General features: G+C 66.4%; 58 protein-coding genes (1 of these 58 only partly in view). 32 read left to right on the forward strand and 26 right to left on the reverse strand.

Going from position 1 to position 55,557, the window contains the following annotated elements; genetic code table 11:
* Positions 1 to 125: 125 nt before the first annotated feature.
* Entirely contained in the window at positions 126 to 1,601 is a 1,476-nt protein-coding gene (gene gltX / locus ACFWPH_RS04715) for a glutamate--tRNA ligase (RefSeq protein WP_378748098.1), read from the reverse strand.
* Between the two features lie 13 nt (positions 1,602 to 1,614).
* Positions 1,615 to 2,376 carry a fumarylacetoacetate hydrolase family protein gene (locus tag ACFWPH_RS04720; protein WP_033241333.1) on the reverse strand — a complete coding sequence of 254 codons (762 nt, stop codon included), beginning with the start codon at positions 2,374 to 2,376 and terminating at the stop codon, positions 1,615 to 1,617.
* A gap of 187 nt (positions 2,377 to 2,563) precedes the next feature.
* Between ACFWPH_RS04720 and ACFWPH_RS04725 the strand changes: the two genes are divergently transcribed.
* Entirely contained in the window at positions 2,564 to 3,790 is a 1,227-nt protein-coding gene (locus ACFWPH_RS04725) for an MFS transporter (protein WP_378748099.1), read from the forward strand.
* Between the two features lie 154 nt (positions 3,791 to 3,944).
* Here the strand turns inward: ACFWPH_RS04725 and ACFWPH_RS04730 are convergent, their stop codons facing one another.
* The 4 genes from ACFWPH_RS04730 to ACFWPH_RS04745 form a co-directional block, all read right to left on the reverse strand.
* Entirely contained in the window at positions 3,945 to 4,547 is a 603-nt protein-coding gene (locus ACFWPH_RS04730) for a Uma2 family endonuclease (RefSeq protein WP_378748100.1), read from the reverse strand.
* A gap of 106 nt (positions 4,548 to 4,653) precedes the next feature.
* Positions 4,654 to 5,661 (reverse strand): 3-isopropylmalate dehydrogenase, encoded by a 1,008-nt coding sequence (locus ACFWPH_RS04735; protein WP_378748246.1) that lies wholly within the window; start codon positions 5,659 to 5,661, stop codon positions 4,654 to 4,656.
* Between the two features lie 248 nt (positions 5,662 to 5,909).
* Positions 5,910 to 7,508, reverse strand: a complete 1,599-nt coding sequence (gene serA / locus ACFWPH_RS04740) for a phosphoglycerate dehydrogenase (RefSeq protein WP_378748101.1) — start codon at positions 7,506 to 7,508, stop codon at positions 5,910 to 5,912.
* Between the two features lie 560 nt (positions 7,509 to 8,068).
* On the reverse strand, positions 8,069 to 8,272 hold the full coding sequence (locus tag ACFWPH_RS04745; RefSeq protein WP_033241329.1) for a cold-shock protein: 204 nt from the start codon (positions 8,270 to 8,272) through the stop codon (positions 8,069 to 8,071).
* 343 nt (positions 8,273 to 8,615) lie between these two features.
* On the opposite strand from ACFWPH_RS04745, the gene ACFWPH_RS04750 reads away from it, so the two are divergent.
* Both ACFWPH_RS04750 and ACFWPH_RS04755 read left to right on the forward strand, forming a co-directional pair.
* Positions 8,616 to 8,933: a hypothetical protein gene (locus tag ACFWPH_RS04750; RefSeq protein ID WP_378748102.1), complete on the forward strand. Its 318-nt coding sequence runs from the start codon at positions 8,616 to 8,618 to the stop codon at positions 8,931 to 8,933.
* 236 nt (positions 8,934 to 9,169) lie between these two features.
* A complete protein-coding gene (locus ACFWPH_RS04755) occupies positions 9,170 to 9,538 on the forward strand; it encodes a helix-turn-helix domain-containing protein (RefSeq protein ID WP_378748103.1) in 369 nt (122 codons plus the stop codon).
* A 203-nt stretch (positions 9,539 to 9,741) separates the two neighbouring features.
* Here the strand turns inward: ACFWPH_RS04755 and ACFWPH_RS04760 are convergent, their stop codons facing one another.
* Positions 9,742 to 10,332: a ClpP family protease gene (locus ACFWPH_RS04760; protein ID WP_378748105.1), complete on the reverse strand. Its 591-nt coding sequence runs from the start codon at positions 10,330 to 10,332 to the stop codon at positions 9,742 to 9,744.
* A gap of 157 nt (positions 10,333 to 10,489) precedes the next feature.
* Complete coding sequence (locus ACFWPH_RS04765; protein WP_378748106.1) at positions 10,490 to 11,095, reverse strand: ClpP family protease; 606 nt, start codon at positions 11,093 to 11,095, stop codon at positions 10,490 to 10,492.
* Between the two features lie 232 nt (positions 11,096 to 11,327).
* Between ACFWPH_RS04765 and urtA the strand changes: the two genes are divergently transcribed.
* The 8 genes from urtA to atzF are packed head-to-tail and all read left to right on the forward strand — an operon-like array spanning position 11,328 to position 22,405.
* Positions 11,328 to 12,632, forward strand: coding sequence for an urea ABC transporter substrate-binding protein (gene urtA, locus ACFWPH_RS04770; RefSeq protein ID WP_378748107.1), 1,305 nt, complete (start codon positions 11,328 to 11,330; stop codon positions 12,630 to 12,632).
* A 5-nt stretch (positions 12,633 to 12,637) separates the two neighbouring features.
* Positions 12,638 to 13,525, forward strand: coding sequence for an urea ABC transporter permease subunit UrtB (gene urtB / locus ACFWPH_RS04775; RefSeq protein WP_378748108.1), 888 nt, complete (start codon positions 12,638 to 12,640; stop codon positions 13,523 to 13,525).
* A complete protein-coding gene (gene urtC, locus ACFWPH_RS04780) occupies positions 13,522 to 14,640 on the forward strand; it encodes an urea ABC transporter permease subunit UrtC (protein WP_378748109.1) in 1,119 nt (372 codons plus the stop codon). Before urtB ends, urtC begins: the two co-directional genes overlap by 4 nt.
* The gene (gene urtD, locus ACFWPH_RS04785) at positions 14,637 to 15,443 is read left to right on the forward strand and encodes an urea ABC transporter ATP-binding protein UrtD (protein ID WP_378748110.1); all 807 of its coding nucleotides are present in this window, start codon (positions 14,637 to 14,639) and stop codon (positions 15,441 to 15,443) included. Before urtC ends, urtD begins: the two co-directional genes overlap by 4 nt.
* Before the next feature lie 5 nt (positions 15,444 to 15,448).
* Positions 15,449 to 16,141, forward strand: coding sequence for an urea ABC transporter ATP-binding subunit UrtE (gene urtE, locus ACFWPH_RS04790; RefSeq protein ID WP_378748111.1), 693 nt, complete (start codon positions 15,449 to 15,451; stop codon positions 16,139 to 16,141).
* Between the two features lie 10 nt (positions 16,142 to 16,151).
* On the forward strand, positions 16,152 to 16,853 hold the full coding sequence (locus ACFWPH_RS04795) for a GntR family transcriptional regulator (RefSeq protein WP_378748112.1): 702 nt from the start codon (positions 16,152 to 16,154) through the stop codon (positions 16,851 to 16,853).
* A 51-nt stretch (positions 16,854 to 16,904) separates the two neighbouring features.
* On the forward strand, positions 16,905 to 20,564 hold the full coding sequence (gene uca, locus ACFWPH_RS04800) for an urea carboxylase (protein WP_378748113.1): 3,660 nt from the start codon (positions 16,905 to 16,907) through the stop codon (positions 20,562 to 20,564).
* Positions 20,561 to 22,405, forward strand: a complete 1,845-nt coding sequence (gene atzF / locus ACFWPH_RS04805) for an allophanate hydrolase (protein WP_378748114.1) — start codon at positions 20,561 to 20,563, stop codon at positions 22,403 to 22,405. Before uca ends, atzF begins: the two co-directional genes overlap by 4 nt.
* A gap of 333 nt (positions 22,406 to 22,738) precedes the next feature.
* Here the strand turns inward: atzF and ACFWPH_RS04810 are convergent, their stop codons facing one another.
* Positions 22,739 to 23,110, reverse strand: a complete 372-nt coding sequence (locus ACFWPH_RS04810) for a VOC family protein (protein ID WP_378748115.1) — start codon at positions 23,108 to 23,110, stop codon at positions 22,739 to 22,741.
* 69 nt (positions 23,111 to 23,179) lie between these two features.
* Between ACFWPH_RS04810 and ACFWPH_RS04815 the strand changes: the two genes are divergently transcribed.
* The 6 genes from ACFWPH_RS04815 (at position 23,180) to ACFWPH_RS04840 (ending at position 28,892) form a co-directional block, all read left to right on the forward strand.
* Complete coding sequence (locus tag ACFWPH_RS04815; RefSeq protein ID WP_378748116.1) at positions 23,180 to 23,644, forward strand: MarR family winged helix-turn-helix transcriptional regulator; 465 nt, start codon at positions 23,180 to 23,182, stop codon at positions 23,642 to 23,644.
* A gap of 121 nt (positions 23,645 to 23,765) precedes the next feature.
* Entirely contained in the window at positions 23,766 to 25,313 is a 1,548-nt protein-coding gene (locus ACFWPH_RS04820; protein WP_378748117.1) for an MFS transporter, read from the forward strand.
* Positions 25,314 to 25,323: 10 nt separating this feature from the next.
* Positions 25,324 to 25,884, forward strand: coding sequence for a TetR/AcrR family transcriptional regulator (locus ACFWPH_RS04825; RefSeq protein ID WP_378748118.1), 561 nt, complete (start codon positions 25,324 to 25,326; stop codon positions 25,882 to 25,884).
* A 262-nt stretch (positions 25,885 to 26,146) separates the two neighbouring features.
* Positions 26,147 to 27,025, forward strand: coding sequence for a CPBP family intramembrane glutamic endopeptidase (locus ACFWPH_RS04830; RefSeq protein WP_378748119.1), 879 nt, complete (start codon positions 26,147 to 26,149; stop codon positions 27,023 to 27,025).
* Entirely contained in the window at positions 26,935 to 28,215 is a 1,281-nt protein-coding gene (locus ACFWPH_RS04835; protein ID WP_378748120.1) for a histidine kinase, read from the forward strand. The genes ACFWPH_RS04830 and ACFWPH_RS04835 overlap by 91 nt, the downstream gene beginning before the upstream one ends.
* Positions 28,212 to 28,892: a response regulator gene (locus ACFWPH_RS04840; RefSeq protein ID WP_378748121.1), complete on the forward strand. Its 681-nt coding sequence runs from the start codon at positions 28,212 to 28,214 to the stop codon at positions 28,890 to 28,892. Before ACFWPH_RS04835 ends, ACFWPH_RS04840 begins: the two co-directional genes overlap by 4 nt.
* 25 nt (positions 28,893 to 28,917) lie before the next feature.
* Here ACFWPH_RS04840 and ACFWPH_RS04845 read toward each other — a convergent pair whose 3' ends face one another.
* Positions 28,918 to 29,715, reverse strand: coding sequence for an SDR family NAD(P)-dependent oxidoreductase (locus ACFWPH_RS04845; RefSeq protein ID WP_378748122.1), 798 nt, complete (start codon positions 29,713 to 29,715; stop codon positions 28,918 to 28,920).
* 360 nt (positions 29,716 to 30,075) lie between these two features.
* Positions 30,076 to 30,792: an alpha/beta fold hydrolase gene (locus tag ACFWPH_RS04850; protein WP_378748123.1), complete on the reverse strand. Its 717-nt coding sequence runs from the start codon at positions 30,790 to 30,792 to the stop codon at positions 30,076 to 30,078.
* An 84-nt stretch (positions 30,793 to 30,876) separates the two neighbouring features.
* On the opposite strand from ACFWPH_RS04850, the gene ACFWPH_RS04855 reads away from it, so the two are divergent.
* Entirely contained in the window at positions 30,877 to 31,521 is a 645-nt protein-coding gene (locus tag ACFWPH_RS04855) for a TetR family transcriptional regulator (protein ID WP_378748125.1), read from the forward strand.
* Between the two features lie 19 nt (positions 31,522 to 31,540).
* On the opposite strand, the gene ACFWPH_RS04860 is transcribed toward ACFWPH_RS04855, so the two are convergent.
* Positions 31,541 to 32,464 (reverse strand): TetR/AcrR family transcriptional regulator, encoded by a 924-nt coding sequence (locus ACFWPH_RS04860; RefSeq protein WP_378748126.1) that lies wholly within the window; start codon positions 32,462 to 32,464, stop codon positions 31,541 to 31,543.
* Between the two features lie 212 nt (positions 32,465 to 32,676).
* Here ACFWPH_RS04860 and ACFWPH_RS04865 point away from each other — a divergent pair, with 212 nt between their 5' ends.
* Both ACFWPH_RS04865 and ACFWPH_RS04870 read left to right on the forward strand, forming a co-directional pair.
* The gene (locus ACFWPH_RS04865; protein WP_378748127.1) at positions 32,677 to 33,045 is read left to right on the forward strand and encodes an FAD-dependent monooxygenase; all 369 of its coding nucleotides are present in this window, start codon (positions 32,677 to 32,679) and stop codon (positions 33,043 to 33,045) included.
* Positions 32,981 to 33,535, forward strand: a complete 555-nt coding sequence (locus tag ACFWPH_RS04870; RefSeq protein WP_378748129.1) for an FAD-dependent monooxygenase — start codon at positions 32,981 to 32,983, stop codon at positions 33,533 to 33,535. Before ACFWPH_RS04865 ends, ACFWPH_RS04870 begins: the two co-directional genes overlap by 65 nt.
* A gap of 52 nt (positions 33,536 to 33,587) precedes the next feature.
* Here the strand turns inward: ACFWPH_RS04870 and ACFWPH_RS04875 are convergent, their stop codons facing one another.
* Positions 33,588 to 34,025 (reverse strand): DoxX family protein, encoded by a 438-nt coding sequence (locus tag ACFWPH_RS04875; RefSeq protein WP_378748130.1) that lies wholly within the window; start codon positions 34,023 to 34,025, stop codon positions 33,588 to 33,590.
* 172 nt (positions 34,026 to 34,197) lie between these two features.
* Here ACFWPH_RS04875 and ACFWPH_RS04880 point away from each other — a divergent pair, with 172 nt between their 5' ends.
* The 5 genes from ACFWPH_RS04880 to ACFWPH_RS04900 all read left to right on the forward strand — a co-directional run bounded on the left by ACFWPH_RS04880 (position 34,198) and on the right by ACFWPH_RS04900 (position 37,349).
* Positions 34,198 to 35,070 (forward strand): sigma-70 family RNA polymerase sigma factor, encoded by an 873-nt coding sequence (locus ACFWPH_RS04880; RefSeq protein WP_378748131.1) that lies wholly within the window; start codon positions 34,198 to 34,200, stop codon positions 35,068 to 35,070.
* Between the two features lie 234 nt (positions 35,071 to 35,304).
* Positions 35,305 to 35,550, forward strand: a complete 246-nt coding sequence (locus ACFWPH_RS04885) for a hypothetical protein (protein ID WP_378748133.1) — start codon at positions 35,305 to 35,307, stop codon at positions 35,548 to 35,550.
* Between the two features lie 229 nt (positions 35,551 to 35,779).
* Entirely contained in the window at positions 35,780 to 36,187 is a 408-nt protein-coding gene (locus tag ACFWPH_RS04890) for an ArsR/SmtB family transcription factor (RefSeq protein ID WP_378748134.1), read from the forward strand.
* 1 nt (position 36,188) lies between these two features.
* Positions 36,189 to 36,833, forward strand: a complete 645-nt coding sequence (locus ACFWPH_RS04895) for an SRPBCC domain-containing protein (RefSeq protein WP_378748135.1) — start codon at positions 36,189 to 36,191, stop codon at positions 36,831 to 36,833.
* Positions 36,834 to 36,857: 24 nt separating this feature from the next.
* Positions 36,858 to 37,349 carry an SRPBCC family protein gene (locus ACFWPH_RS04900; RefSeq protein ID WP_378748137.1) on the forward strand — a complete coding sequence of 164 codons (492 nt, stop codon included), beginning with the start codon at positions 36,858 to 36,860 and terminating at the stop codon, positions 37,347 to 37,349.
* Positions 37,350 to 37,395: 46 nt separating this feature from the next.
* On the opposite strand, the gene ACFWPH_RS04905 is transcribed toward ACFWPH_RS04900, so the two are convergent.
* Both ACFWPH_RS04905 and ACFWPH_RS04910 read right to left on the reverse strand, forming a co-directional pair.
* Positions 37,396 to 37,908 carry an OsmC family protein gene (locus ACFWPH_RS04905; protein ID WP_378748138.1) on the reverse strand — a complete coding sequence of 171 codons (513 nt, stop codon included), beginning with the start codon at positions 37,906 to 37,908 and terminating at the stop codon, positions 37,396 to 37,398.
* A gap of 92 nt (positions 37,909 to 38,000) precedes the next feature.
* The gene (locus ACFWPH_RS04910) at positions 38,001 to 38,849 is read right to left on the reverse strand and encodes a hypothetical protein (RefSeq protein ID WP_378748140.1); all 849 of its coding nucleotides are present in this window, start codon (positions 38,847 to 38,849) and stop codon (positions 38,001 to 38,003) included.
* A 630-nt stretch (positions 38,850 to 39,479) separates the two neighbouring features.
* Here ACFWPH_RS04910 and ACFWPH_RS04915 point away from each other — a divergent pair.
* Positions 39,480 to 40,157, forward strand: coding sequence for a hypothetical protein (locus tag ACFWPH_RS04915; protein WP_378748141.1), 678 nt, complete (start codon positions 39,480 to 39,482; stop codon positions 40,155 to 40,157).
* Positions 40,158 to 40,201: 44 nt separating this feature from the next.
* Here the strand turns inward: ACFWPH_RS04915 and ACFWPH_RS04920 are convergent, their stop codons facing one another.
* Entirely contained in the window at positions 40,202 to 41,545 is a 1,344-nt protein-coding gene (locus ACFWPH_RS04920) for a restriction endonuclease (protein WP_378748142.1), read from the reverse strand.
* A 118-nt stretch (positions 41,546 to 41,663) separates the two neighbouring features.
* Between ACFWPH_RS04920 and ACFWPH_RS04925 the strand changes: the two genes are divergently transcribed.
* Positions 41,664 to 42,551, forward strand: a complete 888-nt coding sequence (locus ACFWPH_RS04925; RefSeq protein WP_378748144.1) for an HNH endonuclease — start codon at positions 41,664 to 41,666, stop codon at positions 42,549 to 42,551.
* A gap of 349 nt (positions 42,552 to 42,900) precedes the next feature.
* Here ACFWPH_RS04925 and ACFWPH_RS04930 read toward each other — a convergent pair whose 3' ends face one another.
* Positions 42,901 to 43,560 carry a hypothetical protein gene (locus tag ACFWPH_RS04930; RefSeq protein ID WP_378748145.1) on the reverse strand — a complete coding sequence of 220 codons (660 nt, stop codon included), beginning with the start codon at positions 43,558 to 43,560 and terminating at the stop codon, positions 42,901 to 42,903.
* Between the two features lie 291 nt (positions 43,561 to 43,851).
* Here ACFWPH_RS04930 and ACFWPH_RS04935 point away from each other — a divergent pair, with 291 nt between their 5' ends.
* The 3 genes from ACFWPH_RS04935 (at position 43,852) to ACFWPH_RS04945 (ending at position 46,248) form a co-directional block, all read left to right on the forward strand.
* The gene (locus ACFWPH_RS04935; protein WP_378748146.1) at positions 43,852 to 44,745 is read left to right on the forward strand and encodes a helix-turn-helix domain-containing protein; all 894 of its coding nucleotides are present in this window, start codon (positions 43,852 to 43,854) and stop codon (positions 44,743 to 44,745) included.
* Positions 44,742 to 44,936 (forward strand): DUF397 domain-containing protein, encoded by a 195-nt coding sequence (locus ACFWPH_RS04940; RefSeq protein ID WP_378748147.1) that lies wholly within the window; start codon positions 44,742 to 44,744, stop codon positions 44,934 to 44,936. The genes ACFWPH_RS04935 and ACFWPH_RS04940 overlap by 4 nt, the downstream gene beginning before the upstream one ends.
* A gap of 811 nt (positions 44,937 to 45,747) precedes the next feature.
* Complete coding sequence (locus ACFWPH_RS04945; protein WP_378748148.1) at positions 45,748 to 46,248, forward strand: hypothetical protein; 501 nt, start codon at positions 45,748 to 45,750, stop codon at positions 46,246 to 46,248.
* Here ACFWPH_RS04945 and ACFWPH_RS04950 read toward each other — a convergent pair.
* Entirely contained in the window at positions 46,197 to 46,538 is a 342-nt protein-coding gene (locus ACFWPH_RS04950) for a hypothetical protein (protein WP_378748149.1), read from the reverse strand. The genes ACFWPH_RS04945 and ACFWPH_RS04950 overlap by 52 nt on opposite strands.
* Before the next feature lie 96 nt (positions 46,539 to 46,634).
* Here ACFWPH_RS04950 and ACFWPH_RS04955 point away from each other — a divergent pair, with 96 nt between their 5' ends.
* The gene (locus ACFWPH_RS04955; RefSeq protein WP_378748150.1) at positions 46,635 to 47,654 is read left to right on the forward strand and encodes a hypothetical protein; all 1,020 of its coding nucleotides are present in this window, start codon (positions 46,635 to 46,637) and stop codon (positions 47,652 to 47,654) included.
* Between the two features lie 238 nt (positions 47,655 to 47,892).
* Here ACFWPH_RS04955 and ACFWPH_RS04960 read toward each other — a convergent pair whose 3' ends face one another.
* From ACFWPH_RS04960 to ACFWPH_RS04970, 3 genes are read right to left on the reverse strand one after another with little or no spacing between them, the layout of a single operon-like run.
* Complete coding sequence (locus tag ACFWPH_RS04960) at positions 47,893 to 48,327, reverse strand: type II toxin-antitoxin system VapC family toxin (RefSeq protein WP_378748151.1); 435 nt, start codon at positions 48,325 to 48,327, stop codon at positions 47,893 to 47,895.
* On the reverse strand, positions 48,327 to 48,587 hold the full coding sequence (locus ACFWPH_RS04965) for a type II toxin-antitoxin system CcdA family antitoxin (protein ID WP_378748153.1): 261 nt from the start codon (positions 48,585 to 48,587) through the stop codon (positions 48,327 to 48,329). Before ACFWPH_RS04965 ends, ACFWPH_RS04960 begins: the two co-directional genes overlap by 1 nt.
* Positions 48,588 to 48,619: 32 nt before the next feature.
* Positions 48,620 to 49,186: a TetR/AcrR family transcriptional regulator gene (locus ACFWPH_RS04970; protein ID WP_378748154.1), complete on the reverse strand. Its 567-nt coding sequence runs from the start codon at positions 49,184 to 49,186 to the stop codon at positions 48,620 to 48,622.
* 93 nt (positions 49,187 to 49,279) lie between these two features.
* Here ACFWPH_RS04970 and ACFWPH_RS04975 point away from each other — a divergent pair, with 93 nt between their 5' ends.
* Positions 49,280 to 50,269 carry an alpha/beta fold hydrolase gene (locus ACFWPH_RS04975; RefSeq protein WP_378748155.1) on the forward strand — a complete coding sequence of 330 codons (990 nt, stop codon included), beginning with the start codon at positions 49,280 to 49,282 and terminating at the stop codon, positions 50,267 to 50,269.
* Positions 50,270 to 50,287: 18 nt separating this feature from the next.
* Here ACFWPH_RS04975 and ACFWPH_RS04980 read toward each other — a convergent pair whose 3' ends face one another.
* The 5 genes from ACFWPH_RS04980 to ACFWPH_RS05000 form a co-directional block, all read right to left on the reverse strand.
* The gene (locus ACFWPH_RS04980) at positions 50,288 to 51,121 is read right to left on the reverse strand and encodes an SAM-dependent methyltransferase (RefSeq protein WP_378748156.1); all 834 of its coding nucleotides are present in this window, start codon (positions 51,119 to 51,121) and stop codon (positions 50,288 to 50,290) included.
* 70 nt (positions 51,122 to 51,191) lie between these two features.
* On the reverse strand, positions 51,192 to 52,610 hold the full coding sequence (locus tag ACFWPH_RS04985) for an ABC transporter ATP-binding protein (RefSeq protein WP_378748158.1): 1,419 nt from the start codon (positions 52,608 to 52,610) through the stop codon (positions 51,192 to 51,194).
* Complete coding sequence (locus tag ACFWPH_RS04990) at positions 52,603 to 53,469, reverse strand: ABC transporter permease (protein WP_378748159.1); 867 nt, start codon at positions 53,467 to 53,469, stop codon at positions 52,603 to 52,605. Before ACFWPH_RS04990 ends, ACFWPH_RS04985 begins: the two co-directional genes overlap by 8 nt.
* Positions 53,466 to 54,419, reverse strand: coding sequence for an ABC transporter permease (locus ACFWPH_RS04995; RefSeq protein ID WP_378748161.1), 954 nt, complete (start codon positions 54,417 to 54,419; stop codon positions 53,466 to 53,468). Before ACFWPH_RS04995 ends, ACFWPH_RS04990 begins: the two co-directional genes overlap by 4 nt.
* Positions 54,416 to 55,557, reverse strand: the 3' portion of a protein-coding gene (locus tag ACFWPH_RS05000) for an ABC transporter substrate-binding protein (RefSeq protein WP_378748162.1). It continues 289 nt past the right edge of the window; the window shows 1,142 of its 1,431 coding nt (coding positions 290–1,431); the start codon falls outside the window, past its right edge; its stop codon occupies positions 54,416 to 54,418. The genes ACFWPH_RS04995 and ACFWPH_RS05000 overlap by 4 nt, the downstream gene beginning before the upstream one ends.

A 55,557-nucleotide genomic window follows, 5' to 3' on the forward strand; every position in this document is an offset into this window, starting at 1 on the left:
AGGGAGTGGGGGGGGGGGGGGGGGGGGGGGGGTAGGGGGGTGGGGGGGGCGAGATCGGGGGGGGTCCCAACCCAGGCGTCCCGGGGGGGGGGGCGGGCGGGGCACCCCCCCCCCCGCCGGGCGGGTTATTCGCTGGGTGCGACCCATTCGCGTGCGGCGCGCAGCCGGCGCATGGATTCTTCCCGGCCGAGCAGTTCCATGGATTCGTAGAGCGGCGGGCTGATATGTGATCCGGTGACCGCAACCCGTACCGGTGCGAACGCTTTTCTCGGTTTCAGTTCGAGCCGCTCGATGAGCGCTGTTTTCAGCGCTTCTTCAATTTCGGCAGCGGTCCAGGAGGTGAGTGGTTCGAGTGCGTCGACTGTCGCGTCCAGTACCGGCCGGCTACCTTCTCCGAGGTTTTTCTTTCCGGCCGCCGGGTCGATTGCGAAGTCGGCGGCGGGGGCGAACAGGAATCGGAGCAGATCCCAGGCGTCGGCGAGTACGACTATTCGGGTCTGAACGAGTTCGGCGGCTTCGGCGAATACTTTTTCGTCGATTTCCTCACCGATATATCCGTGCCGGACGAAGTATTCGCGCAACCGTCCAGCGAAATCGGCGGGGGCGAGCATCCGGATATGTTCGGCGTTGATCGCGTCGGCTTTTTTCTGGTCGAAGCGGGCCGGGTTCGAGTTGACTTTGGAGATGTCGAAGGCGGCGATCATCTCGTCCAGGGTGAACACATCGTGGTCGTCGGCGATGCTCCAGCCGAGGAGTGCGAGGTAATTCAGCAAACCTTCGGGGATGAAGCCGCGGTCGCGGTGCAGGAACAGGTTGGATTCGGGGTCGCGTTTGGAGAGTTTCTTGTTGCCCTGTCCCATTACGAAGGGCAGGTGCCCGAATTCCGGGGTGAAATCGGTGACGCCGATACGCCGCAGGGCAGCGTAGAGGGCGAGCTGGCGCGGGGTGGAGGAGAGCAGGTCTTCGCCGCGCAGGACGTGGGTGATTCGCTGGGTCGCGTCGTCTACCGGGTTGACCAGTGTGTAGAGCGGGTCGCCGGTGCCGCGGGTGAGGGCGAAATCGGGGACGGTGCCCGCCTTGAACGTGGTCTCGCCGCGGACGAGATCGTTCCAGGTGAGATCGGTGTCGGGCATACGCAGCCGGACCACGGCGCCGCGGCCGGCGGCTTTGTATTCGGCGATCTGTTCGGCTGTCAGGTCGCGGTCGTAATTGTCGTAGCCCAGTTTCGGATCACGTCCGGCCGCGCGGTGACGTTCTTCGACTTCTGCTGGCGTGGAAAAGGATTCGTATGCTTCGCCGCCTTCCAGCAGTTTTTGCACCACGTCGAGGTGGATATCGCGGCGCTGCGATTGCCGGTACGGCGCATAGGGTCCACCGATTTCGGGGCCCTCGTCCCATTCGAGGCCGAGCCAGCGCAATGCGTCCAGGAGCGCCAGATACGATTCCTCGGAATCCCGTGCGGCATCGGTATCTTCGATTCGGAAGACGAAGGTTCCGCCGTGGTGTTTGGCGTAGGCCCAGTTGAACAGCGCGGTGCGGATGAGCCCGACATGCGGTGTCCCGGTGGGCGACGGGCAGAAACGGACCCGTACGTTTGTCATGTCTCTCTTTCGTTCAGCGTTTGGCGGCAACAGGATTGGTGAGTGTTCCGATTCCGGCGACGGTCACCGACACGCTCTGCCCGTCTTTCATCGGGCCGACGCCTTCGGGTGTGCCGGTGAGGATCACATCACCGGGCAGCAGGGTCATCACCCGGGTCACCCATTCGATGATTTCCGGAATATCGTGTAGCAGTAGCGATGTGGTGCTGCGCTGCTTCACTTCACCGTCGAGTTCGGTGGTGATCTCGAGATCGGCCGGATCCAGTTCGGTTTCGATCCAGGGGCCGAGCGGGCAGAAGGTGTCGTACCCTTTGGCCCGCGTCCATTGTCCGTCCTGGGCTTGCTGATCGCGGGCGGTGACGTCGTTGGCGACGGTGTAGCCCAGGATCACATCCTTGGCGCGGGCCGCGGCGACGTCCTTGCAGGGGCGCCCGATCACGACCGCCAGCTCGCCTTCGAAGTCGACCCGGGAGGAGTTGGGCGGCAGCTGGATGGGCACGTTCGGCCCGATGATGGAGGTGTTCGGTTTGATGAAGATCACCGGTTCCTCCGGTGCCTGTCCGCCGAATTCGGCGGCGTGTGCCGCGTAGTTCTTGCCGATGCAGATCACCTTGCTGGCCAGGATGGGGGCGAGCAGGCGGATATCGGCCAGCGGCCAGCTACGGCCGGTGAACGTCGGAGTGCCGAACGGGTGTTCGGCGATTTCTTTGGCGGTCTCGCCGTCGATGGCGACGAAAGCGACCCCGTCGGGGCTGGCAACTCGACCTAGACGCATGCCCGAAGTCTATCCAGCCGGGTTCACCAGCCCGAATGCGCCCGACCGGTCGGCACGTGGGCCGGTGAAAAGCGTGACACCGCCTGGTACAACCGCGGCCGGCGGGTGTACGGTGGCCGAAAGTTCATGATTTGAGAAGCACTTCCCATATATTGAGATGTGCTGCTGTATTCCGAGATGGGGAACTATGGCACACAGTTCACGGGCGGTCGCCCGAGCCGCCGAGCCGGGACACCGGCCGTTACCGGTCTCCTCCGCACGCCGCTGGCTCATGCTCGCCCTCGGGGTGTTCGCCCAGACCTCGAGCGCGATCTTCGTCCATGGTGTCCCGTTCCTGCTGCCGGCGCTCACCGCGGGCGGTATGCCGCTGCCGACGGCCGGCCTGCTGGTCGCACTGCCGACGGTGGGACTGTGCTGCACCCTCATCGCCTGGGGTTATCTGGTGGACCGGCTCGGTGAGCGCATCGCGCTGGTGGCCGGACCGCTGATCATGTGCGCTGCCGGCACCGCGGCCGCCTTCACGACGAGCTATCCCCTGTTGGGGGTTCTGCTGTTCCTCGGCGGTATGGGCGCCGCCAGCACCAACGGCGCCAGCGGCCGGGTGATCGTCGGCTGGTTCCCGCCCGAACGACGCGGCCTGGCGATGGGTATCCGGCAGACCGGCCAGCCGATCGGTGTGGGTATCGGCGCATTGTCCATTCCGCTGGTCGCGGACAGTGCCGGGGTGGCTTCCGCGCTGTTCGTGCCGGCGATCCTTGCGGGTCTGGCGGCGGTCGGCTGCTTGTTGGGCATAGTCGACCCGCCCCGCCCGTCGCGTGCGGAGTCCACCGGCGCCAACCCGTACCGCGCCGGCGGCACTCTCTGGCGTATCCACGGAGTGTCCATTCTGCTGGTCATCCCACAGGGCACCGTCTGGACCTTCGCGCTGTTGTGGTTGCACCGCGATATCGGATGGTCGCTGGCCGCCGCCGGTGCCCTCGTCACCGGCACGCAAGTACTCGGCGCACTGGGCCGGATCGGTGCGGGCGCGTGGTCCGATCGCGTCGGCAGCCGGATGCGTCCCCTGCGCCTGATCGCCGTCGCCGCGGTCACCACCATGGCCATGCTGGCGCTGACCGCCTGGACCGAATGGTGGTGGGCCGCGATCCCGTTGATGGTGATCGCCTCGGTGGTTTCGGTCTCCGACAACGGTCTGGCCTTCACCGCCATCGCCGAACTCGCCGGCCCGTACTGGAGCGGCCGCGGCCTCGGCATCCAGAACACCGGCCAGAACCTGATGATCGCCGCGGTCCCGCCGGTGTTCGGCGGTCTGATCACCGCCACCGGATTCCCCGCGGCCTATTTGGCGGCGGCTGCCTTGGCCGCGGTGGCTGTCCCACTGGTGCCATCGGGTTCGGAGAATCTCCCGAAGTAAGTGGACCGCCGCCGGGGCCCGAGCGGGGCTCGTTTCGCAGCGGGTCGGACCGGGGCCGCGCACTTCGACCGGAGCAGTTCTCGAGCACTGCCGGTACGCAACCCACCGGCGCGGACGACGATGACTCCACGGACCTGGCCGGCTATCCGGACCGTCAGATATCGATGAGGTCCGCTGGATCGAACCACACCCGGACCGGGATATCGACCTCGAACTCGACGGCGAACTCGCGCCCTTCGCCTACCGGCGGCTCCCATCGATAGGCGCCGCCATCGAGGACGCCCCGATGAATCTGGATCTGCGGCTGATGTTCGACTATCCAATACTGCGGGATACCGAGCCCTGCGTACTCCCGAACCTTGCGGACCCTGTCGGTACGCTCGCTTCCACTGCCCGGTGCCACGACTTCGGCCACCAACTGCACATCCATGCCCGGGATGAGCTTCGGCCACTCGTCGATAATCGCTGCCCTGGCGACAGCTTTCGGTATCACGAAGACATCGGGTTTACGGACACCGGAGGGTGTGCTGATCTCCCACTCACCGCCATCGCAGACCAATGCGTCCGCGTCCTCCGCAGCGTTACGGATTTGCCGAGCCAACGACCAGCCGATGTAGTTGTGTCGCGCCCCCGCTGCCACCTCGACCAACCACCCGTCTTCGAGTTCGAACCCTTTGCCGTCTTCCGGCAGGTCGTACAGATCCAGCACCGTGTACGGGCCGAAGCCTGCCTCACTGGTGGCGCGCCACGCGGTCATGCTGCCCTCCAAGCGCTCGGGCCGGTCATCGGGGATACGCCCAGGTATCCCCGATGGTATCGGAGACGCATACCGATTTCGTTGCCGAAAGTGCGGAACTTCCAGGTCAGAGCGCGGCGGCGATCCGGTCGCCGATCTCGGTGGTCGAGGTGCTTCCGGTGCGGCCCGACAGATCCTTGGCGACCGCGTCCTGGATGCGGGCGGCGGCCGCGGTTTCGCCCTTGTGCTCCAGCAGCAGGGAGACCGAGAGGATGGCGGCGGTCGGATCGGCCTTGGACTGGCCGGCGATATCGGGGGCGCTGCCGTGGACCGGTTCGAACATGCTCGGGTTGGTGCCGGTGGCGTCGATATTGCCGCTGGCGGCCAGGCCGATACCACCGCTCACCGCGGCGGCGAGGTCGGTGATGATATCGCCGAACAGGTTGTCGGTGACGATCACGTCGAAGCGGGCCGGATCGTTGACCATATGGATGGTGGCGGCGTCGATGTGCTGGTAGGCGACCACGACGTCGGGGAACTCGGCGCCCACCGCGTCCACCGTCCGCTGCCACAGCGACCCGGCGAAGGCCAGGACGTTGGTCTTGTGCACGAGGGTGAGGTGTTTGCGCCGGGTCTGCGCCTTGGCGAAGGCGTAGCGGACCACGCGTTCGACACCGAACCGGGTGTTGGTGCTGACCTCGGTCGCGACCTCGTGCGGGGTGTCGACCCGGATGGCGCCGCCGGTGCCGGTGTAGGGACCTTCGGTGCCCTCGCGGACGACCACGAAGTCGATCTCCGGGTTACCGGCGAGCGGGCTGCCGACGCCCGGGTACAGCTTGGAGGGCCGCAGGTTGACGTGATGGTCGAGCGCGAACCGGGTGCGCAGCAGCAGGCCGCGTTCGAGGAGGCCGCTGGGTACCGACGGGTCGCCGATCGCGCCGAGCAGGATCGCGTCGTGCTGTTTCAGTTCCGGCAGCACCGTTTCCGGCAGGATCTCGCCGGTGGCGTGGTAGCGCTTGGCGCCGAGATCGTATTCGGTGCGTTCCACACCGGGCACTACTACATCGAGTACTTTGAGCGCCTCGGCGACGACCTCCGGGCCGATACCGTCACCGGGGATCACGGCGAGCTTCATGACAACCACGCTTTCTGGATACGACGTGCCGCGAGCGGAGCGGGCCGCGGCCGGCGGGCCGGGGGTGGCCGCCGCTGGGACAGTGTTTGTGCGCGGGCCGCCCGGGCGCGGAACACCCGGGCGGATTCGCGCGACGCTGCGCGCCGCCCGCCGGAACTCGGCGCGGCGATTCGGGCCCGCAGGAGCGTAGCGTAACCACGCTGGACCTCGCCCACGCCCGTCGAACGACGCGGCAGCGCACCGCTACATCAGAACAGGTCGACCAGCGCGACCTTGCCGGCGCCCACGGCGGCCGCGATATCGGCGCGCACCGATTCGGGGACCTCCTTGTTGACCCGCAACACCACGGTGGCGCCTTCCTTGTTGGCGTCCTGGGTGAGCTGGGCGGCGAGGATATCGATCTCGGCGGCGCCCAGGGCGGTGCCGACCTTGCCCAGCGCGCCCGGCTGGTCCGCGTAGTTGAGGACGGCCAGGTTGATGCCCTCGGCGCGCATATCGTAGTTACGGCCGTTGATGTTGACGATCTTCTCGACCTGGGCCGGTTCGGTGAGTGCGCCGGCGACGTTGATGGTGCGGCCGTCGCCGAAGACCGCGCGCAGATCCACCAGGCTGCGGTGGCTGGGGCTTTCGGTGACCGTGGTGACCTCGGCGCTGATGCCGCGGTCCTGCGCGAGCGCCGGGGCGTTGACGAAGGTGACCTGGTCGTCGACGTGGGCGGAGAACACGCCGCGCAGCGCGGCCAGTTGCAGCACCTCGACCTCGGAGGCCGCCAGCTCGCCGCGGACCTGCACCTCGAGGCTCACCGGCAGTTCGTCGGCCAGCGCACCCAGCAGCGCGCCCTGTTTGCGGACCAGGTCCAGCCAGGGCGCCACTTCGTCGCCGACCACGCCGCCGGTGACATTCACCGCGCCGGGAACGAATTCACCGGCCAAGGCCAGCAGCACGGATTTCGCCACATCGGTGCCGGCCCGGTCCTGCGCTTCGCTGGTGGAGGCGCCCAGGTGGGGGGTCACCACGACCTGCGGAAGTTCGAACAGCGGGCTGTCGGTGCAGGGCTCGGTTTCGTAGACGTCGATACCCGCGGCCCGGACATGGCCGGACTTGATGGCGTCGGCCAGCGCGGCCTCGTCCACCAGGCCACCGCGGGCGGCGTTGACGATGATCACGCCCGGCTTGGTCTTGGCAATCGATTCCTTGCCGAGCAGACCCTTGGTTTCCGGGGTCTTCGGCAGGTGGATGGAGATGAGGTCGGCGCGCTCCAGCACCTCGTCCAGGGTGAGCAGTTCGATGCCGAGCTGGGCGGCGCGCGCCGGGGAGACGTAGGGGTCGTAGGCGACGACCTTGGTTTCGAAGGCCGCCAGGCGCGCGGCGAACAGCTGCCCGATCCGGCCGAGGCCGATCACACCGACCGTTTTGCCGAAGATCTCCACGCCGTTGAAGCTGCTGCGCTTCCAGGTGTGCTCACGCAGGGTGGCGTCGGCGGCCGGGACCTGGCGGGCGGCGCTCAGCATCAGCGTGACGGCGTGTTCGGCCGCGGTGTGGATATTGGAGGTGGGCGCGTTGACGACCATGACACCGCGTTCGGTGGCGGCGGGGACATCGACATTGTCCAGGCCGACCCCGGCCCGGGCGACGATCTTCAGGTTCTTGCCGGCCTCGAGGACTTCGGCGTCGACGGTGGTGGCGGACCGCACGAGCAGCGCGTCGGCCTCCGGCACCGCCGCCAGCAGGGCGGGCCGGTCCGGGCCGTCGACCCAGCGGACCTCGACACCGTCACCGAGCGCATCGACGGTCGACTGGGCGAGCTTGTCGGCGATCAGAACTACAGGACGGCCTGCTTGGCTCACGGTGGGGTTCTCCTGGATGAGGGGGGACGGCCAGTTGACGCGGCCAAGCTTAGTTCCAGCGAATCCGGCCGTGGCCCGCCCCCTCACCGTCGGCCGCATCCGGAGGTGGCGCGACCTGTGCGGACCCGGCCCGGCGGGTGGGCGGAATCACGCTCATGACCGGCCCGGGACTGACGTGCAACCTGCCCGGACGGCCGACGTCCCGCCCGCCGGCACCGCCGGAGACCGGAGTATCGGGTCGGCGGATCAGCCGAGGAACAGACACCACAGCATCTCGGAGACGCCGGGCGCGAACTCCGAGCGCCGGCTCCGACAGACCGGGCGAGGCGCGCCAGGCCGGATCTCCCCGGACACGACGAGGGCCCCATCTCCCCGGACACGACGAGGGCCCATCTCCCCGGACACGACGAGGGCCCATCTCCCCGGACACGACGAGGGCCCCATCTCCCCGGACACGACGAGGGCCCCATCTCCCCGGACACGACGAGGGCCCCATCTCCCCGGACACGACGAGGGCCCCGCACCTCGAGGTGCGGGGCCCTGTCATTTCGTCACATCACTTAGATGGAGCGAACATCCTGAGCCTGCGGACCCTTCTGGCCCTGCCCGATCTCGAACTCCACCCGCTGTCCCTCTTCGAGGGTCCGGAAGCCGGAGCCGGCGACTGCCGAGTAATGCACGAAGACGTCAGGTCCGCCCCCGTCTTGCGCGATAAAGCCGAAGCCCTTCTCGCTGTTGAACCACTTCACGCTGCCTTGAGCCATGTTACTTACTTCATACTTTCTGTTGCGAGCCAGCCGGATCTCGGTCGATCCGCCTGATCTCTATGACAACGATGCCATGTCGCGGGAAGTTCCGGCACCTCCGAAACCGCTGTTTGTGAGGCAGAACGCGGTGATATCGCGCACGATATGACCAGCATGGTGGCGCTCGTCTCCCCGCTTCCTCCGGGCTCGGGGTCGCCCCAGGGATGCCCCGTAGTTCCAAGGGATGATTTCCGCGAAAATCGGTGACATACCGGCACCGATTGCGCGATTGTGAGGCCCTGTCGCCGATTCGGCGCGGATTCCCCTGCCGCGCCGCGGCTGGAGTTCGAGAGGATACGAAGTGTTCCGCACGAAACGAACATTCGCGACCCGCCGGGTCGTTATCGCGGGCGCCATTGCCCTGCTCCCCTTGGCGGCGGTCGCCGCCCCCGCCGCGGCGGACCCCGCGGCCCCCGGTTACACCCAGGTCGACCGGGACCATCATCGTGATCGCGACCGGCACTGGGACCGCGACCGCGACCGCGACCGGCACTGGGATCGCGACCGCGACCACCACCGGGATCGGGACCGGCACTGGGACCGCGGCCACCAGCACGGCTGGGACGATCCGGCGGACTGGTTCCGCCATATCCTGCGCGGAGCGTTCGGCAGCAGCTGATCGCGCACGGGCCCGCATTCCGAATTCGCAGGAATGCGGGCCCGAGCTTCCTTGTCCGCAGCAACGGAACGGGCAGCAACATCCCGATCGGGCCTGCCGGGGCAACAGCCGAACCGGCTGGTGCGCAGCGCCTCTCACAGGCGACCGGGCCTGGTTCCGGACACGGTCGCCGGCCACGGTTACGCCGAGAGCGTAACCGGTATCGGCCTCGCCGGCCGCGAACCTAAGCTCGACCCATGACCGAGCCGCGCAGATTGATCGCAATCCCCGGTGGCCGGGACGAGCCGGCGCATCGGCAGCCGGCGGACGAACCCGAACCGCTGTGGCGCGAGGTGCTCGGCGGCCGGTTACGCGCCCTGCGCAACGATCAGCGCGAAACCCTGGCGGAAACCGCGCAGCGGGCCGGGATCTCGCCGCAGTACCTTTCCGAGGTCGAACGCGGCCGCAAGGAACCGTCGAGCGAAATGATCGCCGCATTGGCCGGCGCCCTCGGCACTTCGCTCGGTGCACTTACCGAACAGGTCGCCCACGAACTTCGTTTCCGGCGCCGCCCCGCCGCCGAGCGCCCGGGCGCCACAGGCGTGACCATGCTGCGCGCCGCCTGATCACACCGCCCGCCACAGACCCAGCGAACAGCGACGGCGGCCGCCGCGAACGCGAGGTTCCGGACAGGCCGAGCCGAGGCTTTCCCTCGGCCCGATACAGCTGTCGGTGCCACACGAGTTGCCTCACCAACGACCGGGCAGAGGTCGAGGTCCTCGACGATCGGTTGCTCGGCTGCCTCGAAGCTTCCCGGCCGGACTCGCTTTCACGCCCGTGGCGTCAGGACGGTGTCGGCGAGGCCGTAGTCGACGGCGGCGGAGGCGGTGAAGACCCGGTCTCGGTCGGTATCGCGGCGGAGTTGTTCGGGGGCCTGCCCGGTGTGCCGGGACAGGATCGACTCGATTTCGGCGCGCATCCGGACCAGTTCGTCGGCCTGCAGGATCAGGTCCGGGATGGCGCCCTGGCCGCGGGCGGCCGGTTGGTGCAGGACTGCCCGGGCGTGCGGGAGCATCGCGCGATGTCCGGGAGCGCCGCCGGCCAGCAGGACCGCGCCGACCGCGATGGCCTGGCCGACACATGTGGTGTGTACGGGGGCGCCGATGTGCTGGATGGTGTCGTAGACGGCCAGCATCGACGACAGGTCGCCGCCTTCGCAGTTGATATAGAACTCGATCTGCTGGCCGGGGCTTTCCGACTCCAGATGCAGTAACTGTGCGATGAGCGCGTTGGCGACCCCGGAGTCGATGGGTGTGCCGAGGTAGACGATCCGCTCGGCCAGCAGGTGCGAATAGATATCGGTGATGCGCTCGCCGCGCGGATGCTGGGCGATCACATTGGGAATCGTGTAGGTACTCATCGGTTGTCCCCTTCGTATCCGGGTTGAAAGCCCGCCGGGCGATCGAAAACAGTCCTCGCGGTGACGCGATCTACTTCCGGGTGGGGGCGGGTCATATCGCTTCCGTCGTGCGTGGCCAGGCGTCGCGGTGGTGATGTTCGATGCCGTCGCCGTCCGCTCATGCGGAGATCCCCACGCGTTGCCGCGGCGGGACGACCTGACCGAATTCGCCGACGATATGGTCGATGAACCCGTAGTCCTTTGCCTGGGTGGCGCTGAACCAGCGGTCGTGCAGGGAATCTTCGTAGACCTGGTCGTAGGGTTGGCCGGTGTCTGCGGCGATCAGGCCGAGCACGGTTTCCACGGTGTAGCGCAGATCGTCGGCCTGGACCTCGACGTCGACCGCGGTTCCGCCGATTCCGGCCGACCCCTGGTGCATCAGGATGCGGGCGTGCGGGAGCGCGAAGCGTTTTCCGGGGGTTCCGGAGGAGAGCAGGAACTGTCCCGCGCTGCAGGCCAGGCCGAGTGCGAGCGTGGAGACGGGGCACGGTACGAGGCGCATGACGTCGCGGATGGCGAGCATGGCCGGTACCGATCCGCCGGGTGAGTGGATCCAGAGGGAGATTCCCGCGTCGGCGTCTTCGGCGGCGAGGGTGAGCAGCTGAGTGGCCAGCAGAGTGCCGTTGTCGTCGTCGAGGGGGCCGTCGAGAACGAGGATGCGGCGGGCCAGCAGTTGTTCGCGGGCGCGCCAGCCGAACAGCGGGGTTTTATCGTCGTGAGCCATATCTTCACGGTGCCCGACCTGCGCGGGAACCGGAACCGCACGCTGCTGTGAGCGGATCTGCTCTCAGCAGCGGGGCCGTGCGAGGTCGGGCGATGGATACGGAGGTTTCACGCAGGGATACGTCACGGAAACACAGTGTCTTTAGCGTAATTCCTCGTATACGCCGCTGTATACAGCGAGCCGATAGCGAGTCAGCGGGCCTGACCTTTTCCGGAGTGGAGGCCGAACGGTCATGAATGCAGCCAGAACCGAAGAACCCACAAGTGCTGCGGCGATCCGCCGGAGGGGCGGGAGCCGGAGGCGCAAACTGCTCGCCCTGCCGGTCGCCCTCTGTGTTACCGCACTGGCCGCCACCGCCTGCGGTAGCTCGGCCTCCGAGCAGGCCGGTGCGAGTGTCCAAACCTGTGTCGACACATCGGGTCCCACGATCAAAGTGGGTTCGCTGAACTCGCTGTCGGGCACCATGGCGATCTCGGAGGTCACCGTCCGGGATTCCATCCGGCTCGCGGTCGATCAGATCAATGCCGCCGGCGGCGTGCTGGGCAAGCAGATCGAACTGGTGGGTGAGGACGGCGCCTCGGAGCCGACGGTTTTCGCCGAGAAAGCCGAGAAGCTGATCAGCAGTGATTGTGTCGCTGCGGTTTTCGGTGGCTGGACCTCGTCGAGCCGTAAGGCGATGCTGCCGGTGTTCGAGGACCGCAACGCGCTGCTGTACTACCCGGTGCAGTACGAGGGCCTGGAATCGTCGGAGAACATCTTCTACACCGGCGCCACCACCAACCAGCAGATCGTGCCGGCGCTGGACTATCTGAAGGGTCGCGGCGTGAAATCGCTGTACCTGGTGGGTAGCGATTATGTGTTCCCGCAGACCGCGAACCGCATCATCAAGGCCTATGCGGAGGCCAACGGGATCGAGATCAAGGGTGAGGATTACACCCCGCTCGGGTCCACCGATTTCTCGACCATCGTCAACAAGGTGCGGGCCGCCGACGCGGACGCGGTGTTCAACACCCTCAACGGCGACTCCAATGTCGCGTTCTTCCGCGAGTACAAGAATGTCGGCCTGACGGCGCAGGAAATGCCGGTGGTCTCGGTGTCGATCGCCGAGGAGGAGGTCGGCGGTATCGGCGTCCAGAATATCGTCGGCCAGCTGACCGCCTGGAACTATTACCAGACCGTCGACACCCCGGCCAACAACTCCTTCGTCAAGGACTACAAGGCGAAATACGGTGCGGCCAAGCCCACCTCGGATCCGATGGAAGCCGCCTACACCTCGGTCTACCTGTGGAAGAACACGGTGGAGAAGGCGCAGTCCTTCGCTGTCGAAGATGTACAGAAAGCGGCCGGCGGTGTGAGCTTCGAGGCGCCGGAGGGCACGGTCACGATCAACGGCGAGAACAACCACATCACCAAAACCGCCCGGATCGGTGAGATCCGGCCCGACGGCCTGATCTACAGCGTCTGGGATTCCGGCGAGGCCATCGAACCCGACCCGTACCTGGCCGGCTACTCGTGGGCCGAGGGACTCGGGGGCTGATCCGGATGGAAGCACTTGTCGGGCAGCTTTTCACCGGCCTGAGCCTGGGTTCCATTCTGCTGCTGGCGGCCCTCGGGTTGTCGCTGACCTTCGGGCAGATGGGCGTGATCAACATGGCCCACGGCGCGTTCATCATGGCGGGGTCGTATACGGCCTACACGGTGCAGACGTATCTGGTCTCCGACACCGATATCTCACTGATCGTGTCACTGCTGGTCGGGTTCCTCGTCGGCGGTCTCATGGGTGTCGTCCTCGAGGTGACGCTGATCAAACGGATGTACAACCGGCCGCTGGACACCCTGCTGGTGACCTTCGGTGTGGGCCTGATCCTGCAGCAGGCGGCCCGGGATATCTTCGGTGCGCCCGCGGTCCGCGTGGTGACCCCGGAGTGGCTCGGTGGTGGGGTGGAGATCCTGGGGGCCGTGGTCCCCAAGACCCGGATCTTCATCATGCTGCTCGCGGTGCTGTGCGTAACGGCCATCGCGGTGACCATGAAGTACACCGCGATGGGCCGGCGTATCCGGGCGGTGGTGCAGCATCGTGATCTCGCCGAAACGAGCGGGATCTCCAGCCGCGGCACCGATATCACGACGTTCTTCATCGGTTCCGGTCTCGCCGGTGTGGCGGGTGTGGCGCTGACGTTGATCGGTTCCACCAGTTCCAATACCGGCGCCAACTATCTGGTCGACGCCTTCCTGGTGGTGGTGATCGGCGGTCTCGGGCAGATCCGGGGCGCGGTACTGGCCGCGGTGGCGCTGGGTCTGCTGAATTCGTTCATCGAATACAGCACCACCGCCTCGGTGGCGAAGGTGATCGTATTCGTCGTCATCGTGATCTTCCTGCAGGTCCGGCCGCAGGGACTGTTCATGATCCGGTCGAGGAGTCTGGTATGAGGGAATTCCTGACCACCCGCTGGAAGGTCTATTCGGGGTTCGCACTGGCCGCGGTTCTGCTGTTCGCGGTGGCGCCCGCAGTGCTGTCCGATTTCCGGCTCAATCTGCTCGGTAAGTTCCTGTGCTTCGGCATCGTCGCGGTCGGGATCGGTCTGGCCTGGGGGCGGGGCGGAATGCTCACCCTCGGCCAGGGTGTGTTCTTCGGGCTCGGCGCCTACATCATGGCGATGCATCTGAAGATCTCCGACGCCCAGTTGCGCGGTGACGACGTACCCGATTTCATGCAGATCGCGGGAATCGGTGAGCTGCCGGCGTATTGGGTTCCGTTCTCGTCGCCGGTGGTGACGATCCTGGGCATTCTGATCGTTCCGCCGCTGGTGGCGGTCCTGCTGGGACTGGGCGTGTTCAAACGCAAGGTCAAAGGCGCCTATTTCGCGATCCTGTCGCAGGCGCTGGCGGCGGCCTTCGCGATCCTGCTGGTGGGCCAGCAGTCCACCGGCGGCAGCAACGGGCTCAACAGGTTCCGCAGTTTCTTCGGGCTGGCGCTCAACGATCCGATCAACCGGCGGCTGGTGTTCTTCATCGCGGCGGGCACCCTGCTGGTGATCGTGGCGCTGACCCGGCAGCTGATGTACAGCCGGTACGGCGAACTGCTGGTCGCGGTGCGCGATCAGGAGGAACGGGTGCGTTTCCTCGGCTACGACCCGGCCAACGTGAAAGTGGTCGCGTATGCGGTTGCCGCGTTGTTCGCCGGTATCGCGGGGGCGTTGTTCGTACCGATCGTGGGGATCATCTCCCCCGCCGATATCGGGATCGTGCCGTCCATCGCGTTCCTCACCGGGGTCGCGATCGGTGGCCGCACCACCCTGCTGGGCCCGGTACTGGGTGCGATCGCGGTGGCCTGGGCGCAGACCAGCCTGTCGGAAAGCTTCCCCTCGGGCTGGGTGTATGCGCAGGGCATCCTCTTCATCGTCGTGGTCGGGTTCTTCCCGGCGGGCCTGGCGGGCCTGGTCACCTTGCTGCGACGGCGGAAACGGGGTGCGGACGAGGATCCGGCACCGCCCGGGCCGGCGCCGCAACCCGCAGCCGCTACCCCGGTAGGAGTGCCGTCATGACTCAGGAAACGACCACCGCACCGGTCGCCGGTGGTAACGCCGGAATGCACAGCGATTACCTGGAGGTCCGGGGACTGAGCGTCGAATTCGACGGATTCAAGGCCGTATCGAATGTCGATCTGACCCTCTTCCAGGGTGACCTGCGGTTCCTCATCGGACCCAACGGTGCCGGAAAGACCACCATCATCGACGCGATCACCGGTTTGGTGCCGGCCACCGGGTCGGTGCAGAAATCCGGGGTCGAACTACTGGGCAAGAAGGTGCATCAGATCGCCCGGCTGGGTGTGGGCCGCACCTTCCAGACGGCGAGTGTGTTCGAGGAGCTGTCGGTCCTGCAGAACCTGGATATCGCCGCCGGCGCGGGGCGGTCGGTGTGGACCATGCTGCGCCGCCGCCCGGCCGAGGTTTCGGAATCGGCCGAGCGGGCGCTGGAAACGATCGGGCTCACCAAGTTGCGGAACAAACCCGCCGGAACGCTGGCCCACGGCCAGAAACAGTGGCTCGAAATCGGCATGCTGCTGGTTCAGGACGCCTCGGTGCTGCTGCTGGACGAACCCGTCGCCGGGATGAGCCAGGAGGAGCGGGAGGAAACCGGGAACCTGCTGCGCCGTATCGGTGGTGAACGCACGGTGGTGGTGGTCGAACACGATATGGATTTCATGCGCAACTTCGCCACCTCGGTGACGGTGCTGGCGCGCGGCGCAATCCTCGCCGAGGGGTCGGTGGCCGAGGTGCAGGCCGATCCCGCGGTACAGGAGGCCTATCTGGGCACCGCCGCCGGCGCGGAAGAACAGGAAAGGTGACCGCGATGCTGGAACTCATCGATGTCCACGCCGGTTACGGCCGCACCGAGGTAGTACACGGAGTCGGGATCGAGGTCCCGGCCGACGGGGTCGCCGCGATCATGGGACACAACGGGGCCGGGAAGACCACCCTGTTGCGTGCCGCGGTGGGGCTGGTGAAAACCGGTCGGGGCCGGATTCGTTTCGACGGCGCCGATATCACCTCGTTACGCCCCAGTGCGCGGGTAAAGCGTGGGGTCGCCTATGTCCCCCAGGGCCAGCAGTGCTTCGGTCATCTCACCACCGCCGAGAACCTGCGCGTGGTGGCCGACGGCCGCAAACGGGGCGCGGCGTTGATCGACGAGCAGCTGGATCTGTTTCCCGCGCTGAAGGATCTGCTCAACCGCCGCGCCGGGTTGTTGTCCGGCGGGCAGCGCCAGCAGCTGGCCATCGCCCGGGCGCTCATCACCGAACCGCGCATGCTCATCCTCGACGAACCCACCGAGGGCATCCAGCCGTCGGTGGTCGCCGAGATCGAGAACACCATCACCGAACTGGTGGGTCGCGGTGGGCTCGGGGTGCTGCTGGTGGAACAGCACATCGGTTTCGCGCTGCGCGCGGCGAGCCGGTACTACGTGCTGGAGAGCGGCCGGGTCACCTCGACCGGGGAGGGCGGTGCCGGTGCCGTCGATACCGTTCGCGCCGCCATGACTCTTTAGGCTGCGCGTCGTGACCGAACCACGAAGCAAACGCGAATCCCGTAGCGACACTGTGTACAAGGCGTTGCGCGACGAACTCATGGGCGGTGCGCTGGCACCGGACGAGCGGCTCGGCGAGGAACGGCTGGCCGACCGGTACGGCGTTTCCCGCACCCCCGTGCGGGAGGCGCTGGCCCGGTTGCAGGCCGACGGCCTCGTCGAACGTCGTGACGCCGGCCTGTTCCCGTACCGGCCCCGCCTGGACACCCTGGGTGACTACTACGAGTTGCGGATCACCCTGGAAGTGCAGGGCATCGCCCGCGTCCTCGACGATCCGGATCTGGGCCACGACCGGGCCGTACTCGGCCCGGAGATCGACCGGTGGCGCGCCTTCCGCACCGCGCCCCCGGAACCGGATGCCGGTTTCGTCGACGCCGACGAGCAGTTCCACACCGTCCTGCTGGAATCCTCGGGCAATCACGCCCTCACCGAGGCCCTGCGCACGGTGAACGCCCGGATCCGCCCGGTCCGGATGTTCGACTATCTGACCCCCGATCGCATGCTCGCCACCATCGACGAGCACATCGCCATCGGCGAAGCCGTCCTGGAGCGCGACCTCGCCAACGCCCGTGCGCAGCTCCTCGCCCATATCGACCAATCCCGTCGCGTGGTGGCCGACCGAGCCGGTCAGGTACTCCAGCTGACCCGCCTGGCCCGCGCGACCAAAACCTGAATTTCCCGGCTACTCCGGTAGCCGGCACTGTCCACGCCGAGAGGATCGACCGTGACCGAGACCGCCCCGCAGTTGTATACACCACTGCATACGCCGCTGCCCGAATGTCTGCTGATCGCCAATCGCGGTGAGATCGCCTGCCGTATCCTGCGTACCGCGCGGCGGCTGGGGATCGATACGGTCGCGGTGTTCTCCGATGCCGACGAAGGTTCCCGGCATGTGCGGATGGCCGACCGCGCGGTCCGGCTGGGACCCGCACCGGCCGCGGAGTCCTACCTGCGCGCCGAGGCCGTGATCGAAGCGGCATTGTCCAGTGGCGCGACGGCGATCCACCCCGGTTACGGGTTCCTTTCCGAGAACGCCGATTTCGCTGCGGAGGTGGAGGCGGCGGGTATCGCGTTCGTCGGGCCGGCCGCCGAACACCTGCGGCTTTTCGGCGATAAGCACAGTGCCCGCCAGGCTGCGGCGGCGGCGGGTGTGCCGCTGGTCGCCGGGAGCGGGTTGCTCGGGGGGCTCGACGAGGCGCTGGCGGAGGCCGAGCGGATCGGCTACCCGGTGATGCTCAAGGCGGCCGGGGGCGGCGGCGGTATCGGGATGGCGGCCTGCGCCGGTCCCGCCGAACTCACCGAAACCTACGAGCGGGTGATCCGGCTGGCGCAGAACAACTTCGGGTCATCGGCGGTGTATCTGGAGCGGTTCGTCGCCCGCGCCCGGCACGTGGAGGTGCAGATCTTCGGTGACGGACAGGGGCGCGCAATATCGCTGGGTACGCGCGACTGCAGTCTGCAGCGGCGCAATCAGAAGGTCATCGAGGAGGCACCGGCGCCCGGACTCCCCTATACCGTGAGCGAACGGCTGCTCGAATCGAGCCGGAAACTGCTCGGCGAGGTGGGCTACCGGTCTGCCGGGACCGTCGAGTTCATCTACGACGTGGACCGCGGTGAGGCGTCCTTCCTGGAGGTGAACACCCGTCTGCAGGTGGAGCATCCGGTCACCGAGGCCGTGACCGGCGTCGACCTGGTCGAGTGGATGCTGCGGCTGGCGGGCGGAGATTCCGCCTTCCTCGACGAGGTTCCCGACGCCGGCCCGCCCGTCACCGGTTTCGCCGTGGAAGCCCGCGTCTACGCGGAGGATCCCGGTAACGACTACCGCCCCGGCGCCGGCACACTCACCGGCGTCGAGACCCCCGGTGCGGAGGCGCGGGTGGAGACCTGGGTCGAAACCGGTACCGAGATCAGCCCCTACTACGACCCGCTGATCGCCAAGATCATCACTTCGGGTGAGAGCCGCACCGAGGCCCTGCACCGGCTCCGCACGGCACTCGACGAAACCCGCATGTTCGGTATCACCACCAACCTGCCCCAGCTGCGCGCCGCCGCCACGAGCTCACCCATGCTCGACGCCCGGCACACCACCGCAACGCTGGGCAGCCTGGCCACGATCCGTCCCCGCCTGGAGATCCTGCGTGCCGGCGTCTCCACCACCATCCAGGACTATCCCGGCCGCCTCGGACTCTGGAGCGTCGGCATCCCACCGTCGGGCGCGTTCGACGATCTGTCCTTCCAGCTCGCCAATCACGCCGTCGGCAATTCGCTCGGCGAGAACGGTCTCGAGGCGACACTGCTGGGGCCGCGCCTGCGCTGCACCGACACCACGGTCGTCTGCGTCACGGGCGCCGAAGCCCCGATCACCGTGGACGGCGAACCCGCGCCCATGTGGGAGCCGATCACCGTGCCCGCCGGTTCGGTTCTCGATATCGGTGCCCCCTCCGATACCGGTCTGCGCACGTATCTCGCGGTCCGCGGCGGTGTCCTCGCTCCCGATTATCACGGCAGCGCAGCCACATTCACCCTCGGCGGATTCGGCGGTATCACCGGCCGCGCCGTCGCGACCGGCGATATTCTCGGCATCAAACCCGACGCCGGCGGTCTGCTCGACCCCGCGCCCATCCCGGCCGGCGAACGCCCTGAATTCGGCCACACCTGGTACGTCGGGGTCGGTGAAGGCCCCCAGCCCGCGCCCGACTATTTCACCCCGGCCGATATCGCCCAGTTCTACGACGCCACCTGGCAGGTACAGGCCCACGCCAACCGCACCGGCCTGCGCCTGGCCGGCCCGAAACCGGCCTGGTCACGCACCGACGGCGGCGACGCCGGCCTGCACCCCTCGAATCTGCACGACTGCCCCTACAGCGTCGGCGCGCTCAACCTCTCCGGCGATACCCCGATCCTGCTCGGACCCGACGGCCCCAGCCTGGGCGGTTTCGCCTGCCCGCTCACGGTGGTTTCCGCGCACCGCTGGAAACTGGGCCAGATGCGTCCCGGCGACCAGGTGCGTTTCGTCCCCGTCGCCGATGACCGCACCGCCGGGTTCCGTTCGTCACCGGCATTGCGCGGCCGGAACGTATCCACCCCCGAACTCCTCGGCACCCGCGAGGAGGACAACGGTGTCCTCGGCCGCCGCGACGGCGGCACCGGCACACCGGAGGTCAAATATCTGCGCGGCGGCGACGACAACGTACTGGTCGAATACGGCCCGATGGAACTGGACCTCGGCCTGCGTATGCGCGTGCACGCCCTGAGCGAACGTCTCGACCAGGCCTCCATCCCCGGCCTGATCGATATCACCCCGGGCGTGCGCTCCCTGCATCTGCATTTCGACGCCGATGTCATCGATCAGCGCACTGTGGTCCGGCTGCTCGGCGAGCTCGAGGACGATATCCCCGATACCGCCGACCTCCGCGTCCCGAGCCGCCATCTCGAGCTACCGCTGTCCTTCGACGACCCGACCATCGTGCAGGCCATCGAACGCTACGGTCACGGCGTGCGGTCCGACGCGCCCTGGCTGCCGTCGAATATCGAATTCATCCGCCGCGTCAACGGACTCGACAGTATCGACGAAGTCCGCGCTCTCGTCTTCGACGCCGAGTACATGGTGCTCGGCCTCGGCGACGTCTACCTCGGCGCGCCACTGGCCGTCCCGCTCGACCCCCGCCACCGCCTGGTGACCACCAAATACAACCCCGCCCGCACCTGGACCCCGTCCGACGCCGTCGGCATCGGCGGCAAGTATCTGTGCGTCTACGGTATGGAATCCCCCGGCGGTTACCAGCTGATCGGCCGCACCATCCCCATCTGGTCCGGCTACCGGCAGCGCGCGCCGTTCGAGGCCGGCAAACCGTGGCTGTTCCGGTTCTTCGACCGGATCAGCTGGTATCCGGTCTCGGCCGACGAACTTCTCGACCTGCGCGCCGATATGTCGGCGGGGCGTTTCGAGATGCGCACCAGCGTCGGCGAATTCGCCATGGCCGAACATCTCGAGTTCCTGGACGAGCACGCCACCGATATCGCCGCCACCGAGGAAATCCGGCAGGCCGCGTTCACCGCCGAACGGCAACGCTGGGAGGCCGGCGGTGAACTCAGCGCCCAGGCCGAACCGGATCCGGTCCCCGATACCGCCGATACCCTCGACCTCCCCGAAGGCTGCGATATCGTCGCCGCCCCCATGATGGCGAATGTGTGGCGAGTGGAAGTGGCCGAGGGTGATCATGTCGAGGCCGGCGCCACCCTGCTGGTCCTCGAGGCCATGAAAATGGAGCTGCCCGTGCCGGCGGAGGTCGCGGGGACTGTCCGTGTGATCACCGCCACCGCGGGCGACCAAGTGACCACCGGCGCACCTCTGGTCGCCATCGAAACCGAAGGAGCGGCATGACCATGGAGAAACTACCGCTAGCCGAGGCCGGCCTCGAATCGCCCGTTGGAGCCGGCACCACCCTGGGCACGCCCGGCACCGCACCCGCCACGGGCGACGCCGGTGGCTCCGCTGACTTCGCCCGTGGCACCCGAACAACGGATAACGCTGCGACGGCGGCCGAGCGAGTCGCCGCCGCCTATCGGGTCATCGCGGAGCAGGACCGGCCCGAGATCTGGATCTCGCTGCGCGCCGAAGCCGAGGTGCTGTCGGAGGCCGCGGCGCTCGACACCCGGGTCGAACAGGGTGACGAGCTGCCCCTCGCAGGGGTTCTCATCGCGGTCAAGGACAATATCGATATTGCCGGTATCCCCACGACCTGTGCGTGCCCCGGCTTCGCCCGCACTCCGGAACATACGGCCCCCGCTGTGGCACGGTTGATCGAACAGGGCGCGATTGTCCTGGGTAAAACCAATCTCGACCAGTTCGCCACCGGTCTGGTCGGTACCCGCAGCCCCTACGGCGCGGTCCGTAACAGCCGCTTCCCCGACCGGGTCTCCGGCGGCAGCAGTTCCGGATCGGCGGTCGCGGTGGCCCTCGGTATCGTCGACGCCGCCCTGGGCACCGATACCGCCGGCTCCGGCCGGGTCCCGGCCGCGTTGAACGGCATCGTCGGTATCAAACCGACGCTCGGACTGATCCCTACCACCGGGCTGGTCCCCGCCTGCCCCGACTACGACGCCATCTCGGTGTTCGCCCGCGATCTGGCGCTGGCCACAAAGGTCGCGAATACCATGATCGGCCCGGACCCGGCCGATCCCCGTTCCCGGGCCTGGCCCGCCGATACGCCCCTCGGCGCACCGGTGCGCACCACGCTCGCCGTCCCCACCGACGACAACCTGAAATCCCTGACCCCCGCCTACCGCGCCGCCTTCGACGCCACCATCGAACGCTGGCGGGCCGGTGGCGGTGAAATCACCACGGTGGATATCGCCGAACTCCTGGACGCCGCCACACTCCTCTACGACGGTGCAATCGTCGCCCAACGCTATGCCGCCGTCGGTGAATTCCTCAGCGGCGCACCGGAAGGCGCCGACCCGGTGGTCTCCGCCATCATCACCGGCGGTGCCCGCCCCGCCGCGCACTCCTACGTCGCCGATCTCGGCCATCTGAAGCGCGCCGCCGCCACCGCCCGCAGCCTGTTCACCGAATACCCGGCCCTGCTGCTGCCCACCACCACCGAACATCCGACCCTCGAAGCGGTTGCGGCCGAGCCGTTCACCATCAACAGCCGGATGGGCACATTCACCAATTTCTGCAACCTTCTCGACTTGGCCGCGGTCGCGGTCCCGGGCGCGGACACCGCCGACGGTGAACCTTTCGGCGTCATGTTCGTCACCCCGGCCTTCGCCGACCAGGTCGGTATCGACCTCGCCGCCCGGCTACTCCGCGAACCCTCTCCCCTGCTCACCGACACCGGCACCGATCTCCTCGTCGTCGGCGCCCATCTGCGCGGCCTGCCCCTGCACCACCAATTGGAACAAGCCCGCGCCCGTTTCGTCGGGGAGGTGACGACGTCGGCGGCGTACCGGATGGTCGCGCTGCCCGCCACCCCGCCGAAACCCGGGATGCTGCGGGTCGGGTCCGGTGGGCGCTCCCTACCCGGCGAACTGTATCGCCTCTCCCCCGCCGCCCTCGGCACGTTCCTGAACAATCTGCCGTCACCCATGACGCTGGGCAAGGTCGAACTGGATTCCGGCGAATGGGTCACGGGATTCGCCTGCGACTTCGAATCATCGCGTGAAGCAACCGATATCACCGAACACGGGGGATGGCGGAACTACATCGAATCCCTCCGGTAGCCGAAGTGTGTGCCGGATGCTGCCGGGTATCCGGCAGCTAGCGGCAGCGGCCCCACCCCCGTACCGATGAGGGGCGCGGCGGGTCGGCCGACGCCGCGCGTATGCGATCACCGCGTACCCGACGATCGGCGGAGTGCGCGATATGCCGAACGCGCGCTCCGCCGGTTCGTCGTCACAGTTCCGCGAGCACCCCCAGACGTGCGCCCGCTCGCCCGCCTTATTTCGGTCCTCGGCAAGAGCTGAGACGCAAGCGTTTACCCAGCCCCCGCCCGACTGTCGGGTCGCCGACCCGAACCGTACTTTCACTGCCGCGATGCTGGGCGGCGGCGCACCTCAGGGCACCGCGGTGAAGAGCTCGTAACTGTGGCTGTCGGGGTCGCGAACGTAGACCCCGCGGCCACCGGACAACCGGTTGATCTGCCGGTCCCAGCCGTTCTCCGGCCCCGACCCGTAGTCGACGGCGGACCACTGCGCGAGCCGCCCGAGAATCGCGTCGAAGGTGGCATCGTCCACGAGAAACGCATAGTGACCGGGTTCGACGCGATTGCGGTCGTCGAAGTCGAGGGTCAGGTCGTCGTTCACGCGGACCGGAGCGAACGGCCCGGTGGGCGGCGACACCGAAAGTCCCATCAGTTCCGCGAAGAACGTCGCCGAACCGTGTTTATCGGTCGCGGGGACGATCGTGTGATTCAGCACGATGGCCATATCGACTCCTTCCAGAATTGCATGCGTTACGCACGTAAATATACGTGCGTAACGCATATAATGTCGAGTGTGTGTGACACCCCCGACCCCACTCCGGCCGACGGCGGGCCGGCCCTTTTCCGCCTGGTCCGCTTCTGGTCCCGCCGCTGGACCGGCCGAGTTCTCACCGACCGGCCCCCCGCCGATATCGGCCGCATCCAGCACATCCAGGCCTTGGAAGCCGTCGCCGCCTCCCTCCGCGTCCGCGAGGAAGCCACCGTCACCGATATCGCGACCCAACTCGGTATCGATCACTCCGGCGCCAGCCGCATCGTCCGCGACGCCACCACCGCCGGCTACCTCACCCGCGCCACCTCACCGCAGGACCGCAGGCGCGTAATCCTCGAACCCACCGAATCCGGCACCCACCTCCTGGACGCAGCGCACGCCTGGCAACGCGATTGCTTCGACCACCTCACCGCCACCTGGCCCGCCGACGACCGGCACCGATTCGCCACCTACCTCCAACGCCTCGCCGACGAAACGGCCACATAACCCGAACCCGGCCCGAATCGCGGACACCGCCGCCCGTTCCGGGGCGGTACCGTACCCACTTCCCGATCATTTTGAACGATGGTACAACTAGTACGTTCGTTCAACTAGATCGGAGTTCGCGATGGACACACGCCCGGCGCCCGTCCCCAGGTGGCGGCAGTGGGCCGGCCTGGCGGTGCTGATGTTGCCGACAGTGCTGCTGGGTCTCGATGTCACGGCGCTTTACCTCGTCGTCCCGAACCTGGCCGCGGACCTGCACCCGACCGCCACCGAGACGTTGTGGATCATGGACGCGTACGGATTCCTCATCGCCGGCTTCCTGATCACGATGGGCTCGCTGGGCGACCGGATCGGGCGCCGGCGCCTGCTGATGATCGGTATGGCCGCGTTCGGCGCGGTCTCGGTATTCGCGGCCTTCGCTACAAGTGCGCCCTGGCTCATTGCCGCGCGGGCGCTGCTGGGCGTGGCCGGCGCTACGCTGATGCCGTCCACCTTGTCCCTGATCAGCAATATGTTCGCCGACGCCCGGCAGCGGGCGGCGGCGATCGGCCTTTGGGCGACGATGTTCGCCCTGGGAATGGCGGCCGGACCGATTGCGGGCGGTATCCTCCTCGCCCATTTCTGGTGGGGCGCAGTGTTTCTGATCGCGGTGCCCGTCAGCGTGGTGACGCTGGTGGCGGCGCCGGCACTGCTGCCGGAATTCCGTAGCGAAACCACCCGGCTCGATCTGTGGAGCGTCGCGTTCTCGCTGGCAGCGTTACTTCCGGCCATCTTTGCGATCAAGCATGCCGCCGCGCACGGTATCGATGCCCAGGCTCTGGCCGCCGCCGCGCTGGGTGGTGCCGCGGCCGTTGCCTTCGTCCGCCGTCAACTGCGCCTCCGCGAGCCGCTGCTCGATATCAGGCTCTTCACCGACCGGACTTTCGCCGCTGCCCTGTCGGTCCTGCTGATCGGCTTGGCCGGATTCGGCGGGGTGATGTACCTGGTCACCCAGTACCTGCAGTTCGTCGACGGGCTCTCGCCGCTGATAGCCGGACTGTGGATGGGCCCGCCCGCCCTGGCGATGCTGATCGGCGGGATCGGTGCGCCGGTACTCGCCGGCCGCGTCCCGCCGGGGATCATCATGGCAGGCACGCTGGCACTGTCGCTGATCGGATACGTCTTGATTGCCGTTGCGGAAACAGGCAGCAAGCCCACGGTTGTGGCCGGCTTCGGATTCGTTTATCTGGGACTGGGTGTCATCGCCGCTCTCGGCACCGAAATCGTCGTGAGCGCGGCACCCGCGGAAAGGTCCGGTTCGGCGGCCGCATTGTCGGAGACGGTGCAGGAACTGGGGATCGCGGCCGGGGTCGCGCTGCTGGGAAGCCTCACCACGGCGGTCTACCGGATCATGGCGGAAGCCCCGCCCGGCGCACCACGCTCGGTGGCCGAGTCCTACGACGACAGCCTCTCCGGCGCGATATCTGTGACGGAACAGCTACCGGCAGAAGCTCTTCGACATGCCCGGGAAGCGTTCACCAGCGGCCTCAACATCGCCGCGATCGCGGCAGGTACCGCTGTCGCCGCTGCCGCCGTGGTCTGTTTCCGGATGCTGCGCCGTCTCCACCCGATCGGCTCCACGGGCCACCCTGTGGAACCGATAGCCTCGACCCACGGCGACGATCGGTGAGAGGACCACGATGACCGAACAGGACACTGTCGACGGCCGCAAAGTGCGCGGCCGGCAGCGTCGAGCTCAGATCATCGAGGCAACGCTCACGATCGTGCACCGCGACGGCGCCGCCGGCGTGACCCACCGAACCGTGGCCAAGGAAGCCGGTATCACCACCAGCCTCACTCTCTACTACTTCGCCACCCTGGACGACCTTCTGGTCGCCGCCCTGACCAGCGTCACCGACGCCTACACACGGCGCATCCGCGAACTCATCGACACCGCCGACGACCCGTTGGACGGGCTCGCCCGGCTCATCGCCGAATCCGCGGGTCCAGGCCGGGAGCGTGCGCTCGCCGAACGGGAACTGTCCACCCTGGCGGCTCGCCGGCCCGCACTTCGTCCCGCGGCGTGGAGTTGGCGCGACAGCGTCGCGGAGCTGGCCCGGACACAATCCGGCGACCCCGATGTCGTCGAGGCTTTCGTCGCACTCTGCGACGGATTGTGCGCGGCGATCCTGCTCGGTGACCAAGGCGCCGACCCCGAACATATCCGCGGACTCCTCGACGACGCGCTGCGGCGCCCATAAGCCCCTGGCCCACAGAACACGTCGCGGGCGCCGGCGAGCAATCCGCTGGACGAAAGACCCTGGATTGCCTCCGCCGACTGCGCCACCCGCGGTGGCGGCGACCTCGATTGCCATCGCGCGGCGGACCGCCTGGCATTGTGCGCCTGCGGCCGCCCGGTCGACGGCGCCCGCCCGCAGAGCATTTACGGGGTATCGCATACGCGACCATGAATCGGTCCCGTTCACCACCGACTTCGCGCGGCCGCCACCGTGTAATCGAGGCATGACTACAGCGTTGACCGATCGGGAGCCGTTCGCGCGCAGCACCGCAACGCGCCGGAAAGGCATCCTCTGGTTCCTGCTCCTCGCATTCGCGGGCGCATGGATCCCGTGGGGTATCGCCGGAGCGGCCGGGTACACCCTCGACAATCCGATCGTCCAACTGCTCACCGCCGCTTTCACCCCTGCACTGGCGGCGATCATCACCCGCCGGTGGATCACCCGGGAAGGTTTCGCCGATTCCGGCCTTCGGCTGCGACTCCGCACGCAGTGGCGGGCGTATCTGACTGCGGCCCTGCTACCCATCGGGATTCTCGCCGCCGCGCTCACGATTGCGGTGCCGCTGGGAATGTGGCGGCCCGCGCTGCACGATTTCGGTTCGGGCACCCTGCTGTTCCTGGTGCTCGCCCCGATCATCCCGGTGGTGGCGGCCCCGATTTTCTTCGGCGAAGAGTTCGGCTGGACCGCCTATCTCCGCGACCGTCTTTTCCCGGGCCGCCCCGTGGCCACCACATTCGCGACCGGCGTGATCTGGGGTGTGTGGCATTGGCCGCTGCCGTGGGTGGGTTACCTGGGTTCGGGCGGTTCGGCCGCGGATGCGTTCATCGCCATGCTGTTGTGGCTGCCGCTCTCGATCGAATTGGAGTTCCTGATCGGCTGGTTGTGGGCGCGGAGCGGGTCGGTGTGGCCGCCCGCGCTGCTTCACGGCGGCAGTAATCTCGTGATCTCGCTGGGCTTGGAAATGTTCGTCGGCAACGCGGGCCCCTCCGGCGCTTCGATTACCCTGCTGATGTGCGCAGCGTATTTGCCGGTAGTCGCGTGGATCGTCGTGACGACGAGACTCGGCGGTCCGCGAAACGCGAACCCGAAGACGCGGCGGTGACGGCGATGGGATCCGCATTGCGGACCGGCCCGCGCTTCTTGATCTCCCCATGGCCGTGGCGCGCGTTGCTCGCGGTGGTGTGCGGCGGTGTCCTGTCGGTATCGACCGTGATCGGTTTCGTACCGGTCCTACTGCTCGGCCTCACCCGCTCGTTGCGGGCGGCGCTGTGGGAGCCGATGCTGCGACTGCACTGCCTGCGCCTCCGGCTGATCGATCCCGATACCGCCGTCCGTGCCGATACCCGGGTGCGGGAGGCGAGCGCCGCGCATCGCCTGCCCACGCTCCGGCACGTCACCTATATCGTCACCACCGCAGTGTTCGGCGGTGCGGTGTTCTGCCTGGCAGCGCTGGGCTTCTCCGTCGCCGCGATCCTGCTCGTCGCGCCGATGGTCGTCCGGGACGATTACTTCGACTTCGGCCCCTGGACGATCGACAACAATACGGGGGCCTGGATCACCGCGGGGGTGGGTCTGCTCGCCACACTCTTACTGCTGATCCTCGTCGCCGCCTGGTCGGCACTCGAAGCGCTGCTCGCCCGCAGCCTGCTGACCCCCGATTCCGACCGTTGGCGGCACGAGGCCGTGCGGATAGAGAGCTCCCGCTCGGCCCTGCTGGAAGCGGAGGGTTTCGAACGGGAACTCCTCGAATCAGAACTGCACGATCGCGTCCAGCACCGCCTCGTCGCATTGTCGATGAACCTGGGACTGACCGAAGCGCAGGACGCGAACGGCCCCGCCGGCCGCCTCGCCGCCGAGGCCCACCGGCAGGTCGACGAAACCTTGGGCGAGCTCCGGGCCGTCCTGCGCGGTTTTTCGCCGCGGGTGCTGTCCGAACGCGGACTCGAACCGGCCCTGACCGACCTCGCCGCAGACCTGCCCGTCGATATCCACCTCGACCTCGACAGCTACCGCCTGCCACCCGCGGTCGAGCATATGTCCTATGTTCTCGTCGCCGAATGCCTCACCAATGTTGCCCGGCACACCGACGCCGCCCGGGTCGACGTACACGGCACGCGCACCGGTTCGCGGTGGATACTGAACGTCACCGACAACGGCCCGGGCGGTGCGCATATCGTCGACGGCCACGGCCTCGACCGCCTGCAACGCCGTCTCGCGGCCCTGGACGGACAACTCACGGTGACCAGCCCGCCCGGCGGACCGACGACCATCCGGATGGAGTGCGCAGTGTGACAACCCCACCCACCCGACTACGGATCGTGCTGGCCGAGGACAGTCCCCTACTGCGGGCCGGGCTGGAGAGCGTGCTCACTTCGGCCGGCCACGAGGTGAGCGCCGCCGTCGGCGACGCACCCGGGCTCGTCCACGCCTGCGCGGCCTACACGCCGGACCTGGTGATCACCGATGTCCGAATGCCACCCAACGGCACCGACGACGGCCTCCGCGCCGCGGCCGGACTACGCCGCCGCGATCCTCACCTACCGATAGTCGTCCTGTCACAGTACGTTTCGGTCGCCTACCTGGATGATCTCCTCGGTGACGATTCGACCGCCGGTGTGGGCTATCTCTTGAAGGAACGCGTCGGTCACGTCCGGCAATTTCTCGACACCGTAGCCCGGGTCGCCGCCGGTGAGACGATCGTCGACCCCGAAGTCGTCCGAGCTCTCGTCAAATCCGGCCGCCACCGCACACCCCTTGCCGACCTCACCGCCCGGGAACGGGAAGTGCTCGCGCTGGTCGCGGAAGGTCGCACGAACTCCGGAATCGCCGAGGTCCTGACCGTCTCGGAAGCCGCCGTCCGCAAACACATCGGCGCCATCTTCGCCAAACTCCCCCTCCACGACGGCGACCGCCGAGTCCAAGCAACCCTCATCTACCTGCGCTCACTCGGCCAACCCCAGCCCCACTGAACGTTTCGAGGCCGGATGCCGGTAGTCAGTAATAGACCGGCCCAGGGACCCCACCACCGACCGCGACGGCGTCGCCGGTGATGGCGATACTGCGCGGTGAGGCCAGGAATGTCACCACATCGGCGACCTCGCGGGCGTCGATGATCCGCCGTACGGAGTTGTTCGCGAGTTCCGCCTCGAGCGCGGCAACCGTGGTGTCTTCGTTCTCGGCGCGCGCGGTGAGCCGCTCGGTCAGGCGCTCGGTCCGGGTTATGCCCGGGTGCACGACCGTCACATTGACACCTTTGGGCCCGAGTTCGTCCGCCAGATTCTTGGTCAGCGCGGCAACGCTCACATTACGAACCGTTTGTGCGATCGAATTCGCCTGCCGGGCACCGAGTCCGCTCACATTGATGATCCGTCCGAAACCTTGCGCGATGAAATGCGGTGCGACAGCGCGTGCGGTCCGCAGGTAGCCGAGCACTTTGATCTCGACCTCCCGCCGGACCACGTCGTCGGTGGTGGCGGCGAGGTCGGTGGGCGCACCGGCGCTCCAGGGTGTGGCGGCGGAGTTGACGAGGATATCGACCCCACCCAGTTCCTCGACCGCCCGCACGACCAGGTTCTGCACCTGGTCGTCGTCACCGGTATCGGTGGGCACCCCGATCACCCGCCGGCCAGTCTCCTCGGCCAGGCCCCGCGCCGCGGCCTCGAGCGGCCCCGCCGATCGGGCCGCGATCACCAGGTCCACACCTTCGGCCGCCAGCCCGCGGGCGATCGCCAACCCGATCCCCTTACTGCCGCCGGTGACTATCGCCCGTTTGCCTTCGAGTTCCAGATCCACGCCGATCACGCTAGCAACGACTGCTCGATCAGACCCTGGTCCGACTCGAGCCGAACAGAAACCTGCCGATGAATCGGCGGCTTGTATCCCGATTTCCTGAGGAAGACCCGCGATTGGTGGATGTGGGCAATCGGCCCTACCGCGCTGCTGCTCCTGATTCTGGTCGGAACCCAAACGCAGGCAATAGGGCACCGGCTGCCATCCCGCGAGCCGACATGCGTTTCGCCGAACGCGTCCGATACTGCTGAAAAATGATGCATTTGCGGCAGATGTGGAGTTGGGATGCCGTCCGCGGGCTCGTTGTTGTGGCGGTGGGAGGTTCAGTTGTCCGTCTGCGGCGGCGGTAGTCCTCCGGTCAAGTCAGTTGGCCATGGTCAGCAGGATGTCGGCGACCGCTTCGGGTTCGGTGATCATGAGGTCGTGGCCGGTGTCGATATCCCACAGCCGTCCCGCTTGCCGGGCGGCGGCGACCAGTTCGGGGTCGCGGGTGGCCAGGGTGGAGGTGCACACGATGTGGTATTGCGGCAACGCGTACACCGCGTCCGGGTCGCGCAGGTCGAGCGGGTCCTCGAAGGACCGCCACGGATGCCCGGTCAGCCGGGTGGCCATCCACGCCAGATCCGCCGGATCGGTGACCCCGAAGAACATGCCCGCTTCCGGGCTGGGCAGCAGGACCAGTTCGGTGCCGGCGACGGTTTCGCCGAATTCGCGGGCGGCCTCGATGATGGGACCGGCGATATCGCGCAGGGATTGACCGTGCAGCGGGTTGGCCGCGTCCAGGTACACCAGGCGTGAGATCCGGTCGAGGGCCCGGTCGGCGGCACCGGTAACGACCATTCCGCCGTAGCTGTGACCGACCAGGACGACATCGTGCAGGTCCTCGTAGTGCAGCAGCGAAGCGACGTCCTGAACGTGGGTGTCGAGCCCGATCTCATCCAACGGTAGGTGGGATCGCTCGGCCAGCCCGGACAGGGTCGGGGCGTAGGCCTCGTGGCCGGCGTCGCGGAGCAGTCGGGTCACCTTCCGGTAGCACCAGCCGCCGTGTCCGCCGCCGTGGACCAGTACGTATGTAGCCATCTCACTCCTGAAACATCGTTCTCTCCAGGAGAGAACGCACGGTAAGTAATCCGATTACTCGGATAATCCGATTACCGTAAAGGTATGAGCGTGGGCGCGGGGCAGGAATCGGAAACATCGCGGCGGATCCTCGCCGTCGTCGCCGACGCGCTCGAACGCGCCGGTTACGACGGCGTCTACCTCCAGGACGTGGCCCGCGGCGCACGGGTGTCACTGTCCACGATCTACAAGATGTTCGGCACCCGAGACCAATTGATCATCGCCGCTCTCGAGCAGTGGATGGCCCGCACCAGCTACACCGACCTCGCCCCCAGCGATCCGGACGAACCCCTGGGCGCCGGACTGATGCGACTGTTCCGCCGGGTCTTCGAGCCCTGGGAACGCTGCCCGAAAATGCTCGAGGCCTACCACAAGGCACGCACCGGCCCCGGCGGTGACCGCCTCGAATCACAGGGCATCGCCGCGCTACTACCCGCGGCCGGCGCGGTCCTGGCCGGTGCGGACCCCGACTACCTCGACGATATCGGCCGCGTCCTGACCGGCCTCAGCTACGGACTCATCAACCGCTACGCTGCCGGCGCCATCCAGATCACCGACATCCTGCCCACTCTGGAAAAAGCAGTCCACCGACTCACCACCGACAACCGGGCCGCGGCCGAGAACGCCCACCTCCGCCGCGCACACACACCGAACCCTGCCGACACCCTGCCCGACCCCGCCGGCTGGTAAGAAACACCCCCGGACGCGCTCAGCGACCGCCCTCGCTGCGCCCCTGCTCCACCATGTTCCCGATTCCGTCGAGCAGTCGCGCGAGGCCGAACTCGAACATCAGGTCCACATCCATCGCCTCGTCGAGGGAGGCGAGGAGCGCGGACTGGACCGGATGCTCCTTCGGCCCGAGTCGCTCCAGGATCGCCGGGATTTCCAGAGTCCGCCATCGTCCCGTAATGCCTTTTCTTTCAGCCTCCGAGGTGCTCGTCCGCAATGCGGCGAGCCCTTCGACAAGCCCGGTGATGCTCTGGAATGAGCGGTAGGCCGGGATCGGGTCGAGGCCGGCCTCGACCAGCGCGGCGAAAACGCGTTCGACATCGGTGAGCAGCGCGGGCGCTGTCACCGGCGGAAATGTGGTGACAACCCGCAAGACCCAGGGGTGCCGGGAGATCAGGGTCCACTCGTACCGTGCCCACCCCTCCAGTTCGGTACGCCAGTTCATGCATCCATCGGGGCGAGCACCGGCCGGTGCGCTGCCCGTGACTGCCGACGATGCGGTGGTATCGCCCATGAATGCGGCGTCGAGCATGAGTTCGATCAGCTCGTCTTTGCCGTGGACATAGTGATACAGCGACATCGTGGCCACACCCAGATCCGCGGCCACCTGCCGCATGGTGAGCACGTCCAGACCGTCGGTATCGGCGATACGCACGGCGGCGGCGACTATGCACTCGACCGAGAGCCCGGTCGACGGCTTGCCGACGGAATTTCCCGGGAGCGACCCGAATGCCGGCGAATCCGCTGGGGCGTGTCCCGGTTCCACGGGACCGGAGAGTTCGCTTCCCTCGGCGGTCGTTCGCGCCCGGTATGCACGGGCTTGACAGGAGCGAGAACAGTAGCGCCGTGGTCGCCCGCGCGCGGCCGACGTGATCACGCTTCCACACTGCACACATGACGCCATCGGCGTCACCTCCCATAATTTCGTCACATATCCGGCCTGTGAACCACACTATCATCACGATCATCGTGTTGAAATATTGTGACGAAATCATATGGCCGTGCAGTAAATCGGCTGCTGTAATTAATCTTCTGCGATGCAGTACCAATGAATTCCGTATTGTCGTATTCTGTACGCTCCATCCCCTTACAAACGTACGAACGAGGGAGCGGTCGATGACCGAAAGATGCACTACCCGTGTTCTCATCTCCGGTGGCGGCGTGGCAGGACCTGTCCTGGCGTACTGGCTGCGGCGATACGGATTCGAACCGATGATCGTCGAGAAGGCTCCGCAGCCACGCTCCGGCGGCCAACGCGTCGAGATCGGGGAAGCCGGCCAGGAGGTCCTGTCCCGGATGGGCCTGCTGGATCGCGCGAGAACCCTCGGCGGAGCGCACCCACGGTCCACGGTGTACACGGGGGCCGCTGATCGGCCCGTACGCGTACCAGATATCGGGTTTGCGCAGCCCGGAAACGACCGTGACACGCGAAATGGATCAGCAGGCCCGGCTACGCCGCATCGAGCAGGCGTTCGGCGACGATGAGTGGCTGGTACCGAGCATGCTGCGAGCAATGCGCTCCGCCACCGATTTCCGGCTCATGCCGTGCTTCCAGGTCCGGATGGATACCTGGCACACAGGAAGAGTCGGACTGGTCGGCGACGCCGCCCACTGCCCCGATCCGATCGCCGGCCAAGGTGCCGCGCTGGCACTTATCGGCGCCTATGTACTGGCGGGCGAACTCGCGGCCGCGGCCGGGAACCCAGCCGTGGCATTCCCCGCATACGAACACACCATGCGCGACTTCGTCTCCGCCGGACAGAAACTCGGTGAACTCGATATCGCCGTGGCCGCACCCCGCGGCGGCCGAACCCGCACCTGGATCCACGAACAATCACAACGCCTGCTGTTTCCACTGGTGGATTTCGGCCTGCGGGCCGGGATCCGTCCCCACCGGCTCACCGCGACCGAGTCCCGCACACTCCCGGATTACGAGCAGCCGGCCGAAGCAACAGGGCATGCTTCGAAGCTTTGACGACGACCCAGGACCCGGGGGCGCATAGGAAATTCCCCCGGATCCACGACGATCACCCCATGGTGGTGGCACCCGAAACAGCCGGCCGCCATCGGAAGAGTTCCCGCACGTCGGCCGGCCAGTTCACCGCCGCGACACACAGCATGATCACCAGATGCAAGGGAGCCGATATCTCCTGGTAGACGGGTCCGTCATCGATCATGTGCGTAGTCACCGCGCCGGTCAGCACCAGCACCAGACCCGCGGCGCCCAGGAATCTGGCCTGTCTCCGCGGAATGACCAGCAGGATCGCGCAGATCAGCTCGATAGCACCGACTACATAACGCATATTCGGGTCGAAACCCCAATCCGCGAATTTCTCGGCGTAGGCGGGTCCGAAGAATGTCTCCCCGGACCAGAATTTGGTGGCGAACCCCGCGAAGAATTCAGCGGCCAAGAACCAGTAGAAGCCGGTGCGCAACCAGTTCGAAACAGTGCGACGTTCAGACATTTCTTTCCTCCAGAGGGAGCATGGACGGGGCCACGCGGGCACGGGACCTTCCCGCTGCATGTCTGACAGTCCGAATCGGGCGAATGTGACACCGGGATCCGGCCGACGTGTCACATCGGCCGGATGCGGGCGGTCATACCTATCGACAGACCTCGTGAGAAGAAGGTGGCGGATGGACTACAGCGATCGACTGGTCACGGAGTTCGAAGAAAACCGGGCACACCTGCGCGCGGTGGCGTATCGAATGCTGGGCTCGGCCGCCGACGCCGAGGACGCGGTCCAAGAAACCTGGATACGGCTGAACAGCCGAACCGATGTGTCCGATGTCGACAATCTGGCCGGATGGCTCACCACCGTGGTGTCGCGGGTGTCGCTGAATGTTCTGCAGCGCCGCAGGAGCCGCCGCGAGGACCTCTACGGGTCCGAAGCGATCGACGACGGCGCGGAGCGCGCCGACATCATGTCCCCCGAGCAGGAAACGGTACTGGCCGATTCGGTCGGATCGGCACTGATGGTCGTTCTCGATACCCTGTCTCCGGCCGAACGGCTGGCTTTCGTGTTGCACGATATGTTCGCCGTGCCGTTCGACGAGATCGCCGCGATCCTGGGACGCTCCGGCGCGGCGACCCGCCAGCTCGCCAGCCGCGCACGGCGCCGGGTCCAGGGAAACGATCAGCCCCCGAGTACCGACCTCACGGCGCGCCGTGAAATCGTCGACGCCTTCCTGCGTGCCGCGCGTATGGGCCAGTTCGCCACCCTGCTCGAGCTACTCGACCCCGACGTGGTGCTGCGCGCCGACGATACCGTCGTAGCGGCCGGGGCGGCGCCCGAAGTGGTCGGCTCCGAACCCGTGGCCCGCACCTTCGATGGCCGCGCCCGCGGCGCCCGGCCCGTCCTGATCGACCGGGAGCCGGGTGCGGTCTGGAGGGTCGGCGGCCGGCCACGTTTCGTTTTCACCTTCACCATTCGGCAAGGAAAGATCGCCGGTATAGCGATGATCGGGGATCCGGAGCGAATCGAGGCCATGGACCTACGCGACCGATAACCGAAACCGCCGCCGGCGACCCGTCATCCAGACTGTCGGAGTGATTCGAGTGTGGTCGAGCGGTTCGCCAGACACCCGACCCGCCACTACCCTGGCACCGGCTCCTACGACCGGCCGGTTCGGACGCAGGCGATGTGCTCCCGGCCCTTCCCGGCGACCAACGGTCACAGGGCCGATCCTGCACGAACGTCGAGCGGAGACGCATTTATGAAGAAAGCCTGCGTGATCGCAGCAATGTCCTTGGCAGTCATGGGTTTCTCGGGGGCCACCGCCGCCGCACTCCCGTCCGGCAGCGCCGATCTCCCCGGGCTCCCGGGCGCCACCCAGCCCGGTCCGCCCGCGCCGCCGGACGGCAAGAAGGTCGGTGACCCCTGCACCGCCGGTGGCGGCGTGGCGGGACACTACGAGTGGGTGCACCTGGACGAGGATTCCGCCGCGCACTACGGCACCGAATGGATGTTCGTCTGCCAGGCGAATTGATCTCGTGATTGCGAGCGAGATGATCGGGTTCCGTTGACATCACCATGGCCCGTCCACCCATCGGGATGGACGGGCCATGGTGCCGAATCAGAGACCGGAACATCAACGCCCCGCAGGTCACTGCCGCCCGGTCTCGCCGTCACAATTGTCGGGCTCAGCGATGGGACCGCCCCGCCCCAAAGATACCAGTTCTGGCTTATATAAGTGGAGACCGGTATGATTCTGGTTCATGCACGCGTTCGACATCCTCGGCGATCCGGTGCGCCGACGCATTCTGGAGCTGCTCGCCGACGGTGAGCAGACCTCCGGCGCGATCACCGACGTGATCCGGGCCGAGTTCGGACTCTCCCAGCCGGCTGTTTCACAGCATCTGCGCGTGCTGCGTGACAGCGGGTTCACATCGGTACGACCTGAGGGTGCTCGGCGGTTCTATGCCGTCGAGGCCGCGCCGCTGAGCGAAGTCGACGCGTGGCTGGACCGGTTTCGCCGGTTCTGGGAACAGCGCCTCGACGCCTTGGAAACCGAGCTGGCCCGGGGTAAGCGCGCGGCTCGGACACCGGCTGGTGGGGAGCCCACCCGACCGGCCGAGCCCGGCATTGATGCGGACACGACCGATCCATCAGCGAAGGGACCATGACATGAAAGACGTGTTGGACGAATTGGCCGCCGCGCGCCGGACAATGGGCAAGGGCAGCGTGCCCGCCGGTGAGGCGTACACCGTCGAGGTGCGCCGTCGATACGATGCTCAGATCGAGGACCTGTGGGACGCCATTACCAGCCCCGAGCGGCTGCGGCGCTGGCTGCAGCCGGTCACCGGGGATCTGCGGCTCGGCGGGAAGTTCGAGTTGGGCAGTGGTGAGCACGGTGAGATCCTCGGCTGCGAGCCGCCGCGTCTGCTGAAGGTGTCCTGGCTCTACGGGCCGGACGCCGACGCCTGGCCCGGAACGAGCGAGGTGGAAGTGCGCCTGACCCCGGGGCCGGCCGGCGATACCGAATTCGAGCTGATCCACGCTGCGGTCGTCGAGGAGCCCCTCTTCCCGGTCTACGGCCCCGGCGCCGGCGGTGTCGGCTGGGATCTGTATCTCCTCGCCCTGGCTCGGCTGTTGACCGGCGGCGAGAACGTCGGCCACGAGGAGTTCCACAAGTCGCCCGAAGGGCGCGAGTTCATCCGGCGCAGCGCTGCGGCCTGGGGCGAGGCTCATCTGGCGGCCGGTGGCGAACCGGGGCACGTCGCGGCAGCGGTCGAGGCCACCACCGAGTTCTACGCGTCCGACCCGACCTGATATCCCCTCTGAGGAGCGCGCGCCATGAAATACACCAACTCGATAGAGATCGACCTCCCGCGGGAGCAGGTGGCCCAACTGCTCGCCGACCCGGCACACCTACCGAAGTGGCTGCGAGGCGTGGTGTTGCACGAGCCGGTACAGGGGATACACGGGCAGCTCGGTACCGAGTCGCGGGTGGTGATGCAGTCGGGGCGACGGACGATGGAATGCACCGAAACGATCACCCGCCTGGATCCGGCAGTCCTGCGCGGGATCCCGAAAGAGAGCGTCGTTCACTTCGACCGCGAGATCGTCGGCGCGGGTATGTGGAGCGTCGTACGCGATCGGTTGACCGAAGCCGGTCCGGAGACGACGTTCTGGGAGCAAGACAGCGAATACCGGTTCGACAGCCTGCTGATGCGGCTGGTGGGCCTCTTGATGCCCGGCTCCTTCCATAAGCAGTCGCAGCAACATATGCAGGATTTCAAGGCGTTCGCCGAACAGGGGAAGGATGTCCGCGGGGAGGGGAACTGATCTGCTGGGGGCTCGCACCACCGCCCCACGATCGACGGCTGACGGGTCAGGCTTTTTCGAGTGTGGTCTCGACCGGTGTCGCACCGGTGGTGAGGTCCAGTACCGGGCAGTGGGCATCGACGGCGGCCTGTAGTTCCGCATACCGCTCCGCGGTCTCCGGCCCGGTGATCTTCACCCGGACCCGCACCGCCTGAAACCCCGCGCGAACCCGGTCGTCCAGGCCGAAGAACCCGCGAATATCCAGATCACCTTCGGCTTCGATCGACAAATCCTCGACCACGATCCCCAACCGCTGCGCCCAGAAGCGATAGGTGACGACCTGGCAGGAAATCAACGCACCCAGATACACCTCCACCGGATTCGGCGCGGTGCCTTCTCCACCGAGCGCCGACGGTTCGTCCACCCGCAACCCATGAGCACCCGCAGTAATAGCGCTACCCACCGTGCCCTGCGGAATCCCCGATGCGCGAAATACCACCGCGGCATTCGCCGGATCCTGTGCCACTGCGTCGGCAGTGGCGGCGGTGATGTCGTTGAGCGAGGAAGTCCCGGCTGTCATGGCCGTGACGTTAAGTCCCGGCGTGCACCGAGACCATAATTGCGCTCGTGCTGAGGCGAATCGGCGCTGCCGGTAGCACCCGGACTCCGAGCTCAATCCCGCAAGAGTAGGTAGTGCAGTCGAAGCGCAGTCGCGCGACCGAGCGCCAGCGTGTGGTCGGTTCGCAGCAGGTTCGCGCCGTCGGCGAATACGTGGAACTCCTCATGGATCGGGATCCGCGCCGCCCAGCACCGATCACCCTCGACCACCGTGATGTAGGCACCGTCGGCCCCGAACGCACCCGGCGGCGACACCAGACGCAACGCCCCACCCTCCCCGACCTCCGGCCGCAGAAAGACCTGCACATTCCCCAACGGCAGCGGAAACGAGACATGCACGCTCGGCTGCTCGGACCCGGGCAGCCGCGACACTCGATAGAACCCGCTGTAGATGTACTCGCCCGTGGCCCGGGAAGTCCGCAACCACGCCGCGCCGCGATACCCACCGTCCGCACCGGCCACCCGTTCGACCCGGCTGTCGATCCCCCGCGCCGTATCCAACGACCGGATCGGCAACGCCAACTGCCCTACCCGACGCCCGAAGAACCTGCTGACGAACCACCCGCCCAGCGCGAACACCGGCGCCCACTGCACCCACGCCTCCATCCGCCACAACCCGGTGCGCTCATAGAAATCCCGGACGTCAGGGTGCAACTGCCCCGGATCGAATCCGCCACCCGCGAGCGCCCCGATATCGGCCAGCAACCCCGCCTCCGGGCCGTCATCAATCCACCCCCCGACCCGTTCGGCTTCGGCCTGCAACCAGTTGTCCTCGACGGTCCCACCGGCCTCGGTGAGCACGGGAGCCCACAGCCAGGAATGCTTACCGTCCAGGTCGATCCGTCGACCAAACGTCTTCCAGTACCGCCGGGTCCCACGATCCGCCATCGCCCACAAGTCCACGGGGCCATCATGCTCGGCCGGGGTGCGGAGGTCGACCGGAGTGTCGCCGCTTCGTGCCACGCTGGTTCCGAACCACGATTCAGAGGAGGATTCCTGGCATTGGTTCGATATAAAGGCACAGCAAGACGTTCGAGAGTCGGATCGACGCCAGGTGTCCCGAGGGCCGCCAGTCACCTCCTGCCCCACCTGACGCGATGGGCAAGGTCCCGTGTCGGATCGAGCACGAAGTCCGACGCGAGCCCACCATTCCTGGCAGAATCCACTGGTGGACATCAATGCTGAAACAACCTGTGGCAGGGGGCTTTCGATCACCTCGCGGCATCGGTCAATAACTCCGGGGTCGCAACCTTGGAGGCTCGCTGTCGACGATGAGGCGCATCAACAGATCAACCACGGTTGCGGCCACCGCATAGAGATCAGCGACACACGGCCGACGATCGGATGACAGCTACACAGACCAAACCCCGTAGCCGATGCTTATTCTGCAGAACGACAACTGGAAAGCGTTCACGTGAGCATGTCTTCCGCCGCGCGTTCAAAGATACACATCACGAAGCCCCGAGCCTGACTTTCTCTGCACAGACCAAAGAAGATCTTACGATATATACTCGCCCAATTTCACAATTCGATATGACCCTGAACCGGGTATGCCAGCAGTGCAATTCGGGCTGGCTGAACGACCTGGAAAACCAGGTGACACCTACGCTGCAGAAAACAACACAACTTCCCGTCGGACCATTCGACCCCGACGAGCTGAAGAGCCTTGGATTCTGGGCATACGTCCGCGCGTTGATACGTACGCATATCAGCCCTCGCGGCCATGCACCCGACTCGATGTTCGAGGATGCATACAATCATCGACGTGTCCCGCGAGGCAGCTACGTACAGATCGGATGGTGCACCCACTATATTTTCGAAGCAGGTGCCCACCAATCAGTCCGTCTCGATGACAATTATGTGGCGCACGTAGCCTTCGGTCTCGGGCCGAATCTCTTCCTCGTCTCGATGACTGAGGGCGATGAAATGCTTTCACGCACACTCGATGTAAGCCGTCAGCCGAGGCTTTGGTTCCCCGGATATCTACACTGGCTATCACCTACCGAGCATTTCGATTCCCCGCGAGTGCCCCGGATAATGACAGCGCAAGAAGCAATGATAACCGGTCTAAGCCTTCCCATTCGGATGGGTGTCGATCCGCTCGTTGACAACTTCGGAAACGTGGTAGATCCGACCATCCCCATTCCGGCCAGATTCCATACGACGCTGAAGTGGACCGATTTCATCGACGGCCACGCCGGCGAACAATAGTTGACAGTGTCGTTCCTAGGTCGGCCAGAGCATCGTCGTTCCGTTCAACTCTTGACCGATGGCCAGTCGGCAGCTCTCTCGGCGGGAGATTGATCGCCCTGAACAGGCGCCACTGGAGAGGCGACCCGAACCTCACCTGAGATGCCGTCATAAACTGCGACCGAGCTACCGAGGTCCACGACCGAATCGATACTCCGTCTCCTCGGGAACCCCTCGTCCAACCACTTCCGGAGACGTTCGGGGTCGCTGTATCCCTTCTGCCGCAACGAGTCAATTACGTCCCGTCCACAAATCATCACTATGGGGTGACCGTCTTCTCTGACTTCCTCGTAAACCTGTTTCGCGAAGTAGGACAGCGTCACGAAAACACCGAACTGCCGGTGCCGGATCCGGGAAATCAGTCGGCTCATCTCTTTGACACCGATACTGTTGGTTTCCCGGTAGCACTTCGCTTCTAGTCCGAATTCAACAGCGACGCGGTCGGCGCCGGGACCGAGCAAGTAGGCGCCGATTGCGTCGCGTCCGCCATCGCGAGATGGAGGTGTCACCGTACACTTCCCTGTGGCCGGTGCCATCATTCGCCAGATTGCCACTGCGCACTCTTCGAAGTCTGTTTCTCGTCCTTCGAAATGTGCGCGGATCATCCGCAACATCTCCCACCCCGCGGGGTCGTCCGGAAGTTGCTCCTCCTTCGTCCGGATAGTCAATGTCGACGGCGCAACCAACGGGCGATATACGCGCCCCTCGACCCATTCCCTCCACGGCTCAGGACAACCCGGACCGGTTGTGGGTTCGCCGGCAAGGACCGAGGTCAGCCAACTGCGTTGCACTATCCCCACGTCGAGGACGGTGAAAACCGCGCGATAGTTCTGGAACCGAGCACCTTTCGTGTGGCGCCATATGGCGGACAGGTCCTCGTCGGATGTCATCGTTTCTGTACCGGGGGCGAGGAGCCCTCGAAACCGGACCGAACGACCTGGGGCGGCCTTCTCGAAACAGAGAAACGGCGGCACTACCGCCCGCTCCTCGGGCAGGCCGTGGGTCGCTTCGAAGACATCCCGCAGCAGCAGATTGCCGGAGCGCTTGGTGTAATGCAGTTCAGAGCCGGGCTCCCGGTTGTCTCCGTAGTAGGTGAATATTCCGGTCTCCGGATCGAGGTGGTCCGGCCAGTCCGGCTCGGCCCCACTCGTATACAGGGCCACCAGCCGCACAGTCCTCTTCCGCACCGAACCATTGGGCCGGAATCCGCCCTGATTTCCAACTGGAAGCAGTCGAGCCAGAGAGTCGTCCCCTGCCGTCCCTTTGGTACCGCCGAGGTACAGGCGGTCGATATGCAAATCGGCCTCCCGGAGTGCATCGAAGGCAACTGCGGTCTCAGAACCGATCATGAATGGATATCGTAGGGGCCTCTACGATCACTGACCAGTCGGATCAGCACTAGGAGCCCAGTCATCGGGCCGGTTCCGAAATCCGGCGCAAGCCCACCACAGCTGGCAGAATCCACTGGTGGACATCAGCGCTGAAAACATCGTGCGGCAGGCGATTTTCGACCATCTCGAAGAGATGGTTCGCGACAGCGGGGTCGTGACCCGGGAGCAACTTTCGAGGTTCACCGTCGACGGTGAAGTGCACCGGCTGATCGACCACGGCCGCGGCATCCGCAATCCGGCCGGTATGTACGGGACCTTGTCGATCCTCTCGGACCCGAAGGGTAAGTACGCGGACGAGGAGGTGGGCGGCTCCTTGTTCTCTTATGCCTACCGGGAGGGCAGCACCGCGGGCGACAATAAGAAGCTACGTCGAGCCTACGAACTGCGTCTGCCGTTCATCCTGCTCCGAAAGATCGAGCCAGGGCTCTTCGTTCCCGTCTTTCCGGTGTACGCCGTGGCCGACGACCCAGCGAACCGACGATTCCTCATCGCGCTGGATGAAACGCTGCTGTCGGTGGACGACCCGCTTCATCTCGACCCGTTGGAGAAGAAATACGCGGCGAGAATCACCAAGCAGCGCTTGCACCAGCCGGAATTTCGCGGGCGGGTTCTGCATGCCTATTGCGGCCAGTGCACCATCTGCAACCTGAAGCACGGTGCGCTGCTCGATGCAGCGCACATCATCTCCGACTCGAAACCGCACGGGACCGCGGAGGTCAGCAATGGCCTGAGCCTCTGCAAAATTCATCACGCGGCCTACGACCGAAATTTCCTGGGGATCTCTCCGGACTACCGCGTCGCAATCAATCGCGACCTGCTCGAGGAGGTAGACGGTCCGATGTTGCGACACGGTCTACAGGAGATGCACGGCCGGGAACTCGCCGTTCCGCAGAGGCCCGGCGACAGGCCGTCCCGAGACGGGTTGGCAGAAAGATTCGCCGAGTTCACCGTCTCCGCTCATTGAGCTACCGATTCGAGCCAAAGATCTGATGGCGGTCGCGCCAACCGTAAAGAAAGAAATCGACGGCATCGCAACGCGTGCTGAACTGATCTCTAAGCCCAATTAGGTGAACGAGAGACACCGGGCGCAGGTGTGAGGTCTCACCGCTCCAGGTAGAGCCGCTCACACGGGAGGCGGGAAAGGCCGGACGGGAACCCAGGAAGCACGGCGGCTGTGTGAGTGCCGTGGTGAGCGGTCCACTCACGGAGAAAGAGGCTGGCCGCGACAGGCTGAGCTCGATATTCGAGGCGGAGACCATGGAGAAAGACGGTGAGGTGGACATCTGCGCCCGAAGACCGGGTTGGGTCCGCGTTCATCGTTGTGCCCGGGTGAGTCCGGCAAGCAACCGTTCCAGAACCGCGACGGATAGGCCCGAGCTCGCGGTGGCCGGTTCAGACGGTGGGTAGGAGAGGCCGCGGGCGGCTGCTCGTTCGCGGGGGCTGCGGGTGGCGGGAACCAGTTTGCCGGCTTCTGCAAGGAGTGCGAAAGCGGCAGCTTTGCGGGGGCAATCCAAGGGGTTGCAGGGGCGGTGCACCTGCATGATTCGGTGCGCTTCGGCGATGCGCAGCCGGGCATGGGGTTCGCCGTGGCAGGCCTCCGGCAACCAGGTCGGTCCGGTGATTGATTCCCGGGTATTCGTGCCGGCTTTCAGCCAGAGCTGTTCCGGGCACACTGTGACGAGGTCACAGGTGTCGCAGACACGGCCGGGGTGGTTTTCGAGATGGGCGAGGTCAGGGACGAACAGTGTCGTCGTTGCGGTGGCTCGGATGATATCGAGGACGTGGCCGATCGGATCCGGGACCGAATCGGGGCCGAGTCGCACTATGTAAATCAGTGCGTGGCCCTGCCGGCGGGCGAGCAGGCGGATGGCCTCGGTGTGGTGGGGCTGGTTGTGTGATAGATCCGTTCGCAGGTAGCCGATCGCGCGGGAATATTTCGGATCGGGTTTTTCAGTTGCTGGACGCAGCGACATCTATTCGGACCCTTTTCGGAGGTGGTGTTGTGCACGCTGACCGGGCATGTCAATTCCTGCCGGCACTGGCAATGGGGCTTGCGACAGTAGTTTCTGAGTATTCGCGATGAAAGCAATTACGCTCGGGGCTATCCGAGCATTCCGGCCGTCGGCGTGGATATAGTAGACACCGAAACTGCTTCAGTGAGAAGACTATTCACGAACATCCAACGAGGTCGTGAGACGTCCAGTATGGGTGGGTCCAGAAAACATAGGTCCGTACTGGACCACGACGAGATAGCGAGGGTGGGCATGGCTATTGGATCGACACTTCCGCGGCGCGCGTTGGGGCGGCGGCTGCGGGAACTGCGATTCGAATCGAAGAAGAGCCAGTTGGCCGCGGGGCTGGCGATCGAAGTGTCCAAGCAGGGCATCGGGCGACTAGAAGAAGGGCAGCCGGTTCGGATCAGCACCGCGCAGTTCCGGGATCTACTGGACTTCTACGGAGCCGACGACGGGGTACGCGATGAAGTTCTGGGTCTACTCCAAGAGGTGAAAGCAGCGAAGGGAGATCCGTCGCGGGGGTGGTGGCGGGCCTACGCCGATGTGGTGAATCCGCACTTTGATCACTTCATGAGCCTTGAACAGGCGTGTTCACAGATGACCGCCTTCCAAATGACGCTACTCCCCGGCCTGCTCCAGTCTGCCCCTTATCGGAGATGGATTGCGTCGACGACCGACCCGACCATGTCGGCCGTCGACGTGGATCGCCGGTTGGAGCTCACCGCTCGTCGGCAGCGTCGAATCCGTGAAGCAACGGGCTTCTCGCTGAACGTGATGCTCTCGGAGGCAACCCTGCGACACCAGGTCGGTGGACCGGAAGTCATGCGTGAACAACTGCATCACCTTGTGAGTGTGTCGAAGCTGCCGAGTGTTTCACTGCGAGTGATCCCGTTCGGTGCGGGTCCACACTTCGGTCTGGTGGCTCAGTCCTTCACCCTGTTCGAATTCCCACCCCTACGTCCGGGTCGCCCACCAGAGCCCGCTGTTGTTTTCGTGGAAGGGTTCACCGGCGCTCTGTTCCTCGAGGACAACGAAACGATTGCCCGCCACAGGGAGGCAATAGCGGGTATCCGAGAGGTAACGTTGGAGGAGGACGACACCCGGAGTCTGATGCAAGAGATCGCAGAGGAGCACGGCACGTGAGCAGGGGTTTATTCCGAGCGGACTGGTTCAAGAGCAGCTATAGCCAGGCTGGCGGCGATTGCGTCGAGGTTGCGCACCTTGCCGACATGGTCGGTGTGCGGGATTCGAAGAACCCCGCAGGGCCGGCGCTCGAGTTCGCGCCGGAGGCATGGGATTCCTTCGTCAGGGGAGTCCGAAACCGTAGCAGTTGAGCACGTACCAGGCCGGTTCTACGGACCACGATCGAATATGCCTTGCCCTGGAACCGGCTTTGTCGGGCACTTTAGCTCGAAGGCAGACAGGCGATGGGTAGTACCCCGATTCAGCCGAGACCTCTGACCGGACCCGAGGCCGCAGTCATACGGAAGATATTGTCGGCGGGTCGGCACGAATCCGCCGAATACCTTGCGCAGATACCGTATGCACAGGTGATATCGACCTGGGGTGTCGGGTCTCCCAGCGTTGATATAGAGGTACGCCCGTGTCCTGCCCCGGCAGGCGGTGTGACGGATGGGATCGTCGCGAACGGCGCCGTTACCGACCCCGGCGGGAGCCCGATCGGCGAGGTCGTTCTCTGGGCCGAAGCCGGACAGCTGAGCGGGATCGAATACGCCTGGTATACCGATGAAAGACCCACGCAGCTACCCGAACCTGACCAGATCGAGCACGCAGAACGAGTGAATGCCGGTGGCGCGATATCGAAACCCTGGCGAACCCGGTACCACCGGAAGTCGCCGAGATGAAGAACTCGCCGGAGTTCACCTGGACGTGGACTCCGGAACCGCCCCGAGCCCCCGCACCGGCACCGCCGTCTCCTGCCTGGCCGTCGGAGCAGACCCCGATCCGCCGACCACGAACGGGCGAAACGGTCGTCGGGCCCAGCGACTGGCCTGACGACTTCGACGAATACCCCGATGAGCGGCGGTGGCGCTGAGATGAGCACCTGGATTCGGCATCGACCGGTGGATAGCCGGTCGGGTTCAGGTAGTTGACATGGGGCGGTCCGGGAGGATGGTCGGCCCTATGACGCTGGTGTGGACGCTGGGCGTCCCGGTAGCCGCAGTCGCGTTCATGGCCGGAGCCCTGAGCTTGGGTTCCTTTATCGCCCGAGCGATCGGCTCGCCGGTCGCCACGGCGCTGTTTCTGCCGGTGAGCGCGATGTTGGGGATCGGGGCGTGGATGCTCGTGCTGGCCGCGATATGGCGGCTGCGCCGACAGTATCTGCGGCGCACCGGGGATGCGATGTCTGCAGTGGTGGTCGACTCCGAGCTACAACGCAAGCACAATCGTGGGCCGTTCGACTTCGACCTCTGGCTGGTCCGCGTCGAAGTCCGTTTCCCGCACCCTGAGACGGGCGTTGAATCCCGGATACAGAAGCAATTCTTCTACCTTCAGTTCCATGAGGCCAAGGCACGTGCACTGGCCGACGAGCTGCACGCCGGCGCCTCGGTCCCAATCATCGTCCACCGGAATTACGCACTGTTCGATATCCCCAAGCGACCGGTGTGGGCGGATATCTGGTAATCGCAACTCACCGAGGGTCGTTGCGGACAGTTGCTCAGGCAGACAGCAAGGGAGTTCGACCATGTCCGTTGACCTATCCGGTGCCCACTGGTGTCTCGGCTGAGCGGGCTGTCGGATCCGCCGCCCCAACTCGACGGCACCAGGCCGAACAGGGTGTCGATTCCCCAGTAGACGAACGGGGTGTCACTCTCGTCCGGGACGGCGCGGGCACGGGTGGTCTTGCCGGAACTCGATGTCCCGGTGTATTGCCCCGGATATCGGCCTGCTGTGCGGGTTTCCCTCGGGCACAACCAATCGCCTTCTGAGCTGATGCGTCATATGCGCCCGAAATTGGGCGATACTACGGCGACCCGCCGTTGTCAGAGTCATTTGGCAAGATCGCGGCTATGACCGGCACCCCGACCACTCCGCCGCGGCCGTTCGACGTCACCACGGTCTTCCCTCACCTGGCTCCGCTGGCACGCACGGCGACCCGGCTGCACCCCCGCCCCGGGGTGCCGTCACCGCAGGACAGTTCTATCGGCGGACCGCTGCTCTGGCCCGCCGACGAGCCGTGGCCGCACTGCGACGGACCTCATGTAGTGGACGGAATCAATCCGGCCCTGTCCCCAGCGGACGTGCGGCTGGAACGACGGATCCGTGCCGCCGCGCGCGGCAGGACCCTGACCCCGCAGGAACGAGAGACCCTCGAACGAATCCGCCCCCCGCAGGAGTATCCGCTCGAGCCGGCGATCGCCCCCTATGAGGGTTCCATAGCCATGTTGCCGGTCGCACAGCTGTACGCGCGGGACGTGCCCGATCTGCACACGCCTGAAGGCGCAGACCTGCTCCAGGTCTTGTGGTGCCCCTTCGACCACCCGGCCATGCCCAGGACTGCGCTGTTCTGGCGGTCGGCCGCCTCAGTCACCGACGTCCTCGCCGCGCCCCCTGAACCGCCCGCGGTGCAGTTCGACGGCTACCTGCCCGAGCCGTGCCTGCTCAACCCGGAGCAGGTCACCGAATACCCCGACTACAGGGAGCTGAGCAAGGAACTCCAGGCGCAGGTCGGAGACTGGAGCGTGTGGCAGGCAGCCGACACGGGCGTGGACAGCGCCTACGCGTCGTACCCGCCGGATTTCTACGGCAACGAGTTGTCCGTCGCTCCCGGTTGGAAGGTGGGCGGCTGGCCTCGCTGGGGAGCCGCCGACCCCAGCCCCCTGCTCTGCCCTACCTGCGACAGCGACATGGATCCCCTGCTGACCATCGCCACGGCCGAAGCCGGCAGAGACAGCAGCTGGCTCCCACACGACGAACCGGCCCATGAACCACTCAACCCCACTGCGGTCCAAATAGGTAGCGGCTACGACCAGCAGCTCTACGTATGCCAGACAACGCCGGAGCACGCCCACGCCGAGCTGATGGCCTAGCCGGCCACGCAACACCGGGCTCATGCCCGGCGTACCCCTCCGCGTCGGAAAAGAGCCCCGGGCCTATCTGTGCGTGGCATGCGTGTTGGGCATGTTCGAAGGGGCTCACCGGGTAGGCGAGGCCACCGTGATCGAGGTGAGCGCGCCCAAAGAGGACTTGGTCACGAAAAGTGGTCCCGATACCGGAATTCACCGGCACAAATAGCCTCCGCCGACGCCGGACGAGCGTGCTCGTGGGTCAGTCCGGACTGCGGGTGATGATTCGGGCGGCCGGAACCGCCGCCGCGAGATGCATGATGTCGTCGGGATCCGAGGTGATCACCAGGCCGCCACCGTGTTGAACGCACACTGCGACAACGTGTGCATCCGCCAGGTAGCGGCTTCCGACCTTCGCGCTGTTGAGGATCGCGCCCACTTGGCGGGCGAGATCGAAATCGGTGGGCACCATCCGCACCGGCCGATGTGCTGCGCTGTCGCGAAGCGTGCGAGCCACCAGCGTTTCGACCTGCCGCGTACGCGGAACTCCACGGCATACCTCGGCACAGACAACGGCCGGCACCAAGACCTCACTTCCGCGCCGGTACGCCTCCGCGAGGAGCGCTTGTACCCGCTTCGGCGGCTTCGGCTCACAAGCCGCGGAAAGCCCGGCGGAATCGAGGACAACCGGCAGCATCAGGCGATCTCCCGGCCGAACCCGAAACCCTCGAGCTCGTCGAAGGCGGCGGCCGCGTCGTGCGCGTCGTCATCTCCGACCGGGCCGACGGCCTGCTCCCAACCGTCGAGTAAATCGCGAAGGGCGTCTCGCCGTGCCATCCGATCCACATGTTCGGCCAAGGCCGCGTTGACAACGGCAGACAAGTGCGCGTCACCCAGTTCGCGCGCCTTCGCCAGGACCTCTTCATCGATGGTCACTGTTATCTTACGTTTGGCCATACAAGCATCTTACGCTTCCGGCGCGGCGGTGCTCAGTTGACGAACCGTTCCATCGCGAGCCGCAGTGCGCGTTCGGCTTCCGTTGCCGAAAGGCTGCCGATGAGGACTCGCATGGTGAGGCCGTCCGCGGTGGCGATCAGTGATCTTGCCGCGATATGCGGGTCGGCGAGTTCGGGGACGATTCCGGCGAGCAATCGGGTGGCCTCGCTTTCGGCGCCGTCCTTCGCGTCGGCGAGCATGCGAGCCAGGGCCGGGTGGTTGATGGCGGCGGCGATGTATTGATGGAAGACCGAGACTCCGGCGCTGGACGATTCTGCGCGGGGGATGGATTGCCCGATCAGCTGCCACAGTGTTTCGCGGTCGTCGGCGTGCTCGGTGGCGGTGTCGTGGAGTTGCGCAGCGCCCGACACCATCGTTTCGAGACCGGCACGGAGGAGTTCGTCCTTGCTGGTGAACCAATATTGGATTTGCCCCACCGAGACCCCTGCGGCCGTAGCGACGTTGCGCATGGATACCGCGCCCATGCCTTGCTCCGCGATCACCTGCCATACCGCCTGGATGATCGCGGTGCGGCGGTCGCCGGGGTTCGTGCTGCTCATCCCGCCATACTAGCGACCGGAAATACGATCGTATTGATTCAGGTGTACGCTGAGGACCATCGATTAATACGACTGTATTTCCCTGGAGTGGATATGGGCCTGAAGCCGAACCGAAGCATCCTGAAGGTCCTGGCGGCGGTGGTGGCCGCATGGCTCGTCGCCGATAAAATCGCCTCGGTTGTTGCACCGGAGCCGACGGTGGGTCACTGGCGCAGCCGGGAAGGGCTCGAGTCCTACCGCGCTGCCTACGACGCGGCGATGGCCACGCTGCCGCCACCGACGCGCACCCACGATATCGCCACCGATTACGGCACCGTCCGGGTATACGAGTGGGTCGCCACCGAGGGACGCGAGAGTGCACTGCCGGTCGTATTCCTGCCCGGAATCCGTTCGGGCGTACCGATGTGGGCCGAGAACCTGCCCCACTGGATCGGCAAACGCACCCTCTATGCGATGGACGCGGTCGGCGATTCCGGAATGTCCACCCAGTCAGTGCCTTTCACCTCGTTCGACGATCGGACAGTATGGGTGGAGCAGGCACTCGCGGGTCTCGGCATCACTCGCGCCCACATGGTGGGGCACTCTTTCGGCGGTGCCACCGCCGCCGCCCACGCGCTCGCCCACCCCGGACGGGTGGCCTCCTTGACGCTGCTCGAACCGGTGGTGGTGCTTTCCGGACTCCCGGTCTCGATGTATCTGTGGTCGGCCCTGCTGGCACTGCCGGTCCCGCAGCCGTGGAAGGACCACGCGCTGGCACAGATCGGTGGAGTGTCGATCGAAGAAGTGCGGGAACGCACCCCTGTCTCGGTGATGGTCGACGAGGGGGCCCGACACTACAAGGCGACGACCCTGGTGCCGCGGACCTTCACCGACGCGGAGTGGAAGTCGATGGCGATGCCGGTCCGGATCGACATCGCCGCGGACAAATCCTTGGCCGGCGGTCAGGCGGCCGCCGACCGCGCCCGAGCACTGGGAAAAAGCCCGGTCACCGTCTGGCCCGAAACCACACACTCCCTGCCCATGCAGGCCGCCGAGCAACTCGGACCGGAACTCCTCCGGTACTGGACCGCCGGTGACCGCTGACCCGATCGCCCGGGTCGGCTATTTCTTGCGGCCCACGGCCGCGTAGCCCGCGGCCGGTGGGTGGGGCGCGCCGGTCGGCAACTCGGTCACCCCGGCCGGGGGCGGGGGCTTCTCCCCCGCGTACCAGTCCTCGATCGCGACAATCCCGGGCTCCAGCACCTCCAGATCACGGAAGAAATGGGAGACTCCGCGGTAATCGCGAGCCTCCATCTCGATTCCGCTCGCCCGGTACGCCTGCACGGTCCCCTCGACCATGACCGGGTCGAAATCGGTGGTCAGGTGGGTCATTACCAGATACGACCCCGACGGCAGCGACGCGAGTAGCGAATCGACGATGTCGTAGATGCGGTCGCCGGGAACGAAATGGCACAGGGCAATGAGGCTCAATGCCACCGGTTCATCGAAGTCCAGCGTGTCGCGCACCGTCGAATCGGACAGAATCTGTTCCGGGGCAGTGAGATCGGCGTGGACGTACTGGGTGACGCCGTCGGATGTCCCGATCAGCAGCGCGCGGGCGTGGGCCAGGACGATCGGATCGTTGTCCACGTAGACAACCCGGGCGGCGGACGCCGTTTCCTGAGCTACCTGGTGCAGATTCGGTTCGGTGGGGATGCCGGTGCCGATATCCAGGAATTGGCGCACACCCAACTCGCTGAGATGACGCACCGCGCGGACCATGAACGCCCGATTGCCGCGGGCCACACCGCGCACCGAGGGAATGGCCTGCTCGATCCTCTCCGCGGCTTCCCGGTCGGCGGGGTAGTTGTCCTTGCCGCCGAGGAAGTAGTCGTATATGCGCGCACTATGGGCTCGGTTCTGCTGGAGATCCACCGAATCTTTCTGTGCTGCCACGAGCTACTCCTCATTCGAGCGATGATGTCCGCTCTGTCGAGTTAACCATCTCGGTCGTGACCCCAACGGGTCAGCAGGGCCCGAACTCGAGTTCCCTCACCCGGCCCGCCCGTACCTCGATCGTGCGGTGGGCGATATCGCGGGCGACGAGATTGTCATGGGTGATGAACACATACGCCGTGCCGTGGGAGGACTGGAGTCGGGCGAGGATATCGAGGACCGTCGCGCGGGATACCACGTCGAGCGCCGATACCGCTTCGTCGAGTACGACGATCGCCGGCCGTGGTGCCAGGGCCCGGGCGATGGCCACGCGTTGACTCTGGCCACCGGAGAGTTCGTGTGGGCGGCGGCGGGCGAATCCCGCTCCCAGGCCCACCTCGTCGAGTACGTCGAGGACGCGTTGTGATCGTTGCGCTCGGGTGAGGCCGAGCGACGGGTGCAGTGATTCCGCCACGATGCGGTCGACGGACCATCTCGGTTCCAAGGCGGAGAACGGGTTCTGTGATACCAGTTGCACCTGGTTGCCGTGCAGTTCGACACTGCCCTCGTCCGCCGTGGCCAGCCCGGTCAGCACCCTGGCCAGCGTCGATTTGCCGGAGCCGGACGGGCCGACGACGGCGACGGTCTCGCCGCGGTGCACTGTGAGATCGGCCGAATCCAGTGCTGTGACCTTGCCGTATCGCTTGGTCAGCGAGCGCGCGTGCAACACCGGCGGGCCCAGCGAGGCCGGTGCGGTGGATGTCCGGCCGGGCATGGCCTTGTGCAGGGCCTGCGCCGCGGCGCTCTCCGGTCTGCGCAGCACGCGGTCGGCCGCGGCGGTTTCCACGACGCGGCCGCCGTCGAGGACGACGATTCGGTGCGCCCGCTGCGCGGCGATGGTCAGATCGTGGGTGATGAGCAGTAGGCCGGTGCCGCTGCCGGTGTGCTCGGTGAGCGCGTCCAGTACCTGCCCGGCGACCTCGGCGTCGAGGGCGCTCGTCGGTTCGTCGGCCACCACCAGGCCGGGCCGGCCGGCCAGCGCCATGGCGATCAGGACGCGCTGACGTTGGCCACCGGACATTTCATGGGGGTAGCGGCGCGCGTACACGGGGTCTGTCAGGCCGACCTCGGCGAGGCGCCGCACGGCTTCGGTTTCGGTGTCGGGTTGCCCGCACAGCTTCAGCGCTTCGCGCACTTGGCTTCCGATGCGGCGCACCGGATTCAGGGAGTTGCCCGGATCCTGTGGCACATAGCCGACCCGGCGGCCGCGCACCGACCGCCATGCCCGGGCACCCGGTTCGGGTAGTTCGGAACCGTCGAGCTGTAAACGTGCGGCCTTCACGGTGATCCGTCCGCGGTGGAGTCCGAGGATCGTCCGGGCCAGCGATGATTTCCCGCTCCCCGATTCCCCGACAACCGCGACGACCTCACCGGGCTGCACACACAGACTCACCTCGCGCAGGATGGGGATATCACCGAATACCAAGTTCAGTTCTTCGATCTCAAGCACTCTGCGCTCCTTCGATCGCCCGGGAAAGCCGGTAGGCGGCGAGGACGACGGCCATGATGACGAGGGCCGGAATGACGGTGAGCCACCATGCATTCGCCAGGAATGCGCGACCGTCGGCGACCATCGCGCCCCATTCGGGTGCGGGTGGGGTGGGACCGAACCCGAGGAAACCCAGTGCGGCGACGGCCAGCACGGCTTGGCCGAATTCGACCGAGGCGACCGCTGCCGCGGTCGGCCACAGATGCGGCAGCACATGCCTGCCCACGACCACCGGGCGACTCCACCCGCTGACCGTCGCCGCCTCGACGAACGGTGCGGACCGCAACTGCATGGTTCGTGACCGAATGATGCGGGCAGCCGCGGCCACACCGGCGACGCCGACCGCGATACCGAGTTCGGCGGTCCCGCCACCGGTTGCGGCGATCACAGTCATCGACAACAGCAGGCTCGGCACAGCCAGCAGCACGTCCACAATCCGCATCCCCACCCGGTCGGTCCACCCGCCGAGATACCCTGCGGCTACACCGAGAAGGCCGCCGCCGAGCACTGCGATCGCGACCGCCAGCAGCGCCGCGGACAGCGAGGCCCCGGTGCCGTGAACGATCCGGGCGAAGACGTCACGCCCCAATTGATCGGTGCCGAACAAGTGTGACGGGCCGGGTGCCTGCAACCTGTCGGCCGGCGCTACTGCGACGGGGTCGACGCTCGTCAGCATGCCGGGTGCGGTCGCCGCGAGCAGTGCGAACACCAGCACCGCGGCCGAGACGACGGTGGCAGCAGGAGGTAGTGAGCGAGGGCGGCGGGCCACGAACCGCCGGAGCGTTCTGCCGAGCGCCTGCCCGCCCGCGAAGTCGGTCATGTGTGCGCACCCCCGACTCTGGGATCGAGGAATGGGGCGATCAGGTCGACAGCCAGATTCACGACCACGAAAATCGCCGCCGACACGACGACCGCGGCCAGCAGAACGGGCCCGTCGTGGGCGGCGACCGCCTGCTGGGTGAGCCGCCCGAGCCCGGCCCGGGAGAAAACGGTCTCCACGACGACGGCGCCGGCGAGGGCGGCGCCGATCAGCACACCGAGCGCCGATACCGCGGGCAGTGCCGCCGCCGGGGCGACGTGCCGGAAGTGCACTGCCGCGTCGGAGGCTCCTTTCGCCCGTGCGACATCGGCGAAGGGCTGCGCTGCCGCGGCCCGCATTCCCGATGCCATCACCTGGCCGAGATAGCCGGCGATGGGGATGGCGAGGGTGACTGCGGGCAGAATCAGTGCGGATACGCCGTCGTCGCCGAAGCCCGGGACCACACCCAGCCCGAAGGCGAATACCTGGATGAGGACGAGGCCCGCGGCGAAGGTCGGGACCGACACCAGGATCGACGGCAGCTGTCCCACAACGCGGGCCGCGACCCCTTCGGGGCGAAGGGTCGCGCCGAAGGCGAGCACGAACGCGGCGAACGCACCGATCACCAAGGCCCCGGCCGCTAGCGCCGCGGTGGACGGCAGCGCTTCGAGCAGCGATGTCGTTACCGGTTGCCCGGTGACCACCGAGGTGCCCCAGTCACCGCGGACGAAATCGCCCAGCGCGGTCGCGTACTGCTGCCACAACGGCCGGTCGAGACCGTACTGCGCCTTCAAGGCCGCGATTGTGGCCGGTGACGGTGGCACCCCGCCGCTGTCGGCATTCGCCGCCAGCGACACAGGATCCCCGGGCAGCACCCGCAGAACGGCGAACACCAGGGTGAACACCGACCACACCACAACCACTCCGGCAGCGAGCCGGTTCAGGATCCGGCGGCCGGACGCCGTCGTCACGACCCGGCCTCGAAGTGCAGCCGGAGCACCCCGGAGGCGTCGAAGCCGATCCCGCCGAAACCCGCTGCGACGGCGGCAACCTGCGACAATTCGGTCACCGGGATCGCGTAGCCGGCCTCCGCCAACCGGGTCTGGATCCGGTCGACGATGCGGTGCCGCGCGGCCTGATCGGCCACACCGGCCTGCTGGTCGAGCAAAGGGTCGATCTGTGGGTCGGGCGGGCGTTGCGAATAGTTGGTGCCGGTGGCGCTCAGGCGCGATCGCAGGATATCCGGGTCGGCGCGTGTCACGTTGTAGTACACGGCGTCGAAATCACCGGCCGACCGGCGGGACAGGAAATCGTCGTTGGACAGGGCGCTGATCGTCATTTCGATACCGACCGCGGACAACTGCTGTTGCACGAGTTCCAGGATCGGTTTGTTGCCGTAGAACTCCGGCGAATAGATCACGTCGAAGGTCAGCCGCTGCCCCTCCTTCTCCCGGATACCCGACCCCGGTCTGCGCCATCCGGCGGCGTCCAGCACTCGTTCGGATGCCCTCGGGTCGTAGCGGATATCCGGATCCGGGCGATAGCCCGGTGTGGTGGACGCCAGCACGCTGGTCGCCGGTTCGAAATCGCCGCCGAGAACCGTGTCGACCAGCTCCGGACGGTTGAGAGCGGTCAGCACCGCCCGGCGGACCTCCCGGTCGGCGAGCACACCGCGTGAAACATTCGACTGGATCACGAACGGCAGTCCGGGATTCGGCCGCGACACCAGGGCGGCGCCCACGGCGGCGAGGCCTTCCCGGTCCTGCGGTTGCGGATCCGCTGTGGCGTCCAGCTGACCGGCCTGAATACTGCCCGCCCGCACGTTCGATTCGGGGACGACGCTGAATTCGACGCGCTGGTAGCGGGACTGCTCGGCGAAACCGATATCGGCGGCCCAGTGGTAGTCGTCGCGACGCTCGATGGTCACCGACCGGTTCTGCTCCCACTCCGAGTAGGTGTAGGGCCCGCTACCGATCACGTTGGTGGCGAGGCAGCGTTCGTCGAACGAGCGGACCACTGTCGCCGGCGCGAGAATCCCGAGCTGAGTTGTCGAGGCGGCCTGCAGGAACTGCACATTCGGTTCCCTGAACCGGACGATCGCGGTACGCG

The organism is Nocardia sp. NPDC058499 (genome assembly GCF_042719915.1).
GTDB lineage: Bacteria > Actinomycetota > Actinomycetes > Mycobacteriales > Mycobacteriaceae > Nocardia.

Excerpts from the sequence above, each read along its gene's own strand:
- gltX (WP_378748098.1), bottom strand. The coding sequence starts at position 1,601 with ATGACAAACGTACGGGTCCGTTTCTGCCCGTCGCCCACCGGGACACCG.
- ACFWPH_RS04720 (WP_033241333.1), bottom strand. The coding sequence starts at position 2,376 with ATGCGTCTAGGTCGAGTTGCCAGCCCCGACGGGGTCGCTTTCGTCGCC.
- ACFWPH_RS04725 (WP_378748099.1), top strand. The coding sequence starts at position 2,564 with ATGGCACACAGTTCACGGGCGGTCGCCCGAGCCGCCGAGCCGGGACAC.
- ACFWPH_RS04730 (WP_378748100.1), bottom strand. The coding sequence starts at position 4,547 with ATGACCGCGTGGCGCGCCACCAGTGAGGCAGGCTTCGGCCCGTACACG.
- ACFWPH_RS04735 (WP_378748246.1), bottom strand. The coding sequence starts at position 5,661 with ATGAAGCTCGCCGTGATCCCCGGTGACGGTATCGGCCCGGAGGTCGTC.
- ACFWPH_RS04745 (WP_033241329.1), bottom strand. The coding sequence starts at position 8,272 with ATGGCTCAAGGCAGCGTGAAGTGGTTCAACAGCGAGAAGGGCTTCGGC.
- ACFWPH_RS04755 (WP_378748103.1), top strand. The coding sequence starts at position 9,170 with ATGACCGAGCCGCGCAGATTGATCGCAATCCCCGGTGGCCGGGACGAG.
- ACFWPH_RS04760 (WP_378748105.1), bottom strand. The coding sequence starts at position 10,332 with ATGAGTACCTACACGATTCCCAATGTGATCGCCCAGCATCCGCGCGGC.
- ACFWPH_RS04765 (WP_378748106.1), bottom strand. The coding sequence starts at position 11,095 with ATGGCTCACGACGATAAAACCCCGCTGTTCGGCTGGCGCGCCCGCGAA.
- urtA (WP_378748107.1), top strand. The coding sequence starts at position 11,328 with ATGAATGCAGCCAGAACCGAAGAACCCACAAGTGCTGCGGCGATCCGC.
- urtB (WP_378748108.1), top strand. The coding sequence starts at position 12,638 with ATGGAAGCACTTGTCGGGCAGCTTTTCACCGGCCTGAGCCTGGGTTCC.
- urtC (WP_378748109.1), top strand. The coding sequence starts at position 13,522 with ATGAGGGAATTCCTGACCACCCGCTGGAAGGTCTATTCGGGGTTCGCA.
- urtD (WP_378748110.1), top strand. The coding sequence starts at position 14,637 with ATGACTCAGGAAACGACCACCGCACCGGTCGCCGGTGGTAACGCCGGA.
- urtE (WP_378748111.1), top strand. The coding sequence starts at position 15,449 with ATGCTGGAACTCATCGATGTCCACGCCGGTTACGGCCGCACCGAGGTA.
- atzF (WP_378748114.1), top strand. The coding sequence starts at position 20,561 with ATGACCATGGAGAAACTACCGCTAGCCGAGGCCGGCCTCGAATCGCCC.
- ACFWPH_RS04810 (WP_378748115.1), bottom strand. The coding sequence starts at position 23,110 with ATGGCCATCGTGCTGAATCACACGATCGTCCCCGCGACCGATAAACAC.
- ACFWPH_RS04820 (WP_378748117.1), top strand. The coding sequence starts at position 23,766 with ATGGACACACGCCCGGCGCCCGTCCCCAGGTGGCGGCAGTGGGCCGGC.
- ACFWPH_RS04825 (WP_378748118.1), top strand. The coding sequence starts at position 25,324 with ATGACCGAACAGGACACTGTCGACGGCCGCAAAGTGCGCGGCCGGCAG.
- ACFWPH_RS04830 (WP_378748119.1), top strand. The coding sequence starts at position 26,147 with ATGACTACAGCGTTGACCGATCGGGAGCCGTTCGCGCGCAGCACCGCA.
- ACFWPH_RS04850 (WP_378748123.1), bottom strand. The coding sequence starts at position 30,792 with ATGGCTACATACGTACTGGTCCACGGCGGCGGACACGGCGGCTGGTGC.
- ACFWPH_RS04855 (WP_378748125.1), top strand. The coding sequence starts at position 30,877 with ATGAGCGTGGGCGCGGGGCAGGAATCGGAAACATCGCGGCGGATCCTC.
- ACFWPH_RS04860 (WP_378748126.1), bottom strand. The coding sequence starts at position 32,464 with ATGGCGTCATGTGTGCAGTGTGGAAGCGTGATCACGTCGGCCGCGCGC.
- ACFWPH_RS04865 (WP_378748127.1), top strand. The coding sequence starts at position 32,677 with ATGACCGAAAGATGCACTACCCGTGTTCTCATCTCCGGTGGCGGCGTG.
- ACFWPH_RS04875 (WP_378748130.1), bottom strand. The coding sequence starts at position 34,025 with ATGTCTGAACGTCGCACTGTTTCGAACTGGTTGCGCACCGGCTTCTAC.
- ACFWPH_RS04880 (WP_378748131.1), top strand. The coding sequence starts at position 34,198 with ATGGACTACAGCGATCGACTGGTCACGGAGTTCGAAGAAAACCGGGCA.
- ACFWPH_RS04885 (WP_378748133.1), top strand. The coding sequence starts at position 35,305 with ATGTCCTTGGCAGTCATGGGTTTCTCGGGGGCCACCGCCGCCGCACTC.
- ACFWPH_RS04890 (WP_378748134.1), top strand. The coding sequence starts at position 35,780 with ATGCACGCGTTCGACATCCTCGGCGATCCGGTGCGCCGACGCATTCTG.
- ACFWPH_RS04895 (WP_378748135.1), top strand. The coding sequence starts at position 36,189 with ATGAAAGACGTGTTGGACGAATTGGCCGCCGCGCGCCGGACAATGGGC.
- ACFWPH_RS04900 (WP_378748137.1), top strand. The coding sequence starts at position 36,858 with ATGAAATACACCAACTCGATAGAGATCGACCTCCCGCGGGAGCAGGTG.
- ACFWPH_RS04905 (WP_378748138.1), bottom strand. The coding sequence starts at position 37,908 with ATGACAGCCGGGACTTCCTCGCTCAACGACATCACCGCCGCCACTGCC.
- ACFWPH_RS04915 (WP_378748141.1), top strand. The coding sequence starts at position 39,480 with ATGACCCTGAACCGGGTATGCCAGCAGTGCAATTCGGGCTGGCTGAAC.
- ACFWPH_RS04920 (WP_378748142.1), bottom strand. The coding sequence starts at position 41,545 with ATGATCGGTTCTGAGACCGCAGTTGCCTTCGATGCACTCCGGGAGGCC.
- ACFWPH_RS04930 (WP_378748145.1), bottom strand. The coding sequence starts at position 43,560 with ATGTCGCTGCGTCCAGCAACTGAAAAACCCGATCCGAAATATTCCCGC.
- ACFWPH_RS04935 (WP_378748146.1), top strand. The coding sequence starts at position 43,852 with ATGGCTATTGGATCGACACTTCCGCGGCGCGCGTTGGGGCGGCGGCTG.
- ACFWPH_RS04945 (WP_378748148.1), top strand. The coding sequence starts at position 45,748 with ATGACGCTGGTGTGGACGCTGGGCGTCCCGGTAGCCGCAGTCGCGTTC.
- ACFWPH_RS04955 (WP_378748150.1), top strand. The coding sequence starts at position 46,635 with ATGACCGGCACCCCGACCACTCCGCCGCGGCCGTTCGACGTCACCACG.
- ACFWPH_RS04960 (WP_378748151.1), bottom strand. The coding sequence starts at position 48,327 with ATGCTGCCGGTTGTCCTCGATTCCGCCGGGCTTTCCGCGGCTTGTGAG.
- ACFWPH_RS04965 (WP_378748153.1), bottom strand. The coding sequence starts at position 48,587 with ATGGCCAAACGTAAGATAACAGTGACCATCGATGAAGAGGTCCTGGCG.
- ACFWPH_RS04970 (WP_378748154.1), bottom strand. The coding sequence starts at position 49,186 with ATGAGCAGCACGAACCCCGGCGACCGCCGCACCGCGATCATCCAGGCG.
- ACFWPH_RS04975 (WP_378748155.1), top strand. The coding sequence starts at position 49,280 with ATGGGCCTGAAGCCGAACCGAAGCATCCTGAAGGTCCTGGCGGCGGTG.
- ACFWPH_RS04990 (WP_378748159.1), bottom strand. The coding sequence starts at position 53,469 with ATGACCGACTTCGCGGGCGGGCAGGCGCTCGGCAGAACGCTCCGGCGG.